The sequence below is a fragment of the Oceanisphaera arctica genome, assembly GCF_002936955.1.
GTDB lineage: Bacteria > Pseudomonadota > Gammaproteobacteria > Enterobacterales > Aeromonadaceae > Oceanimonas > Oceanimonas arctica.
In genome coordinates this window covers 1-51161 of the sequence record NZ_MPZM01000019.1, presented here as the reverse complement: position 1 = coordinate 51161, position 51161 = coordinate 1, and the positions used below count along the sequence as shown (strand labels likewise).

Genomic DNA, 51161 nt, shown 5'->3' with positions numbered 1-51161 from the left:
GGTCAAACTGCCGGCCGGGGTGGAGCTGGATGATCTGATCCAGGCCGGCATGGTGGGGCTGCTGGATGCCCGCGGGCGTTTTGACAGCGCCGCCGGGGCCAGCTTTGCCACCTTTGCCAGCCAGCGTATTCGCGGCGCCATGATTGACGAGCTGCGCACCCGTGACTGGCTGCCGCGCAGCGTGCGACGCAGCGGCCGGGCGGTGGATGCCTGCGTGCGCCAGCTGGAGCAGCGGTTGGGACGGCCACCGGAAGAGCGGGAAATTGCCGCCGAGCTGGGCATCAGCCTGCGGGACTATCAGCAGTTACTCAGCGACACCAACAATGGCCAGTTAATGCCCTACGAAGAACTGGTCGCAAACCAGGGTGAGCCAGAAGCCGATGAGCAGGGGCCGGTGTCGCCCTTTGCTGCCGTGCTCGATACAGAGCAGCGTGAGCAGCTGATTGAAGCGATAGCCGCCCTGCCGGAGCGGGAGAAGCTATTGATGGCGCTGTATTATCAGGAAGAGCTGAATCTCAAGGAAATCGGTGCCGTACTCGGGGTGAGCGAGTCCCGGGTCTGCCAGCTGCACAGCCAGGCGGTCAGCCGGCTGCGGGCCAGGCTGATGGAGGCGGAATAGCCGTACACTTTCTATTATTACTCCTCTGTAAAAATAATTTGCATATTGGCATTATTATCATCGGCTAACATGGTATATACAATGGCGTTAATTAGTGTGAGGCCGGAGTTTTCTTGCCTGGCCCTTGTAGCCTACTGTATTAGCCCACTGTATTGGTGGAGCCGTTAATCATCAGGAGTAAGTAATGGACATGATCAAAACACGTGCCGCCGTCGCCTGGGAAGCTGGCAAACCGCTGAGCATCGAAGAAGTGGATCTGATGCCGCCGCAAAAAGGCGAAGTGCTGGTACGCATCGTCGCCACCGGTGTGTGTCACACCGATGCCTTTACCCTGTCTGGTGATGATCCTGAAGGTATCTTCCCGGCAATCCTCGGCCACGAAGGTGGCGGTATTGTCGAGGCGGTAGGCGAGGGCGTGACTACCCTGGAAGTGGGCGATCACGTGATCCCGTTGTACACCGCCGAGTGTGGCGAGTGTAAATTCTGTAAATCCGGCAAGACCAACCTGTGCCAGGCCGTACGCGCCACTCAGGGCCAGGGTCTGATGCCCGACGGCACCACCCGTTTCTTCAAGGACGGCAAGCCGATCTTCCATTACATGGGTTGCTCTACCTTCGCCGAGCGCACCGTGGTGCCGGAAATCTCCCTGGCCAAGATCAGCAAGGAAGCGCCGCTGGAGAAGGTCTGTCTGCTGGGTTGTGGCGTGACCACCGGCATGGGTGCGGTCAAGAACACCGCCAATGTGCAGGAAGGCGACACAGTCGCGGTATTCGGCCTGGGCGGTATCGGTCTGGCCGTTATCATCGGCGCCGCCATGGCCAAGGCCAGCCGCATCATTGCCATCGACATCAACGAAGACAAGTTCGATATCGCCAAGCAGCTGGGTGCGACCGAGTGCATCAACCCCAACAACTACGACAAGCCGATTCAGGACGTGATTGTCGAACTGACCGACGGCGGCGTGGATTACTCCTTCGAGTGTATCGGTAACGTCAAGGTGATGCGTTCCGCGCTGGAATGCTGCCACAAGGGTTGGGGCGAGTCGGTTATCATCGGTGTTGCCGGTGCCGGCCAGGAAATCTCTACCCGTCCGTTCCAGCTGGTTACCGGCCGTGTATGGCGCGGCAGTGCCTTCGGTGGCGTTAAAGGCCGCTCTCAGCTGCCGGGCATCGTCGAGCAGTACCTGAACGGCGAGTTCGAACTGGATACCTTCATCACCCACACCATGGGTCTGGAAGACATCAATCATGCCTTCGACCTGATGCATGAAGGCAAGTCGATCCGCTCTGTGATCCATTTCGACAAATAAAGCCGCTTCCAACGCCGCGCTCAACATACAGCGCGAATGTAGTAGCTGCTTCAGCTGCTAAATCCTGCGAAGCAGGATCTGGTGCACAGGTTTTTATTCTGGCCACCAAATGTTGTGGCTTCGCCACATTGCACAGCTGAAGCAGTGCCTACAGGTGTGCTGTAGCAGACATACAGCGCGAATGTAGTAGCTGCTTCAGCTGCTAAATCCTGCGAAGCAGGATCTGGTGCACAGGTTTTCATTCTGGCCACCAAATGTTGTGGCTTCGCCACATTGCACAGCTGAAGCAGTGCCTACAGCGGTCTTTTTGTTTAAAGGAGCTTTCATGCAAATTGTTCAAGAACAAAAGAGCTTCGGCGGTCGTCAAATCCGCTATCAGCACGAGTCCAGCAGCCTTAATTGCAGCATGCAGTTTTCGGTGTTTCTGCCGCCCCAGGCAGAGCAGGGCCCGGTGCCGGCCGTTTACTGGCTGTCGGGTCTGACCTGCAGCGACGAGAACTTTTCCAGCAAGGCGGGTGCCCAGCGGGTGGCGGCCGAACTTGGTTTGGCGCTGATCATCCCCGATACCAGCCCCCGTGGCGAAGGCGTGAGTGATGATGAAAATGCGGCTTACGACTTAGGCTTGGGGGCCGGCTTCTACGTCAACGCCACCCAGGCACCCTGGGATAAGCATTACCAGATGTACGACTATGTGCTGAGCGAATTGCCGGCGCTGGTTGAAGCCGAGCTGCCGCTGTCTGGCAAACGCGCCATCAGCGGTCATTCCATGGGTGGCCACGGTGCCCTGGTACTGGCGCTGCGTAACCCCGAGCGGTTTGTGTCGGTATCGGCGTTTTCGCCGATCACCAACCCCTGCGATTGCCCCTGGGGCCACAAGGCGCTGGGTGCCTATCTGGGTAACGACAGGCACGCCTGGGCCCGGTACGATGCCAGCCTGTTGCTGAAAGAGCATGGTAGCGCACTGCCCATGCTGGTAGATCAGGGCGAGGCCGACAACTTCCTGGCCGAGCAGCTCAAGCCCCAGGCGCTGGCTCAGGCCGCCGAGCAGGCCGGTGCAGATCTTACCCTGCGCATGCAGCCCGGTTACGACCACAGCTACTACTTTATCGCCAGTTTCATTGAAGACCATCTGCGTTTTCATGCCGAGCATCTGGCCAGCAACTAAGTATTCAGGCCCGGTCTTCACTGGGCCTTTTATCTATTCAACGCTCTTCCTCTACCCTGATCCATCGCAACGAATCCCTTCCGCGCTTCGGCTAAGCTCAATTCACGAGTTTCGCTGGACATCTATATGCCGAATATTCCCCGTCTTAGCCTGTTGATTTGTTGCCTGTGGCTGACCGCCTGTGAGCCGTCGGCAGACGATCGCTGGCTCGGCACCCTGGAGCGGGACCGCATCGAGCTGACCGCCACCGCCGCCGAGCTGGTACTGGAACAACCGGTGGCGGAGGGTGAGCGGGTCGCGGCAGGCACCCTGCTGGTGCGACTGGATGATGCCCGACAACAGCTGGAGGTCAGCCGCCAGCAGGCGCGGTTGCGTCAGGCCGAGGCCGGGCTGGCGCTGTTGCTGGCGGGAGCACGGGTCGAAGACATCAGCGCGGCCCGCGCCGAACTTTCCCAGTTGCAGGCACTGCTGCCGGAAGCCAGGCGCAATCTGGAGCGGATTCGCACCCTGGCATCCCGCAAGCTGGCCAGCCGGGCCGAGCTGGACAGAGTTCAGGCTAATCATGATCAGCTGAAGGCTCAGGCAGAGGCGGCCCGCCAGCGGCTGGAGAAAGCCACGACGGGTAACCGGGTCGAAGACATAGATGCCGCCCATGCGGCCCGGGATGCCATCCAGGCCGAACTGGCGCTGGCTCACTACCGGCTTGATGAACTGACAATTTACGCCAGTCGGCCCGGCATTCTGGAAACCCTGCCCTACCAGGTGGGGGACAGGGTTGCACCGGGCGCTGTGGTAGCGGTACTGCAGGCACAAGGGGCCCCTTATGCCCGACTTTATGTGCCGGCAAGCCACCGACTCGGGCTTAACATTGGCGACTCGTTTCGGGTCTGGGTGGATGGTATCGAGGCGCCTTATGATGGCCGGCTGAGCTGGATTGCCACCGAGCCGGCCTTTACGCCTTATTATGCCCTGACCGAAGGAGAGCGCAGTCGCTTGATGTATCTGGCCAGGGTGCAGTTACCGGATGCTGCCGCCAGCTTGCCGTCCGGCGTGCCGGCCCAGGCCTTGCCGGAGGCGAGCCATGACTGAACTGGCCATCCATACCCGTGGGCTGACGCGCAAATTCGGCGAGCTGGTGGCAGTCAACCAGCTGGACTTGACCATTCCCGCCGGCACCATCTTCGGTTTTCTCGGCCCCAACGGCAGTGGCAAGTCCACCTGCATCCGTATGCTCACCGGCCTCTTGCTGCCCAGCGCCGGCGAAATGACGGTGCTGGGGCTGGCGATGCCCGAACAGGCCGAGGCCCTGCGGCGCCGGGTCGGCTACATGACCCAGAGGTTTTCTCTCTATGACGACTTGTCAGTGCACGAAAACCTGGAATTTATCGCCCAGATCTACGGCCTGGGCGCGAAAGACAGCCGGGATCGTCTGCGCGAACTGCTGGGCACCTATGAGCTGAGTGCCTTTGCCGGTCGTTTCGCCGGCACCCTGAGCGGGGGGCAGAAGCAACGGCTGGCACTGGCCGCCGCCACCCTGCACAAACCGGATCTGTTGTTTCTCGACGAGCCGACCTCGGCGGTGGATCCGGAAAACCGGCGGGACTTCTGGGAGAAGTTGTTCGATCTGTGCGAGGCGGGCACCAGCATACTGGTGAGCAGCCACTATATGGACGAGGCGGAACGCTGCCACGGCCTGGCCATTCTGGAGAACGGCATCAAGCGCGCCGACGGCTCGCCGGAACAGTTGATGAACGGCATGGGTGTGACCGTGATGGAAGTGGCGGCCCCCGGTCTGCGCGAGCTGAAAACCCGGCTGCTGGCGCTGGATGAAGTGCGCTCCGCCGCCCAGCTGGGACTGAGATTACGGGTACTGGTGGACGGTGATATCACCGATCCGGTCGGCTGGCTGCGCCAACGGCTGTCGGAGCTGGCGACCGGGGCCGAGATAAACCGGGTGCGGCCCAACCTGGAAGATGTGTTTGTCAGTTGCACCGGGGGTCGGCAGCCATGAGCGAGGAGACAGCCATGAGCGGACAGGAAACAGCCATGAGCGGACAGGAAACAGCCATAAGCGTGAGGAGCAGTCATGAACCACAGTAAGCAGCCATGAGCGGATGGAAAAAGCCATGAGCAGCCTCCGGCGCATCAGGGCCATCACCCTCAAGGAGTTTCGTCAGCTGTCTCGAGACCGGCTCACCTTCGCCATGGTGGTGATGGTGCCGCTGCTCCAGCTGCTGCTGTTCGGCTATGCCATCAATACCAAGGTGCGGGATATTCCGGTGGCGCTGGTGGATCAGGCGGCGACCAGTCAGAGCCGGGAGCTGGTGGCCCGGATGGGGGCCAGCCAGTTGGTGGTCTTTACCGAGCGCTTTACTCACCCTCATGATGCCGAAACCGCCATTATTGCCGGTCGGGTGCGGGCGGCGCTGATCCTGCCCGCCGATCTCGAACGCCGCCGGCAGGACGGACGCCCCCGGGGCCAGTGGCTGGTGGATGGCACCGACACCCTGATTGCCAGCGCCATACTGCAGCTGGCCAGCCTGCCGGACGATCCCGGACTGAGCCGGCTCCGGGGCAACTTTGAGGTGACGCTGTTTTTCAATCCGGAGCGGCGGGCGGCAGTGAATATTATTCCGGGTCTGATCGGGGTGATTCTTACCATGACCATGGTGCTGTTTACCGCCTCGGCCATAGTACGAGAGCGGGAGCGGGGCAATCTGGAGCTGTTGATCACCACACCGGTGACGCCGATGGAGCTGATGATCGGCAAGATAGTTCCCTATGTGTTCGCCGGCCTGGTGCAGCTGGTGATCATCCTGAGCCTGGGTTTCTTTATCTTCGCGGTGCCGCTCAACGGCAGCCCGTTACAGCTGCTGCTGGCCACCCTGTTGTTTATCGCCGCCAGCCTGGTGCTGGGGCTGGTGATCTCCACCCTGGCCCAAAGCCAGCTGCAGGCGATGCAGATGACGGTGTTTGTGTTGATCCCCTCGATTTTGCTATCCGGCTTCATGTTTCCCTTTGATGGCATGCCGGTGGCAGCCCAGTGGCTGGCAGAGGGGCTGCCCGCCACCCATTACATGCGCCTGGCCCGGGGCATACTGCTGCGCGATGCCGACCTGATGGCGCTGGCGCCCGATGCCCTCTGGCTGGCCGGCTTTACCCTGCTGGGACTGCTGATGGCGGCGCGGCGCTTCAGAAAGCGGCTGGATTAAAAAATATTAAAATCAAGGAGAAAGGAGGGCGGGTTTTTCCGTTATGGGCTCTGTGTTAATATCCGCCGCGCCAAGTCGAATCGAATTGCGGCGCAATAGAAAATGGAAGCAAACATATCAGCATACTGAGAGCTGTAATTTAGGGGCGGTAGCGTGCCTGAAGCTTGTAATACAGCGTGTTTAATACGAAATTATAGAGAATAATAACTGATGAAAATTCTGATTACCGGTGGCGCCGGCTTTATCGGCTCGGCCGTGGTACGGCACATCATTAACCACACTCAGGATCGGGTGGTTAATCTGGATAAACTCACCTACGCCGGTAATCTGGAGTCGCTTAAATCCGTGTCCGATTCCCCCCGCTATTGCTTTGCGCAGCTGGATATCTGTGACCGGACCGGGCTGGATGCGCTGTTTGCCGAGCATCAGCCCGATGCAGTGATGCACCTGGCGGCAGAAAGCCATGTGGATAGATCCATTACCGGGCCGGCCGAGTTCATCAACACCAATATAGTAGGCACCTATACCCTGCTGGAGGCGGCCCGCCACTACTGGAACGAGCTGGATGACACCCGCAAGGCGGCGTTTCGCTTTCATCATATCTCTACCGACGAAGTCTATGGCGACTTGCACGGCACCGACGATCTGTTTACCGAAACCACCCCTTACGCGCCCAGCAGCCCCTATTCCGCCAGCAAGGCCAGCTCGGATCACCTGGTGCGAGCCTGGCAACGCACCTATGGCCTGCCCACGCTCATCACCAACTGCTCCAACAACTACGGCCCCTATCACTTTCCGGAAAAGTTGATCCCGCTGGTGATCCTTAATGCGCTGGAAGGCAAACCCCTGCCTATTTATGGCAAAGGCGACCAAATTCGTGACTGGCTTTATGTAGAAGATCACGCCCGGGCACTGTATGAAGTGGTGACCAAAGGCGAAGTGGGTGAAACCTATAACATTGGCGGCCACAACGAAAAGAAGAATATTGACGTAGTGCATGCCATTTGCGAACTGCTGGAAGAGTTGGTACCGGAAAACCCTAATTCCATGGCTGCTTACCGTCATTCCCGCACTTCTCCTAGTCATTCCCGCGAAGGCGGGAATCCACAAGGCAATCCAGAAGGTTTCAAAGGTTTGACTACCTATGTAACCGACCGTCCGGGGCACGACCTGCGTTATGCCATTGATGCCACCAAAATAGACAGCGAGTTGGGCTGGCAGCCACAGGAAAGCTTTGATAGCGGTATTCGCAAAACGGTGCACTGGTATTTGAATAACCGGGAATGGGTCGAAAATGTGCAAAGCGGCGCCTATCAAAACTGGATAAGCCAACAGTACGGAGCCGAATAATGCACATTTTGTTACTGGGTAAAAACGGCCAGGTGGGTTGGGAGCTGCAGCGGTCGCTTGCGCCGCTGGGTAAGCTGACCGCGCTGGATCGTCACGCCACCGACTATTGCGGTGACCTGGCTAATCCGGAAGGGCTTGCGAAAACCATTCGTGCGCTTAAGCCGGATGTAATTGTAAATGCTGCCGCCTATACCGCCGTCGACAAGGCTGAAAGCGAAGCCGGGCAGGCCAGACAAATCAACGCCGACAGCGTTGCCGTGCTGGCCCGGGAGGCCGAAGCGCTGGGCGCCTGGCTGGTGCACTATTCCACCGACTACGTATTCAACGGTGAAGGGGAGCAACCATGGCGAGAAACCGACGCCACCGACCCGCTCAACATCTATGGCGCCACCAAGCTGGCCGGAGAGCAGGCAATACAGCGCCATTGCTCTCGACATCTGATTTTTCGTACCAGCTGGGTATATGCTGTCCGGGGCAACAACTTTGCCAAAACCATGCTGCGCCTTGCCGGTGAGCGCAGTGAGCTGGGGGTGATAAACGATCAAATAGGTGCCCCCACCGGTGCCGAACTGATTGCCGATGTAACGGCTCATGCACTTTATCGTGCCATGGCACAACCAGAGCTGGCAGATCTGTATCATCTGGCGGCAGCAGGCGAAACCAGCTGGTACGACTATGCTGCCTTTGTCTTTGAGCAGGCTCGTCAGTCGGGTATTGAGCTGACATTGCAACAGCTGAACCCTATTCCTGCCAGCTCCTATCCCACACCGGCCCTGCGGCCAAGCAACTCACGGCTGAACTGCCACAAGCTGGAAACGTCCTTTGGCCTGCAGCTGCCCCATTGGCGGCAAGGGGTAGCACGTATGTTGAACGAAATTATGGAACAAAAACAATGAGTAAACGTAAAGGTATTATCCTGGCGGGCGGCTCCGGCACCCGGCTGTATCCGGTCACCATGACCGTTAGCAAACAGTTGCTGCCGGTGTATGACAAACCGATGATCTATTACCCGCTCAGCACCCTGATGCTGGCCGGCATCAAGGATATTTTGATCATCAGCACACCGCAGGATACCCCCCGTTTCGAGCAGCTGCTGGGCAATGGCAATCAGTGGGGGCTTAACCTGCAATATGCGGTGCAGCCAAGCCCGGATGGTCTGGCTCAGGCCTTTATCATCGGTGCCGACTTTATCGGTGACGACGACTGCGCTCTGGTGCTGGGCGATAACATCTTCTTTGGCCATAACCTGCAGCAAGAACTGGAGCAGGCCGGCCGCCAGACCAGTGGCGCCACCGTTTTTGCCTACCATGTGCAAGACCCGGAGCGTTATGGCGTGGTGGACTTCAACGACGATGGGCAGGCCCTGAGCCTGGAAGAAAAGCCCGAACAGCCCAAGAGCAACTATGCGGTAACCGGCCTGTATTTTTACGACAATCAGGTGATCGACATTGCCCGTAACATTAAGCCGTCTGCCCGGGGTGAGCTGGAAATTACCGACGTTAACAAAGTCTACCTGGAGCGGAATGAGCTGGCCGTGACCACCATGGGCCGCGGCTATGCCTGGCTGGACACCGGCACCCACGACAGCCTGATGGAAGCCGGCAGTTTTATCCAGACCATAGAGCACCGCCAGGGGTTGAAAGTGGCTTGCCCGGAAGAAATTGCCTACCGCAAGGGCTTTATCAACGCTGAGCAGGTACAAAAACTGGCCCAACCGTTAGCTAAAAATGCCTATGGTCAATATCTGTTGAACCTGATTAAACCGGGATACCGAGCATGAATGTAATAAAAACTACCATTCCCGATGTACTGATTTTAGAGCCGAAAGTATTTGGTGATGAGCGCGGCTTTTTTTTTGAGAGCTTTAACCAGCAACAGTTTGAACAAGCCATAGGCCGAAAAGTAAACTTTGTACAAGACAACCACTCCCGCTCAACAAAAGGAGTTTTACGTGGTCTGCATTATCAGATAAAGCAACCTCAAGGCAAGCTGGTGCGTTGCAGCTTGGGCGAAGTATTCGATGTGGCCGTGGATCTCCGTCGTTCTTCCCTCACTTTTGGCCAGTGGGTGGGTGTGCACCTGTCTGCCGAAAACAAGCGCCAGCTGTGGGTGCCAGAAGGCTTTGCACATGGCTTTGTAGTTCTTTCCGAAGTAGCAGAGTTCCTTTATAAAACCACCGATTATTACGCTCCTGACCACGAACGTTGTATTATCTGGAATGATCTTACTCTTGCTATTGATTGGTCACAGCAACAGCCTGCTTTGTCTACTAAGGACCGTCAGGGTTCACTGTTTTTACAGGCAGAATGCTTCGATTGATTATTCTATCTGGCCTTACACATAGTTTGTTGATTCGGAAGAAATTTGTTCCTTTCCCTCATGCTGTTGCTTGAAGGCACTTTTGGGTACACTAGCGGCTTTTTATTATGTGGGTATTCTTGTGAATCATCTTGTTGCGCTGCGCCGCTTCGGGCGCGACCTCTGGCAAAGCCGCGGACTCTTGCTCAGCTTAGCCAAAAACGATTTTCGTGCCCGCTACATGACCAACCAACTCGGCATGCTGTGGGCCTTTGTGCAGCCCAGCGTGCTGATCGCCATTTTCTGGTTTGTGTTTGAAGTGGGTTTCAAAAGCAAGCCGGTGGCCGACTTTCCCTTTATTCTGTGGCTGATCACCGGCATGGTGCCCTGGCTGTTTGTGGCCGAAAGTCTGCAAAGCGCCACCCAGTCGGTGCTGAACCACAGCTTTCTGGTCAAGAAAATCGTGTTTCGGGTGGCGCTGCTGCCGATGATCCAGATTATTTCGGCGCTGGTGATCCACCTGTTTTTTGTGGCAGTGATGCTGGCCATGTATCTGGGGTACGGCTACCGGCCCAGCCTTTACTGGTTGCAGATACCCTATTATTTGCTGGCTACCTTGGTGCTGGTGCAGGGCCTGAGCTGGCTGACCAGCGCCGTGGTGGTGTTTGTGCGCGATTTGGGCCAGCTGGTGGCCATGGTGGTGCAGTTTGGCTTCTGGTTGACACCGGTGTTCTGGTCTGTGGCCATGCTGCCCGAGCGCTTTCAGTCGTTGGTGCAACTCAACCCGATTTATTACCTGGTGGAGGGCTATCGTGACAGCCTGATCCACCAACAGTGGTTCTGGCAGCAACCGGGGCTGACCCTGCAGTTTTGGTTGATTACCGGCACCCTTTTTGTAACGGGGGCCCTGGTGTTTCGCAAGCTGCGGCCTCATTTTGCGGATGTGATCTGATGAACAGAAATACGGCAATCAGGGCACAGCATCTGGGCAAGCTGTTTCGCCTTTATCCCAGCCCGCGCGACCGGCTGAAAGAGGCGCTCAACCCCTTTGGCAAGCGGTATCACACCGAGTTTCATGCCTTGAGCGATGTCAGCTTCGAGGTGAAAAAGGGCGAGGTGGTGGGGGTGCTCGGCAACAACGGCGCCGGCAAGAGCACCCTGCTTAAAATCATTACCGGTGTACTCACCCCCAGCCAGGGGCGCGCCACCGTGCAGGGGCGGGTGTCGTCGCTGCTGGAGCTGGGCGCCGGCTTCAACCCCGACTACAGCGGGCTGGAAAACATCTATCTGCAGGGTACCCTGCTCGGCTACCGGCGCGAGCAAATGGCCGCCAGGCTCGACGACATTCTGGCCTTTGCCGATATTGGCGACTTTGTGCACCAGCCGGTGAAGATGTACAGCAGCGGCATGTTCGCCCGGCTGGCCTTTGCGGTGGCCATAAACGTGGATCCCGACGTGCTGATTGTGGACGAGGCGCTCAGCGTGGGCGATATGGCGTTCCAGGAAAAATGCATTCTGCGCATGAAGTCGATGATCCGCGACGACAGGGCGATTTTGTTTGTCAGCCACTCACTGCCCAGCATTCGCAATTTTTGCAACCGGGCCATCTGGCTGGAACGGGGTCGTCTGGTCATGGACGATGTGGCCCACAAGGTGTGCGATGCCTACGCCGAGGCGAGCCAGGCCGCAAACCGGGCACCGGTCGGGGCGCCGCGCCGGGCCGAGGGCGGCGACAGCACCATCACGGTGCTGGGTATGGAACTGGACCAGGCCGGCTACCGTACCGGCGACGATATAGAGGCTACCATTCGCCTGGCGTTCAACAAGCCTTGCGACGACTACGCCCTGGGGGTGCTGCTCTATAACGCCGAGGGGCGTATGGTGACCCTGTTCAATACCCTGCGTGACGATCTGTGCCTGACCGGCCGGCCCGGCACGGTGCGGCTGTGTATTCCCGACAACGATCTGGTGGCCGGCGATTACAGCGTTACCGTGGTGGTGTCTGATAATCAGGGTATGTTTTCTTACGACCGGCTGGATCAGGCCGCGCATTTTCGGGTTTCCCCCTTGCTATCGGCACAAAAGCTGCCGGTGGCCGAGGGAATGTTCCGTTGCAAGCACGAGTGGGAGTGGTGATGCTGTTTGGCAACTTGAGTACCCGGCTGTTTGTTCGGCCCGGGCTGAAAACATACAAGCTGATTGCGGTGCTTAGGGTACGCAACGAAAGCCTGATCATCGAAGATACCCTAGAGCACCTGAGCCGCTTTTGCGACGGTATTGTGGCCTTTGACGATGCCTCTACCGACAACACCGCCGAGCTGTTGGTCCGCCATCCGGCAGTACTGGCGCTGGTGCGCAACAAGAAATGGGCGCCTTCGGTGCAAGACCGGCTCAAGGCCGAAACCGAGCACCGCCGTTGCCTGATGGACCTGGCGGCCCGCTACCAGCCCGAGTGGCTGTTCTGCGCCGATGCCGACGAGCGCTATGTGGGTGATATTCGCGGCTTTGTTCACAGCGAGCAGGCCCTCGAGCTGGACGGGGTGCGGCTGTCGCTGTTCGACGCTTACATGACCCCCGATGACAGCGCTCCTTACCGCCGAGGCCCCCTGCTGGATTTTCGCCGTCATTTTGGGGTCGAACGACGCGATATTCTGATGCTGTTCCGGCTGTCGGCTGCTCCCCGTTTCGAGGGACTGGACCGGCGCGAGCCGGATCTGCCGCCCGCCGCCCGGGTGGCGGTGCGCTTTGCGGTGCAGCACTATGGCAAGGCCATTTCAGAATCCCAGTGGGAAGACACCTGCGACTATTACATCAATCACTTTCCTTACGAGCCTTATGGCAAGAAGTGGCAGGCCCGCAAGGGGCAGGCCATTCACCGGGGGGTGTCGGACTTTGACACCCCGCTTTACTCCTGGGGTGACGAGTTGTTCGCTCGGGCCCGATGCATTTATCCGCAGCCATGATCTCCGTTCTCGTTACCAACCAGTTCCTGCGCGATTTCACCGGTTCCGAGCTGGCCTGTCTTGATCTGGCCGGCGCCTTTTTGCGCCGGGGCTGGCTGGTGACTCTGGCCTGTTTTGAGCACGACGAGCCATTGGCGAGGCAGGTGCGGGAGCTGGGCATTGCCCCCGTGTTGCTGGACACCCTGGAGCCGGCGCATTTTGATCTGATCTGGGCTCATCATTTCACCACCCTGGACTATTGCCTGCTGGAGCTGGGGATCACCGCCGAGCGGGTTATTTTTTCTTCGTTGTCGCCCTATGAGCCGCTGGAGTCGCCACCCCTGTGTGCAGATCGGGTCAACCTGTTTCTGGCCAACTCGCCGGAAACCCGGGCCACCCTGCTCGAGATGGGGTTGGCGGCGGAGCGGGTGGCGCTGTTTTCCAACCCGGTCAGCGAGGCGTTTTTTGAGCACAGGCCTGGCCCGCCGGCCGAACGGCCCAGGCTGGCGCTGGTGTCCAACCATGTACCGCCTGAGCTGAAGGCGGCGTTGCCGCTGCTGGCCGAGCGGGGGGTGGAGGTAACCCTGTTTGGCAAGGAGGGGCGGTTTGAGCTGGTCACCCCCGCGCTGCTGGGGGAGTTTGACGGTGTGATCAGCATTGGGCGCACCGTGCAATACGGCTTGGCCATGGGCCTACCTGTGTTCTGTTATGACCACTTCGCCGGCCCCGGCTGGTTGAGCCCGGCAAACATTGAACGGGCGGCGGAGTACAATTTTTCCGGTCGCTGCTCGCCAACGGCACGTTCTGCGGCACAACTGGCCGACGCGCTGGTCGACGGTTTTGCCGTCGCCCGGCAGGTGGCTGACGGCTTTGTGGCCCTGGCCCGGGATCGTTATCATCTGGGAGAGTGTCTCACCGAGGTACTGAGCCGGGCCGAGCAACCGCCACTGCCACCGAGTACCGATTGTTATCGGGTCATTGCCCTGCGTCAGCGGGAATATATGCGCCGAGCCCGACAACCTCAAACGCTGCACACCAGGCTCTACATCGACCAGGGAGCCGGCTTTTGTGAGCAGCACCAGACGAGCCGCGAGCTGACACCGCCCTATGCCCGCACGAGGTTGCAGTTTGCCTTGCACGAAGCCGGACAGCAGGGGCAGGTGCGGGCGTTGCGGCTCGATCCGCTGGATGCCCCCTGTGTGGTGCGGCTGCGCTCTATGGTGCTGCTGCACAACGGCACCCGACAGGAGCTGGCCGCCCGAGTGACAAGCAATGCCCTGTGGCGGGAAGATGAGTGTTACTATTTTCTGACCCGGGATCCCCAGTGGTGGCTGACGGTGAGCGAGGCCGGTGTAACCGAACAGGCCTCGCTGGAAGTGGAACTGGAGTTTGTTGTCATGCATCAGCCCGCTATTGATTCCTGCCTGGCGCATCTGGAGCAGCAACAGCAGCAAGGCGCTGAGCAACTGAGCCAGTTGCAATATCACAATCGCGAGCTGGAAGCCGCGCTGCAACGTATGCAGGCTCACCCTGTGTGGCGCTGCCTGCGGGCTGTGCGTCGGCTGCTGGGCCGGTCATCCGGCGTAACCCGATAACTTATAACGATATTCATATATGAACCCATTAGACGTCATTATTCCCGTATATCGCGGCCTGCAGGAAACGCAGGAATGTATTCTTTCCACCCTGCCGAGGTTGCCCGAGTGGGCACAGTTGATTGTGATCAACGATGCCTCGCCCGAGCCGGGGCTGACGGCCTGGCTGCGGCAGCAGGCGGCCGAGGGCGCCTTTACCCTGCTGGAAAACGAGCACAACCTGGGTTTTGTAGGCACGGTGAACCGTGGGATGGAGCTTAACCCCGAGCGCGATGTCTTGTTGCTTAACAGCGATGTGGAGGTACCCGCGTCCGACTGGCTGGAGCGCATGCGCGAAGCGGCCTACGCCCACGACAAGGTGGCGAGCCTGACGCCGTTTTCCAACAACGCCACCATTTGCAGCTTCCCGAATTTTTGCGCCGACAATGACTTGTTCGCCGGGCTGAATGTGACCGAGCTGGACGCGGTATTCGCACAGCTTTCGCTGGCCGATCCGCTGGTGGAAGTGCCTACCGGTGTCGGCTTTTGCATGTACATGCGCCGGAACTGCATGGATGCGGTAGGCCTGTTCGACGAAGCCACCTTCGGCAAGGGCTATGGTGAAGAAAACGACTGGTGCCAGCGCGCCGCCAAGGCCGGGTTTGTGAATTATCACCAGCTCAATGTGTTTGCCTATCACAAGGGCGGGGTGAGTTTTCAGGAAGAAGGCGATCCGCGTAAGGCCAAGGCCATTGAGCTGCTGCTGGGATTGCACCCGGACTACAACGATCAGGTACAGCGCTTTATTGCCGCCGATCCGGCGAAAAAGGCCCGCCGGATGGCGGCGCTGGCCATTATTCGCTGCCATCCGGCGCCTGTTATATTGCTGGTGTCGCACTGCCTTGGCGGAGGGGTTAACCAGCACCTGGCCGAGTTGCAGTCGTTTTATGGCGATGGTACCTGCTTTTTGCGCCTGACTCCGGCCAACACTGCCGGTGGCGTTTGGCTGCACCTGTCTGCCGCGGCTAGCGATGGCATGCACTTCAACCTACAGCAGCCGGAGCAGCACCAGGAACTGCTGGACCTGTTGCGGTGGCTGGGAGTGGCGCGGATGCATCTGCATCACACCTTGGGGGTGCCCGAGCCGGTGTTGGAGTTGCCGCAACAGCTTGGCTGTGGCTATATGATGACCATCCACGATTATTACCTGCTGAATGCCAACCCTAGCCTGACCGATGCACAAGGGCGCTTTGCCGGTGATGAAGCGCGACAGCGAGATGCTCAGTGCGCCCAGCATTATCCGTTGCCCGAGGGCATGTCGGCTGCCGGCTGGCGTGAGGCTCACCTTCCCTTGTTGCAGGGTGCGGAACAGGTGGTGTTTCCGTCACAGGATGTGGCAGCGCGTTTTTTGACCGGTTTTGGCGACAAGGTGCTGGCGGCCAATAGTGTGGTGGCCTGGCATCCGGACAGCGAGCAGCAGTCCTGGCCGCCGGTAGTACCCTGGCAGCCTGCAGAAGGTAAAAAACTCAAGGTGCTGGTGCTGGGGGCGCTTAGCCGTGAAAAGGGCGCCTTGTTGCTGGAGCAGGTGGCGCAGCGGCTGACAGGCCGGGTGGAGTTTCATTTGCTGGGGTATGCTTTCAAACCCTTGCAAGGTCTGATCAACCACGGCCCTTACCAGCCAGAAAATCTGCAGAGCAAGCTGGATGAGATTGGTGCCGATGTAACCTGGTTTCCGGCCCTGTGTCCCGAAACCTACAGCTATACCCTGTCTACAGCATTGGGTCGGGGCCTGCCGGTGGTATTCCCCGATATCGGGGCTTTTGCCGAGCGAACCCGGGGGCGACCGCAAAGTTATATGTTGCCGTGGAATATGCCTGCAGAGCAGGTGGTTGCGTTTTGGCTGGCCTTGGCTGCCGGCAAGCCGGTGAGCGACTGGCTAGCAGCCGAGCATGCAGGCCTTGAGTATGCGGCCTGCCCGTCTCCCGCCCAGGGCTACTATCGCCGGCATTATCTGGCCGAGTTGCAGCCTGTCCCGACCGTGCAGGAGTCGCTGGCCGACACCTTGCGCCATACCGCTGAGCTGGTGGAGCAACTGCAGCGGCCAGAGCTGGCTCCCGGCCCGCTTACGGGCCGCGAACGGCTGCTGCTGATGCTGTGGCGGGTGCGTCACTGGCCCGGTGTACGTGGTTTTATCCGATTGGTGCCCTATTCGTGGCAGCAGAAGCTGAAACAGCGATTGAGCAAGAAACAGCTTCACGAAATTTTACCCAAATCCAAATCGTGAGCATGTTGGCGATGCGGCCAAAGTGGGGCCACGAATGATGCCGCCTCATATTGTATTTGTGCATCTCTACAACGATCGCAGCGGCAGCCCCAGGGTGCTGGCGCAGGTGATTACGGCGCTGCACCGGGCCGGCAGAAGCGGCGAGTTGCTCACCAGCGGCCATAGTGATGGCTGCCTGAGCGCGGTGCCGGTGCGGCGCCGTCGGCTGTTCTATCAGCGTAGCGAAAACCACTGGCTCACGTTGTTCTGGTATGCATTGGGCCAGACTTTGCTGTTTTTTCAGTGTTTGCGCTACTGGCCCCGGAATGTTTGTTTTTATATCAATACCATGATGCCGGCCGGGGCAGCACTGGCCGCCTGGTTGATGGGTAAGCCTGTCATTTACCATGTGCACGAAACGTCCATCAGACCGCCTTTGTTCAAGCGCTGTTTACGGGCGGTGATTCGGTTAACCGCCGATAAAGTGGTATTTGTTTCCGGTTTTTTGCGGCAGGCAGAGGGCTTTGTCGGTAAAGAGCAACGGTTGTTGTACAACGCCGTCGAGCCACCGGTCGAGCCGGAGCATTCAAAGTCCGGCTTTGACGTGTTGATGGTGTGTTCGCTCAAAGCCTACAAGGGAGTGGATGAATTCGTGTACCTGGCCAGTGGATTGCAACATCGAGCCGAGATGCGCTTCACTCTGGTGCTGAATGCCGATCAGATCGAAATAGACCGCTATTTTTCCACCTTCGCCCTGCCTGACAACCTCACCCTGGTGGCTCGCCAGCAGGATGTGACGCCCTTTTATTGTCGTGCCTCGGTATTGCTTAATCTGTCCCGGCCCGATGAGTGGGTAGAAACCTTTGGTCTGACCATAGTGGAAGCCATGGGTCACGGCCTGCCAGTGATTGTGCCCCCAGTGGGGGGACCCGCCGAAATTGTGCGTGATGGAGTTGAAGGTTTTCTGGTGCAGGGAACGGACACTCAGACCGTTACGGCTCACCTTGAGCGCTGGCTGACCGATCCAGACTGTTACCGGGCCTTTTCGCAGCGGGCCAGAGCCCGGGCTGCCGACTTTTGCCCGCAGGCGTTTAAACGAGCACTGCTCGATATTGTTGATTAGGACATTCATGGCTGCCAAACAGTTACTGATTTTGGGAATACGTGGTATTCCCGCCGCCCACGGCGGCTTTGAAACCTTTGCCGAACGGTTGTCGTTATATCTGGTGCAGCATGGCTGGCAGGTTACCGTATATTGCCAGGAACAGGGCAAGGGCCCGGTGACCGAGAGCGAATGGTGTGGCATAAAACGGGTGCATATTCCGGTAAGCCGGCAAGGTGCTGTGGGCACCATACTGTTCGACTGGCAGGCGGCTCGCCATGCCGCCGGGCAGCCGGGCATTTGTTTGACTCTGGGCTACAATACCGCCCTGTTCAACCTGTGGCAGCGGCTTTCCGGGCAGATCAATCTGTTCAATATGGACGGCCTAGAGTGGCAGCGCGACAAATGGAGCGGGCCGGCCCGGGCTTGGCTTTGGCTGAATGAACGCGCAGGCTGCCTTCTTGGCCAGCATTTGATTGCTGATCACCCTCGCATTAAGGATCATCTGGCTACCCGGGTGAGTGAGCATAAGATTGCCATGATCCCCTACGGAGCCGATGAGTTAGCGCAGGCAAATCCGTTGGCACTGCAGCCACTGGATCTTGAGCCGGAGGCGTTTTCAGTGATTATTGCCCGGCCTGAGCCAGAAAACTCCATTCTGGAAATGGTGCGGGCTTTCAGTGCCCGTGAACGGCAGCATAAGTTGGTGGTGCTGGGGCGCTTTGAGCCTGATTTAAATTCCTTCCATCGGCGAGTTATGGCGGCAGCTTCCAGTGAGGTGCTGTTCCCTGGTGCCATCTATGAAGCTTCTGTTGTGCAAGCTTTGCGTTTTCATTGTCGTTTCTATCTGCATGGCCATAGAGTTGGCGGGACCAATCCCTCTTTGGTAGAAGCAATGGGAGCTGGTAGCCCTGTTATAGCCCATGATAACCCTTTCAATCGCTGGGTAGTCGGGGAAGGAGCGGCTTCTTTTACCGATGAAGCAAGCTGCAGGGCACTCTTCGACAGCTTGCTAGAAGATGAACAAGCTAGAGTGAGGATGAAAACTGCTAGCAGGCAGCGTTTTCAAAAGCATTTTACTTGGCCCAAGGTGCTGGCAGAATACGAGGCTTTACTTACCCATTGGTTGGCTGCTCCATAACCATCTATAAGCATTACGGAAACTGAAATGTTGCACAGCTCATCGGGCCTTACCGAGCGTTTTCCTCCTCATTTGGTGGTCCCACCTCTGGATGCCGCCGCCTTGGTAGCCGGAGCCCTGTTGGCCCATGGCTGGCGTTTTGGTCATTTTAATTTGCCGGATCGTTACTGGCTGGCAACGGTGATCATGGTACTGCTGGTTACCTTTATTAACAGTACTGTCGGTGCCTATGAGCGCTGGCGCATTACCCGTATCTCCAGCTTGCTGGCCCGCCTGTTTCTGGTGTGGCTGGGAGTGGCGGCCCTGGTGGCTTCTGTGGTGTACCTTACCCATTCGGCGGATCGTTATTCCCGGCTGTGGGTAAGTATGGCATTGCTGATTTCTTTTGTGTTGTCTGGTGCGGTGAGAGTAGCCATTCAGTTGTTGTTACGTCAGGCCCGGCGCCAGGGGCGTTCGTTACGTTCGGTTTTTATGGTGGGGCCTGGGCAGAATATTAGACGCGTAGGGCGGGGTATGAGATCCACCCCAGAAGAAGGCTACTGTATTGCTGGTATACAGCGGTTGGGCATACTGGGAGTGGATGCTGCTGCTTTAATTAGTCTCTCTCGTCGGGTAGCACAATCGGGGGCTCAAGAGGTGTGGATTTGTGTGCCGCTGGAGATGGGGCCTGCCGTGCGTTCAATCTTTTATGCTTTGCGCCACCATACAGTCGAGGTGCGTTTTATTCCCGAGTTTGGAGATATGCAGCTGCTCAACCACAGGGTGAGCGAGGTCGCCGGCCAATATGCCTTTGATTTGAGTGTTACGCCCATGAATGGCGTAGCTCAAATGCTAAAACGGCTGGAAGACCTGGTGATTGGCAGCCTGCTCAGTGTGCTGATTGTGCCGCTTTGTCTGGTGATTGCTGTTGTCATCAAGTTAACATCATCCGGCCCTGTGCTGTTCAAGCAGTACCGTACCGGAGTAAATGGTAAAAGCTTCAAGGTGTACAAGTTCAGGAGCATGAAAGTACACCAGGAAAATAATGGCCAGATTACCCAGGCTGGCAGACAGGACCCTCGTTTTACGCCTATCGGTGCCTTTTTGCGCCGTACCTCTCTGGATGAACTGCCTCAGTTTTACAATGTGCTGCAGGGGCGTATGTCGATTGTAGGTCCCCGACCTCATGCCTTGGCCCACAACGAGTATTATATGGACCTTGTTGAATCGTACATGAAACGTCACAAGGTCAAACCGGGCATCACCGGCTGGGCCCAGGTGAATGGCCTGCGTGGTGAAACCGATACCCTGGAAAAGATGGAGTCTCGGGTTGAACATGATCTCTGGTACATCAATAACTGGTCGTTATGGCTGGACCTGCGCATTATCTTCTGGACTATTTTTAAAGGCTTTGTGAACCGAAATGCTTATTGAACGGCAATATCAAGATGGTGTGGACATGTCTTTGAGTGATGCGTCTTTCTCGCTTGCCAGGCGCTACAGTAGCCTGGCGGTATTCCTGATGGGAGCTATCGCTTTGGTGGTGCCCAGTGGTTACACCTATGGGGCAGCCCTGTTGCTGTTGGGGAGTTTCAGCTTGCTGTACTCTCGGCCGGCGCTGTGCTTACAGAAAGAAGACAAGCAGATAATGACGGTATTGGCGCTGTATTCCCTGCTGTTCTGTGCTCAGCTGTGGCTGGAAGGCGCCGACTCCAGCGCCTATGACAGGCCCAGTCGTTTTATCTTTGCCATTCCTGTTCTGCTGTTTGTATTGGCGTATCCACCAAAGTTAGCATTTATGTGGGCCGGGCTGGTGGTGGGCGGTGTACTCACTGCTGGCTGGGCCATCTGGCAAAAGCTGTTTCTGGGTATAGAGCGGGCCACCGGTTATACCTATGTGATCCAGTTTGGCAATATCAGTATGCTGTTTGGCATTTTCTGCCTGGCCGGACTGGGGTGGGCGGCGGTACAGCCCAATGCGCGTCGTTGGGTGGTATTGCTGTTGTTGGGCGCATTGTTTGGTGCCCTGGGCTCCTTGCTGTCCGGTAGCCGGGGCGGCTGGATTGGGCTGCCTTTTGTATTCTGGGTTCTTTATCGAGCCTATGGCCGGGAGCTGTCGGTTAGAATGCGGGGGGGCGTTCTGGCTGCGGTGCTGGCGCTGGGAGCTCTGGTTTATCTTCTGCCTCAAACCGGCGTGCAGCAGCGGGTGCAGCACGCCTTTAACGATATTGAGCAATATCAGCAGGGCAATAAATGGACCTCGCTCGGCGCCCGGTTTGATATGTGGCAGGGTGCGCTAACCCTGATTGCCGAAAAGCCTTTGACCGGCTGGGGCTGGAATGGTTATCAGCAAGGTATGCAGGCACTGGTCGACAAGGGACAGGTTATTCAGTTTGCGGCGGACAATCATGCCCATAACGAATATCTCGACAACTTTGCCCGGCGCGGCATTCTGGGGCTGTTGTCGTTGCTGGCGCTGTATCTGGTGCCATTACGCCTGTTTGCCCGGCGACTGAACAGTGCCAATATGGAACTTCGCGCCCTGGCCACCGCCGGTGCTTTGCTGCCGGTCGCCTTTATGGACTTTGGCCTGTCGCAGGTGTTTTTTGGTCATAACAGCGGCGTAATGGTATACGCCTTCTGGCTGGCCGTGCTCTGGGGCACCTTAAGGGCCTATGAAAAACACAGTGCAGAGCACCAAACGCCAGGCACCAGGCCTGGCGCTTCGCGCAAGGTGTAATGCTTGATTTGTTGTTGAATAAAAAAAGCCGCTGTTGCGGCTTTTTTTATATTGGCTTACGGGTAAAAATCTGCTGCGCAGATCCGCCAGCTAAAGCGGCGGCTACAGCCCAATCCAGGCATCGGTACTCTTGTTTGGCATGGCCTTGTAGCCGGCGCTTTAGCTGCCGGGGCAGACGGTGCCTAGTCTGCAGGTATGGCGCTGTTTGTGGGTTCGCGCCAGCTAAAGCGGCGGCTACAACCCCCTCACTCCTCATCCCTCACGCCTTACCCCTCACATCTCACCCTTCACCAAGGTCGGCCGTCTGCGCCATCGGCGCATCAGCACAAAGGCCGCACCCAGCACCAGCGCATAGCCGGCCTCCAGCCCCAGCGAGACGAACACGCCCAGACACAAGAGGCTGGCCAGTAGTGCCAGCCAGCGGTAACCGCCGGTGAGCAGCTTGACGCCCGCCACCATGGCCAGCAGATAGACCAGAATGAAGTTGCCGTTGGCGTAGCGCATCAGTGCCTCGAGCGGCAGCTTGAACAGCCAGGCTGCCAGAGTACAGAGGGCGCAGGCCGCAATGACCCAGGTCAGGGCACGGAAGGGGGAGCCGTTACGGTTGAGTTGCGCCAGAGTGGCGGGTAGCTTGCCCTCGTCCGCCATGCTCCACAGCAGGCGGGCAAAGCCCTGCACATAGAGGTTGAGGCTGGCAAAGCAGGCCAGATACCCCACCAGAGCCGCGGCCCAGCGGCCTTTTTCGCCCAGCAGGGCGGCCACCAGCACCGGGAAGGAGGTGGTGTTGGTCAGCTCGTCGCCGAACACCCCAAACTTCACCACCGCCATGGCGCAGGCCAGATAGATGAAGCCGGCCAGCAGCACGCCAAATAACAGCGCCAGCGGAAAATCCCGCTCCGGATTCCTGAATTCCTCCCCCATGTGGGTGAAAGCCTCCAGCCCCACGAAACACCAGAACATCACCGCCAGCACGGCCGGCAGCGCCGTCCACTGCACCTGTTCGACCGGTGGCAATATGGCCAGCGGCTCATGGAGCAGATCACCACTGACCCACACCGTTGCCAGCAAGCCGATAATGGCCAGGGCAATCAACAGCTGGATCAGACCCGAGGCGCCGCTCTTGCGGCTGCCCAATACCAGCACCAGACCAAGAGTACCCAGTTGCACCAGCAGGTCGCCGCTATCCGACAACGGAAACAGCGCATGCCAGAAGCCGGCGGTCAGGGTCAGCATGGCGGGCAGCCCCACCGGTAGCACCGCCAGAAACAAAAAGGCCGCCAGCTTTTCCATCGGTGCGCCCAGGGCCCGGCCAATCAGATGCGGCGCACCGCCGGCGTGGGGAAAGGCGCGCCCCAGGCGGGCGAAGGTGAAGGCCACCGGCAGCACCAGCACCATCAATATCAGCCAGGCCCACAAGGAGTCGGCTCCCGCCAGGCTGGCGGCCACCGCCGGTACCACGAAGATGCCGCTGCCCAGCAGAGAAGTGGCCATCATGCCGGTGCCGTAGCCCAGCCCCAGTTCTTTGTTCAAACGCCCCATGTTGTTTCAAATCCGTATGCAAGAATTCTGATATATTAACGCCAGATAACGATAATAAGGCCTGGCACTATGCTGCTTGAGCACGGCGAAACGTCGCTTTTGGCCGACGTTTGGTCGGGGATATTGAAAAAGAGGGTGCAGTGGACAAGTTTGATCAAAAAATCGTCTCCTTGCTGACGGAAAATGCCCGACTGGCGGTGGCCAGTATTGCCCGCGAGGTCAATCTGTCCCGCTCGGCGGTATCCGAACGCATCAAGAGTCTGGAAGAGCGGGGCGTTATTCGCGGCTATCACGCCCGGCTCGGCAGTCCGCAGACCCTGGTGCGAGCCTACTTCGCCCTCAGCTATCACGTGCGCCAGTGCGAGCAATATGCCGAGTCTCTGCGGGCGGTGCCCGAGGTGAAGCTTTGCTACACCATCAGCGGCGAAACCGACATGCTGGTTTATGTGGAGGCCGCCTCCATGGAACGGCTGGACGCCATTCGCCATATCATAGAGCACACTCCCCATATCAAGACGGTGCGCACGCACATGATACTGGGTGAGGTGATCAACACCCTTTCCTGAGGCGGCGGCATGCAGATCTTCCGGGCGCACTGGCTGGCCCCCTGGTTCAACCATCCCTTTATCGCCACCGAGCCGACCGTCGAAGGTCTGGTGCTGCACCTCAAACGCGAACGCCATGCCCTGAGCTGGACCGAGCTGAAGGCGCCGCCGATGCTGGAGCAGGGGCGGCGGCTCTATCGGCTGCGTTTGCCCTGCACTCAGGGCGATATCGAACTGGGTTGGTTGCCGAAAACGGTGGCCGAGCCACTGTGTGAAGCCATCACACTGGGCTGGTTTCGGTATCACGCCGGAGAACGAATAATACCGCTGGCCGAGTCTTGTCTGGCGCTGCTGGAACTGGGCTATCTGCGAGCGTCTCGCTGGCAGCAGTTAAAGCAACTATTGCAGCAGGAGCCAGTCGACTGGAGCCAGTTATCACCGCCGGTAGCCCTGACCGACCGGGAGCGGGCCGCCTTTGAGCTGGTGGCGACCCTGATGGCGGCGGATGACAACTGGCGGGAGCAATGCTGTCGGGATTATTGCGAGCAGGCGCTGGCCGAGTACGGCGCCCTGTTCGACGGGCTGGAAGCCCACCCCCTGACCGAGGCCCAGCGACTGGCCTGTGTGGTGGACGAAGATCATAACCTGGTGCTGGCCGGTGCCGGCTGCGGTAAAACCAGTGTGATGACGGCGCGGGCGGCCTTTTTGCTGGCGTCCAACCAGGCCCGGGCCGGCGACTTGCTGTTGCTGGCCTTCGGCAACGAAGCGGCGGCGGAAATGGCCGAGCGGCTGGCGAGCCGGCCAGAGACCGCCACCGTCAAGACCAGCACCTTTCATGCCCTGGGGTTGATGATACTGTCTCGGATCGCGGGCAAGAGCCCGTCGCTCAGCCCATTGGCGCAACAAGAAAGCACTCGTATCAGTACCTTCGCCCGCTGGCTGGAGCAAGACTGCCAGCAGGACGAAGACTACGGAGCCAAACTGCATGACTGGCTGCGGCGTCATCGTTTTCAGGTGCTGCCGCAACCGGACTATCGGCGGCTGGCACGGGAGTGGGCACCGCTGGTGGCGGCGCTCAAGCTCTACGGCGAGCCCGAGCCGGACGAGCTGACGCCGGCGCTGGCCGAGCAGTTGACCCTGGTGCGGCCGCTGTTGCACCGCTATCAGCAACATCTGGCCGAGCAGGGCGAAATCGACTTCGACGACATGATTGAAAGGGCTACCGAGCAAGTGCGTCGGGGCCGCTTCGAGGTGCCCTGGCGACATATTCTGGTGGACGAATTTCAGGACATTTCCGGCCCTCGGGCCGCCTTGTTGCAGGCCCTGCGCGATGCCGCCCCCGGGCTGTCGCTGTTTTGCGTGGGAGACGACTGGCAGGCCATCTATCGCTTCAGCGGCGCCGATGTGTCGTTGACCACCGCCTTTGCCGAACACTTCGGTGCCAGCCGGATCACCCGGCTCGACAAGACCTTTCGTTTCAACGATCAGATTGAAAAGGTGGCCAGTCGCTTCGTTACCCGCAACCCGGCGCAATTACCGAAGACACTCGGCACTCACCATCGCAGCGATTCGCCCTGCGTGCATGTGCTACCGGTCGACAGCGACAGCCAGATGGACGCCGTGACCCGGCTGCTGGGGCAGGTTGCCGCCGACAGGGCCGATGCCTCCGTGTACCTGCTGGCCCGTTTTCGCTTCAGCCTGCCGGACGACTCACAGCTGGCCGGCTGGCGCCGGCGCTTTCCCGAACTGAAGCTGGAGGCCCAGACCCTGCACGGAGCCAAGGGCAAGGAGGCGGATTGCGTGATCATGCTGGGGCTCTGTCGGGGCAAATACGGCTTTCCACCCGAGAAGAACGGCGCGGCTCTGCTGGAATTGCTGCTGCCGGACGCGGAAGCCTTCCCCCACGCCGAAGAACGCCGGCTGTTCTATGTTGGCCTGACCCGCGCCCGACATCAGGTGTTTCTGCTGTCCGACCGGCAAATCCCCTCTGTTTTCATCAAGGAACTGCTCGAAGGCGGCTATCCCGGCGTCAGCCGCTGGGGTTGATCGCTTGTTTTGGTTGACCCGGTTAGCATTTGTTAACATTATTCCCCTATCAGTTGTACTGTTTTGGCGTGTTGGAGCAACCCTTGTCTACTGCAAAGAAAAAGGAAATCCGTCGTATTGTCGAGGCGATTGGCCGCGCCATTGTCGAGCAGCGTCTTGCGCCGGGTACCCGCCTGGTGGAGCTCAAGCTGGCCGATGCCCTGAATGCCAACCGCAATCATATCCGCGATGCCCTGCAAGAACTCAGCCATCAGGGGCTGGTGAGCATAGTCGTCAACAAGGGGGCCATGGTGGCTTGCCCCAGCCAGCAGGAGGCGGCCGATGTGTTCGTGGTGCGCCGCTTGCTGGAAGCCGAGGCGATGGCCCTTGCGGCTGCGCGGGTAGAAGAGGCCGACCTGGCCGTGCTCCGCAACCTGATTGAAGAGGAAAGACAGGCGGTGGAAGAAGGCCGGCGACCGGCGGCGGTAAAGCTGGCGGCTCGCTTTCATATCGAGCTGGCGCGTATCGCGGATAATCAGGTGCTGTCGGAGGTACTGGAGCGGCTGATAGCCAGATGTTCGCTGATCGTCAGCATGTACCAGAAGGACAGTCGGGCCCATGAATGCCATTGTAACGAGCATGGCCAGCTGGTAGAGCTGCTGGCGGCGGGTGATGTGGACGCGGCCGTATTGTCGATGCGCCGGCATCTGGATAATCTGGAGTCCAGCCTGGAATTGTCCCAGGATGAAGAGCAGGCCACCGATTTTGTGGCCCTGTTTGCCGATTTACGCGCCGGCTGAATCGCTTGTGATTTTTTTGTAGCCGGCGCTTTAGCTGCCGGATCAGACGGCGCCGATGCTGCAGCTATGGCGTTGTTTGCTGGTTTGCGCAGCTAAAGCAGCGCCTACAGCCCACCAATCATCGGTGTTTTGGTGTTGTGCTTGTGATTTTTTTGTAGCCGGCGCTTCAGCTGCCGGATCAGACGGCGCCGATGCTGAAGCGTTTTCCGCATCAGTCAGAGAAATGTCAAAACGCCGACCGGTTTATGCCGGTCGGCGTTTTAGTTAGGCCTTGCTGGTCGGGAACGAAGGCGGGAAGATCTCCTCCAACGGGGGATGCAGATGACAGCGCTCCGGATAGCTGGCGATAAAGCCGTCAAACTGCTGCTGGGCCTGGTGATGCAGTTGCTGCAGATCCAGGTTTAGCTTCACCAGCTGGCCGTCCCACACTACCTTGTCGCCGTTGACGATCACCCCCTTGATATCCCGGCCGTTACCGTTGATCACCATGGCGGTGATGGGATCGAATACCTGGCCGGTATGAATGTTATCGAAGTCGAACACCATGATATCGGCTTTGGCGCCCGGGCAAAGACGTCCTATATCCTCCCGGCCCAGAGCTCTGGCTCCGCCCAGGGTGGCCATATTGTAATAGTCCGCCGCCGAGGCCTCGGTAATATTACCGCTGTTGACCCGGCTGAGGATGGCGCCGACGTGCATGTTCTGGATCATGTCCGGCGGGTAGGTGTCGGTGCCCATGCTGAGGTTGATACCCGCTTCACGGAAGCGGCTGACGCCATCGAAATACTTGGAGTTGCGGCCGGCCACCAGCGGACAAATCACCGCGCTGGCGCCGCTCTGGCCGAGCAGCGACAACTCCCTTTGTATTTTCTCCGGGGTGGCATGTTTGCCGCCCAATAACTGGAGGTGAGGCAGCAGCAAGCGAGAGTCGAGCAGATCATGTTCGGCCATCAGCTCAATCGACGACATGCCGTTGTGCAGCTGGTGCACCATATCCAGTTCAAACTCGCCCTGGCAGCTGTGCAGCCGAACCGGGCAATCCAGGGCGCGCATGGCCTTTGCGGTCTGGCGCAGCAGCTCGGGGGTACAGCCTTCGATACGGTCCGGGGCCAGCATGCCCTTTATGGTGTCGCCGTACTGGTGGAGCTGCTCTACATAGTGCACCGCTTCTTCCAGCCCTTTTAGTCCCCGCTGTTCATCGAAGCGCATCTCGACACTGGCATCCGGGTTGACCACGCCATATCCGGACATATAGGCCGGACCCAGGTAGGCACGCACCCCCAGGCTGACGGCGATATCGGCGGCACGCCGGAATTCATCGGCGGTCTCGGCCCATTCCCGGTACAGGACGGAGGTGATCGGCGCTATGGTGGTGATGCCGTTCAACAGCAGCTGGCTGAAGGCATAGCGCTTGTTGAAGTCGAGCTGGGCATCGTTGTAGGTTTCGCGCCGTTGCCAGCTGCTGGCAGGCAGACGGCCTTTTTTCCAGCCGGGCTGGTGGTCGAAGGCGAGTACGGTAGAGTCCAGATCGGCGACCGCATCCAGATCGATAAAACCGGGGCCGACCAGGGCGTTGCCCATGGCCAGGGTTTCGTCGACCTGGCCCTGATAGCCGTGGCCGACAAACAGCACGGTATCGCCGCGATAGACCAGCTCGCCCTGCTCGTAGATATGGTGGCCGCCGTCCTTGAAACCGATAACGTACTTGGCGGTGATTTTGGTGGTTTTCATCAATTTTGCTCCATGACCCTTAATGGCTTATCCGTTTGCTCAGAACAGGCATTCGCCGCGGTCGGCGACCAGTTTGCCGGCCTTGAACACGGTGCGGGCCAGAGGCGGCTCGACGATGGCTTCGGCCACCACCCGGGCATCCAGCAGCACCAAATCCGCCTGGCAGCCGACTGCCAGCCCATAATCTTTCAGCCCCATCACCTCGGCGCCGCCATAGGTAATGGCGTGCAGCGCCTGCTCCAGTTCCTTGTCCTGACGCCAGCGATATTTTAGTCCCATCAACATGGCCCTCTGCAGCATGTCCGCATTGCCGTAAGGACTCCAGGTGTCGCGGATGCCGTCGTTACCTGCGGTGACCCTGATGCCGGCGGCGCGCAGCTTTTCATAGGGGGGAACGCTGCGGTTGGCCGGCGCCGTGGTGGCGATGGCGATATTTGCCTTGGCCAGCCCCTCGATGAGTCGATCCTGATAGGCGGGATCCACCTCACCCAGGCAGAAGGCGTGGCTGATGGTCACCTTGCCCTGCAGACCAAGAGCCAGGGTGCGCTCTATCATCAGTTCGACCGAGAAGGCACCCAGCTCGGCCGCTTCGTGCAGGTGTAGATCGACACCCTTTCCGTATCGGGCGGCGATCTCGAATATCGCATCGATATGGGCCACAGGATCGCGTTCGAAGGAGGAGGGATCGATGCCGCCCACATAATCGGCGCCCAGTTTGACAGCCTCTTCCATCAGCGCCCGGGTGCCGGGCCGGCCCAGCATGCCACTCTGGGGGAAACAGACGGTTTCGATATAGACCTGGTCGGCCAGCTTGTCTCTGGTGGCCAGCACCCCTTCCATGTGTTTTAGGCCGATTTCGGTGTCCACATCGATATGGGTGCGGATATGGGTGGTGCCTTTGGCGATAGCCAGTCGGGCGATGCGCTCGGATTGCTGTCGGGAGTCAAACTCCTGCTGCCGGCGGAAGTTGCGCTCGTTTTCGATGATGGCGGGCAACTCTCTGGGCACCTGATTTTCATACCAGTCCATGCCCCACAGGGATTTGTCGATATGGGCGTGGCCATCGATAAATCCCGGCAGCACCAGGCGATGATGCCCTTCTTGCAGGATAGCACCGCTCGGTAACGGAATATGCGGCTCGATGCGAGTGATCTTGTTCCCTTCGATCAGGATATCCCTGCTTTCCTGGTCTCCGCTGAGACGAACCTGTCGGATCAGTGTGGCGGTCATGCTTGCTCCCTGTAGAGATGAGATGAATTCCGTATCGTGCTTTCAACGCCGATGCCATTGCTCTGGAGGTCACCCGAAGGTGGTGGAAAGGCAGGCAATCTGCAACATATCAGCGACATGTTACGGTGTGGAGTCATATCGGCAGATGAATAGTGCTTTTGAGATTGTTATCACATATTAAGTAAATTGCTAGCAATTACCCCTGTGGGAATCTCCGACTTGTAATATAAATGTTATCGAAATGATTGATGATGTTGAACGTCGATCAAGGGATGGCCGCACCGACAGGGCCGAGACATGTTCATTCACAGGGATGATTGATGATGAAATTGACAACGATTACCGCCTGCCTGCTGGCCGCATCTTGCAGCCTGAGCGCTCAACAGGCCCAGGCCGAAAATCAGGCCGAAAATGTGGTGCGCTGGGCGCAGCAGGGAGATATACCCACTCTTGACCCCTATGCTTTCGCTTCTACCCCGGCGCTGGCGTTTCAGAACCATATCTATGAAGGTCTGGTGCAATGGAATGAGCAGCTGGAAATGTCGCCGGCCCTGGCTACCCACTGGGAGCAACTGGACGATACCACCATCCGTTTTTACCTGCATAAAGGTATCAAGTTCCACAACGGCAATGGCTTCAATGCCGACGACGTGGTCGCTTCCATCGCTCGTGTTACCCACCCGGATTCGGGGATCCGCGGCAATGCCTCTTCGATCAAGGAGGCGGTGAAGGTAGATGACTATACGGTCGATCTTCTGCTTAACAGCAAGTCGCCCATCGCCCTCAATGAACTCAGCGGCATTCTGATGATGGACAAGGAATGGCTGGAAGAGCACAAAGCCACCGAGCCTACCAGCATGACCAAGGGCACCGAAGGTTATGCCACCAACCACACCAACGGTACCGGCCCCTTCAAGCTGGAAAGCCGGCGCCGTGACGCCGAGATGGTGCTGGTCAAGAACAACAACTGGTGGCAGGCCGAGAACACCAGGCACAATATCGACCGTATCATTTTCCAGCCGGTGGCATCCGAATCTACTCGGCTGGCCGGTATTCTGGCCGGTGAATTTGACCTGGTCAGCGATGTGCCCCTGCAGGACTTGCCCCGCCTGGAAAAGGAAAAAGGCATCAATGTCAAAGTCAGGCCCTCTTTGCGAGTCATGTTCCTTACTCTGAACATGAATGATGAACTGAACGCGGGCAATGTGGATGGCAAGAACCCTCTCCAGCAGCAGAAGGTACGGCAGGCGCTGCATATGGCCATCGACCGCGAGGCGATCGTCAAGAAGATTATGCGTGGCATGACCGAAGTGGCCAACACCTATGTGGCGCCCGCCATCGCCGGCTTTGACGCCGAGCGAGGTGTGTCCACCAGTTATGATCCCAAAGGGGCCAAGGCGCTGCTGGCCGAGGCCGGTTATCCCAACGGCTTCAAGCTGGCCTTCGACTGTGAGCAGGGCTATTACCTGAACGCGGAGCAGTGGTGTCAGGCGGTGCAGCGTTACTGGTCCAAGGTGGGCGTGCAAACCAGCCTGAACATGCATACCCGCAGCGTCTACTCCCAGATCCGCGACAACGGCCGTACCGATGTGGCGGTACTGGGCTGGGCCAACCTGCCGCTCTATGACGCCTACAGCATCAACCAGCAGTTGCTGCACTCCAAGGATGGCGGCATCTACGGTGCCTTCAATATTCCCCGCTATCAGAACGACACCCTCGATACCCTGATCGAACAGTCTTCATCCGAACTGGATCAGCCGACCCGCACCAGGCAGATGGAAGATGTACTGGCCAGGGCGCAACAGGAGCTGCCTTATCTGCCATTGCACTTTGAGCCAATGGCCTGGGCCACCTCCGACAAGCTGGAAATCACCCAGAACCCCGACAACGTGGTAAGGCTCTGGTACGCCAGCATGAAGCAAGGCTAAGCCGTCGCCAGGCCATCCGGGTTACGGGTGGCCATGGCAATACGTGATTTTTTGGTTGCTATCACAAATATAAACAATTGTTAGCAATTGTACGTTTGTTTTGTAAATAAAATTACCTTGTCGTGTTATAAAAAATCATCGGTGGGCTTCAGGCCCACCCTGATGACAGCAAGGCCGGTATGGACCGGTTGAGGTTTTACTCACAAGGACGATTGATGATGAAATTAAGAACGATAGCGGCCTGCCTGATGGCCGCCAGTTGCGGGCTGACCGCTCAGCAGGCACAGGCGGAAAATGTGGTGCGTTGGGCCCAGCAGGCGGATATTCCCACCCTGGATCCTTACGCTTTCGCCTCAACCCACGCCCTGAGCTTTCAAAATCATATCTATGAAGGTCTGGTGCAATGGAATGACAGCCTGCAGCTGGAGCCGACTCTGGCTACTCACTGGGAGCAGCTGGATGACACCAGTCTCCGTTTTTATCTGAATAAAGGTATCAAGTTTCATAACGGCAATGATTTCACCGCCGATGACGTAGTGGCCTCCATCGCCCGGGTGACCCACCCGGACTCGGGGACCCGCGGCAATGCCTCCTCGCTCAAGGACGCGGTAAAGGTAGATGACTACACGGTTGATATCCGTCTGAACGGCAAGTCGCCCATGGCTCTCAATGAGCTGTCCGGCGTGCTGATAATGGACAGAGAATGGCTGGAAGAACACAAGGCCACCGAGCCTACCAGCATGACCAAGGGCACCGAAGGCTACGCCACCAACCACACCAACGGTACCGGCCCCTTCAAACTGGAAAGCCGGCGGCGCGATGCGGAAATGGTGCTGGTCAAGAACGACAACTGGTGGCAGGCAGAGCAGTCCAAGCACAATATCGACCGCATCATCTTCCAGCCGGTGTCGTCCGACTCAACCCGTCTGGCGGGCATGTTGTCCGGCGAATTTGACCTGGTCAGTGATGTACCTCTGCAGGACTTGCCCCGGCTGGAAAGGGAAAAAGGCATAGACGTCAAGGTCCGACCCTCGCTGCGGGTGGATTACCTGTCGCTGAACATGGCGGATGAGCTGAACGCGGGCAATGTGGATGGCAAGAATCCGCTTCAGCAACATAAGGTGCGCCAAGCCTTGCATATGGCCATCGACCGCGAGGCGATCGTCAAGAAGATCATGCGCGGCATGACCGAGGTGGCCAACACCTATGTGGCCCCCGACATTGCCGGTTATGACGCCGATCGCGCCATCGAGCTTGATTATGACCCCAAACGGGCGAAGGCATTGCTGGCCGAAGCCGGTTATCCCAATGGCTTCACACTGGCGTTCGATTGTGTGCAGGGAGCTTACCTGAATGCGGAGCAGTGGTGTCAGGCAGTGCAGCGTTACTGGTCCAAGATTGGCGTAAAAACCAACCTGAACGTGCATAGCCGCAGCGTCTATTCCCAGATCCGCGACAACGGCCGTACCGACGTGGCGGTACTGGGCTGGGCCAATCTGCCGCTCTATGACGCCTATAGCATCAACCAGCAGCTGATCCATTCCAAGGACGGCGGCATCTACGGTGCCTTCAATATTCCCCGTTACCAGAACGACAAGGTAGACGCGCTGATTGAACAGTCGGTGTCCGAGCTGGACAGGCCGACCCGGGTGCAGCTGATGAGCGATGCTCTGGCCATGGCCCAGCAGGATTTGCCGTTTATTCCGCTGCACTTCGAACCGGTGGCCTGGGTGACCTCAGACAAGCTGAATATCACCCAGAATTCCGACAACGTGGTACGGCTCTGGTACGCGAGCCTGAACTAGCAAACAGGGGTCTGTGAGCCCCTAATCCGCTATTGCGATTCAAAGGAGTGAATGATGTTGGCTTTTATCATACAGCGGCTGATCCAGGCCTGCGGCCTGATGCTGACGGTGGCGTTGATCGCCTTTACCATGTTTCAGTTTGTCGGCGATCCCATCGACGGCATGCTGCCGGAAAGCGCGACCCAGTTTGAACGGGACGAGCTGCGTGAAAAGCTGGGCCTGAACGACAGCGTGATCACCCAGTACGGGCGCTTCGTCGGCAATATTGCCCAAGGCGATTTCGGTATTTCCTACTACAACAAGATGGACGTGCTCAACCTGATCCTGGAACGGTTACCCGCCACCCTGGAGCTGGTGTTCGTGGCGGTGATTATCTCGCTGCTGGTGGGGTTGCCGGCGGGCGTCTGGGTATCCTTGTCCCGTAACAAGTGGCTGACCAGCCTGGTGCAGACTATTTCCCTGATTGGGGTGTCTCTGCCCAGCTTTATCGCCGGTATCGTGCTGATCATCGTGTTTTCGGTCTGGCTGGGCTGGCTGCCTTCTCACGGGCGGGGCGACATAGTGGAGTTCGGCTGGTGGAGCAGTGGCCTGTTCAGCAAGACGGGCTGGGCCTCTATCATACTGCCGGCGCTGTCGCTGGCGCTGTTCATGATCACCATGATCATGCGCCTGGTGCGTAGCGAGATGACAGAGGTGCTGCGCACCGATTACATCAAGTTCGCCAAGGCCAGGGGCATCAGGCAGCGTAGCATCAACTATACCCATGCGCTGCGCAATTCCCTGCTGCCGGTGATCACCATCATAGGCCTGCAGATCGGCGGCCTGATTGCCTTCGCGGTGGTGACCGAAACCGTGTTCCAGTGGCCCGGGATGGGACTGCTGTTTATCCAGGCGGTGAACTACGTGGATATACCGGTGATTTCCGCTTATCTGGTGTTCATTTCCCTGATTTTTATCTGCATCAACACCCTGGTCGATATTCTCTACCGGGTGATCGATCCGCGCTTGAAAACCGCTTGACCGTTAAGCACAAGGACGAGGTAACGTATGGCTATCAATACCACTAAAGCGGCCCTGACCGGCCAGAATAGTCCCCGGCCTGGGGGGCTGAAAAAGATATGGCAACAGCTGTTGGCTGCCTGCGACAGTGACATCGCCTACAACTTCCGGACCTCCCGGCTGACGATGTTCGCCACCGCAGTGCTGGCCCTGCTGCTGTTTGCCGGCATCGGTGCCTCCCTGCTGGCGCACTATGACCCCTTCGATATGGCGGCCTTCGATCTGATGGACTCCGAGCTGCCGCCCTTCTGGGTGGAAGGCGGCGAGGGCCGCTTCTGGCTGGGCACCGATATCCAGGGTCGGGATGTATATTCACTGATCCTCCATGGCCTGCAGGTATCGTTGATCGTCGGTTTTATCAGCGTGCTCTGCGCCATGGTTCTGGGGGTGACCCTGGGGGTGGTGAGCGGCTATTTCGGCGGCATGATCGACGCCCTGATCATGCGTCTGGCCGATGCCATGCTCAGCTTCCCCACCATCATGTTTGCACTACTGGTGAGCGGCGCGGCGCGGGGCCTGCTGCCCCAGGAAATGCACGATCAGATGGCGGTGTACATCATCGTTATCTCCATCACCCTGACCGGCTGGATGCAGTATGCCCGTACTGTGCGCGGCTGTACCCTGCTGGAAGGAAACAAGGAATATGTACAGGCTGCCAAGGTGATGGGCAGCAATAATATGCGCATCATGTTCCAGCATATTCTGCCCAACGTGCTCAGCCCGGTCATGGTGCTGGCCACCCTGCACCTGGCGCTGGCGGTACTGACCGAGGCAACCCTGTCGTTCCTCGGGGTCGGCATGCCGCCGCATCAGCCTTCGCTCGGTACGCTGATCAACGAGGGCAACCGATATCTGTTCTCCGGTCAGTGGTGGGTAGTGCTGTTTCCCTCTCTGGTACTGGTGGTGCTGGCCCTGTCGGTCAACCTGGTGGGTGACTGGCTGCGCGATGCCCTCAACCCCAAACTGCGTTAAGGAGCAAGACATATGGAAAATACAAGCAACAACCGCGGTGAGGTGGTGCTGGAAGTCGATGATCTGTGTATCGAGTTTGCCCATCGCAAGGGAAACCTGAAGGCGATACAGCATGTGTCGTTCGAGATGCGCAAGGGCGAGATCCTCGGGGTAGTGGGTGAATCGGGCGCCGGCAAGTCGCTGACCGGCTCGGCGATCACAGGTCTGCTGGAGGCGCCGGGCTTCATTGCCGGCGGCGAGATCCGCCTTTACGGGGAACGGATCGATAACCTGGAGGAAGATCGGCGGCGACTGCTGCGTGGCAAGGAGATCGGCGCCATCTTTCAGGATCCGCTGACCAGCCTGAACCCGGTGCTGACGGTCGGAAAACAGCTGATCGAAACCATTCAGACCCATCTGCCGCTGTCCCATGAGCAGGCCCGGCAGAAGGCGCTGGATCTGATGAAGGAAGTAGGTATACCTGCGGCCGAACAACGCATCGATCAATATCCCCATCAGTTTTCCGGCGGCATGCGTCAGCGCATCGTGATCGCCCTCGCGCTCTGTGTCGAACCCAAGGTGATTATCGCCGATGAGCCGACCACGGCGCTGGATGTGTCGGTACAGGCTCAGGTGTTGCAGCTGTTGCGCCGGCTGTGCAAGCAGCATGACGCCTCTGTGATGCTGGTGACCCACGATATGGGGGTGATCGCCGAAATCTGCGACCAGGTAGCGGTGATGTATGCGGGCCGGTTGGTTGAGATAGGGCCGGTCGAGTCAGTACTCAAGTCGCCGAAACATCCCTATACGGTGGGACTGATGGGATCGATCCCGCGCATCGGGGTACGGGAACCGCGGCTGTCGCAGATCCCCGGATCCATGCCCCGGCTCAACGCCATCCCCCTGGGCTGCGCCTTTAATCCGCGCTGCCCCAACAGCAGTGCCGAATGCCGGCAGCATGAGCCGGAGATGAAAGCGGTCGGTGACTCCCGGGTCGCCTGTCTGAAAGTGATGCAAGAGGAGCTGGTGTGATGAGCGAGATTACCGAAGAAAGAGGCCTGCTGGAGGTACGCAACCTTCATATCAAGTTCGATATCTCCAAGCCGTTTATTCACCGGCTGCTGAACAGAGCGGAAAAAACCTATGTGCACGCGGTGCGCGGCATCGATTTCAGTATCCGCAGAGGAGAGACCTTCAGTCTGGTGGGCGAGTCCGGTTGCGGCAAGTCGACGGTAGCCCGACTGTTGTCGGGTTTGTACCAGCCGACCGATGGCGATATCAGCTATCAGGGCACAGTGCTGGCCGAAGCCAGTCGGGAGCAGCGCCAGTATATTCGCCGCCGTTGCCAGATGATCTTTCAGGATCCGTTCGCCAGTCTGAATCCACGCTGGAAGGTGGATCGCATCATTGCCGAGCCGCTGGTGCTGTTCGGTATGATCAAAAACCGGGAAGAAGGTCGACAGAGGGTGGGCCAGTTGCTGGAACAGGTGGGTCTGGCGGCATCGGACATGGACAAGTTTCCCCACGAGTTCTCGGGTGGTCAGCGTCAGCGTATCTCCATCGCCAGGGCCCTGGCCGGCGAACCCGAGTTTTTGATCTGTGACGAACCGACTTCGGCGCTGGACGTCTCGGTGCAGGCCCAGGTGCTCAACCTGATGAAGGATCTGCAAGACGAACTGGGGCTGACCTATCTGTTTATCAGCCACGATATGTCGGTGGTGTCCCACTTCTCGGATCGGGTCGGCATCATGTATCTGGGCCGTCTGGTGGAGGTGGGCACGGTGGAAGAGGTTTTCAATCGACCCCGTCACCCTTACACCCGCATGCTGATGGACGCCATCCCCAGCATGGATGTGATCCACAAGGAGCGGACTCCGGTGACCGGCGAGGTACCTAACCCGATTTCGCCGCCTTCCGGCTGCGCCTTTCATCCCCGATGCGCCTTTGCCACCGACAAGTGCAAGCAGTCGACCCCGGCGGCACTGGATATCAGCGCGACCCAGCAGGTGGCCTGTCATTATCCCTTGTCTGTCAGTTAAGCAACGGTTGGTAAACGTGCCTTGGTGACGGGCATTTTCGTGCTGTAAGCACTGTGGTCTATTAATCTCAATCGCCTCGCCGCCGTTCAGGACGGGGAGGCGATATCATTTGCCTTCCCCCTATTGCTTGCTGAAATGGCCTGTTCAGGCCCGGAGTTTGCTATGTTCTCGAGTTCACGACACTGGCTCAATATCGGTCTCTTGTCTTACGGTATGGCGCTGTCTCAGTCGGGTATGCTGATTTATCTCAGTCTGATCTCCATGGTGGGCTTTCAGCTGGCACCCTCACCGGCCCTGACGACCTTGCCGTTTGCCATTCAGTCGGTGTTTTCCGCCCTGGCCAGTTATCCGGTGGCCTATCTGATGGCCTGGCTGGGCCGCAAGTGGGGCATAATACTGGGGCAACTGTTCGGCATCGGCGGAGCCAGCCTGATGGTGGCGGCGCTGATGCTGTCCCAGTTCTGGTTGCTGATCGCCGCCTGCGTGCTGTTCGGCATCTATTTCAGTCTGACTCAGCAGATCCGCTTTGCCGCCGCCGAACTGGTGCCGACCGCGATGAAGGATCAGGCTGTCTCTCTGGTGATAGGGGCGGCGGTGGTGGCTTCGATCCTGGGGCCGGGGCTGTCGACCTGGGGGGAGTCCTTCGGCTATGGCGTGCCCTTCGTAGGCAGCTTCGCCGCCATTATTCCCCTCTGCCTGATGGTGGCTATGGGGGTTTTGTGGCTACGGGTACCGGTCCGCGAGACTAGGCCCCGGATGGGCGGTGGACGCCCCCTGAGCCAGATATTGAAAGCCGGAGCCTGGCGGCCCATGGTGGCGGCGGCCGTGTCCTTTGCCATGATGGCCTTCGTAATGATCGCCACTCCGCTGTCGATGAATCACGCCCATTTTCATGTCAGCGACTCCAATACGGTGGTGCAGTTTCATTCTCTTGGCATGTTTCTGCCAGGACTCTTTCTCGGTCCCTTCCTCAAGCGGTTTGGCCCCAAACGGCTGATCCTCGCGGGCATCGGTGTCTTTGTGCTGGCGATACTGATCAACCTGCAGGGCATGTCGTTCTGGCATTACTTCAGCGGCTTGTTGCTGGTGGGCGTGGCCTGGAGCCTGATGTTCGTCAGTGCAACCAGCTGGCTGACCCGCTATTACCGGCCGGATGAAGCGGCCCGAGTGCAGTCATTCAACGATTTCTGCGTGTTTATGGTCGTGGCGGTGTGCGGCTTTTTTTCAGGCAAGGTGCTGGCCACCTTCGGCTGGGAAGGGGTCAACCTGGTGATGCTGCCCAGTCTGGCGCTGGTGGCCCTGATCTGTCTGCTGGAGCCAAAGACCAGCCCGCTGGCGGACAAGACCGCTGGCTCCACCATCGACAATCAGGCAGGTTGAGTCATTGCCATCACCATGGCGACGGCGTGTTGGAGTTGCTGCTGCCCGACGCCGAAGTCTTTCCCCATGCGGAGGAACGGCGGCTGTTCTACGTGGGCCTGACCCGGGCCCGGCATCAGGTATTTCTGCTGGCTGACAATCAAATTCCCTCGGTGTTTATCAAGGAGCTGCTCGAAGGCGGCTATCCGGGCGTCAGCCGCTGGCAGGGGTAGCCTCTTCGGGTTTTTGTAGCCGGCGCTTTAGCTGCCGGATCAGACGACGCCGATTCTGCAGACACAGCACGGTGCCGGGTTTTGTAGCCGGCGCTTTAGCTGCCGGAGCAGACAATGCCGATTCTGCAGATCTGGCATTGTCTGTGGGTTTACGCAGCTGAAGCAGCGCCTACAGCTCACTCCAGACATCGGCGTTGTGGTTTTGTCGTGCCGTAGGTTGGCGATGAGTGAAGCGAATCCCAACGTCGACAGCGGTATTTTTCTCCTGTCATCCTTTCTTTACACCTTGTCTTCCCGGCTCCGCTCCGGGAATGCCCCTGACTCTTATACTTAATGGCGCATCATCTGGTGAAAGGAGGGCATCATGGCGGCAAACAACGACAAGGGCCTATGGGATAATCCCATGGGAACCGATGGCTTCGAGTTTGTGGAATATGCCTCTCACGAGCCCCGGCGGCTGGCTGAACTGTTCGAGCGGCTGGGCTTTGTGGCCATCGCCCGCCATCGTAGCAAAGACGTAACCCTGTATCGCCAGGGCGACATCAACTTTATCCTCAATGCCGAGCCCAACAGCCGGGCCGCGCAGTTCTCCCGCCTTCATGGCCCCTCTGCCAACGCCATGGCCTTTCGGGTGAAAGACGCGGCCGCCGCCATCCGGCAGCTGGCGGCGCAGGGCGGCACCGTGGTTGCGTCCGGTGCCGGCCCCATGGAACTGAAGATCCCGGCCATCGAGGGCATTGGCGGCTCCCTTATCTATCTGGTGGATCGCTATGGCGACCAGAGCATCTATGATGTGGACTTTCGTCCCGTGCCCGGCGTGGAGCAGCACCCCAAAGGCGTGGGCCTGACCTATATCGATCACCTGACTCACAATGTGGAAATGGGACATATGGATCTCTGGGCCGGCTTCTACGAGAAACATTTCAATTTTCGTGAAATCCGCTACTTCGACATCGAAGGCAAGCTCACCGGGCTGCGCTCCCGGGCCATGACCAGTCCCTGCGGCAAAATTCGCATTCCTATCAATGAATCTGCCGACAAGAAGAGCCAGATCGAGGAATTTCTGCAGCAGTACAAAGGGGAGGGTATTCAGCATATCGCCCTCGGCACCGACGATATCTTCCACACGGTGGAAACTTTACGTGACGGTGGCATGAGCTTTATGACGACACCGGATACCTATTACGAAAAACTGGATGCTCGTCTGCCCGGCCATGGGGAGGATCTGGCCCGCCTGCAAGAGAACCGGATCCTGATGGACGGGGCGCCCACCGAGGGCCAGGGCCTGCTGCTGCAGATCTTCACCGACACCGTGATCGGGCCGATTTTCTTCGAAATTATCCAGCGTAAAGGCAATGAAGGCTTCGGTGAGGGTAATTTTCAGGCACTGTTCGAGTCTATAGAGGAAGATCAGATCCGCCGCGGAGTACTGAAACGGGAATGATCCCCGCACCCGAGGGTGATGAAGTCAGCATAAAACTGAATTTTCTACCGCCAGCCATTTTTTATCTTAGTCATTAATGGCAAACTAGCAGGACATACTGTCAGCTAACCTTTACACCTGTTGTAGGGGAGAATAGCTGACATTTTTTTGTGTCCAGTAACAGGAGTGGCAGCGCCCGTGGCGGAGAACAATCAGCAGGCTGGCAACCCGGCCCAGTGGTCCAGCCGTTTTGCCTTTATCATGGCGGCGGTGGGTTCGGCGGTGGGTCTGGGAAATATCTGGAAGTTTCCCTATATCACCGGTGAAAACGGCGGTGGCGCCTTCGTGCTGGTATATCTGGCCTGTATCGCTGTGATCGGCCTGCCGCTGATGATGGCCGAAGTGATGCTGGGTCGTCGCGGTGGCAAGAGCCCCATCGGCACCATGACCTCGGTGGCAGCCAGTGAGGAGCGCAGCAAGGGATGGGCCGGTATCGGCATCATGGCGACCCTGGCGGCCTTCCTGATCCTGTCCTTCTACAGCGTCATCGCCGGCTGGACCATGCCTTATATACTGTCGGCTGTCAGTGGTGACTTCAGCGGCATAGCGGCAGAAGAGTCCGGCGCCCTGTTCGGCGGCTTGCTGGCGTCGCCGGGCGAGCTGCTGCTGTGGCATTCCATCTTCATGGGGCTGACGGTGCTGGTCTCGGCCGGTGGCGTACGTCATGGCCTGGAGCGCGCGGTCACCAAGCTGATGCCGGCGCTGTTCGTGCTGTTGCTGATCCTGGTCGGCTATGCCATGACCACAGGCCACTTCGGTGAGGCGGTCAGCTTCCTGTTCAAGCCCGACTTCTCCGCACTCACCGCCGAGGCGATACTGGTGGCTCTGGGTCATGCCTTCTTTACCCTGAGCCTGGCCAGCGGCGCCATGATGGCTTACGGCGCTTATCTGAAAAAAGACGTGCCCATCGCCCGTACCTCTGTGGTGGTGGCCATTATGGACACCGGCGTGGCGCTGCTGGCGGGGCTGGCCATCTTCCCCATTGTCTTCGCCCATGGACTGGAGCCGGGTGCTGGCCCGGGGCTGATCTTCGTCACCCTGCCAGTGGCCTTCGGCCAGATGGCCGGTGGCAGCTTTTTCGCCACCCTGTTCTTCGTGCTGTTGCTGTTTGCCGCCTGGACCTCGTCCATCTCCATGCTGGAGTCGCTGGTCAGCTACCTGAACGAAAAAGGCGTGAGCCGGGTCAAGGCGGCAGTCGGTGGCGGCCTGGTGGCCTGGCTGGTGGGGGTTACGACCGTGCTGTCGCTCAACGAATGGTCCGGCTTTACCCCGCTCGACATGTTCGCGCGTTTCGAAGGCAAGACACTGTTCGATCTCTATGATTATCTGACCGCCAATATCATGATGCCGCTGGGGGCCCTGCTGACCGCCGTCTTCGTGGGCTGGAAGATGAAGCCCGAGCACTCCGCCGCCGAGCTGGGCGGCTGGCATCGCCTCTGGTTTCCGATAATCCGCTACCTGTCGCCCATTGCCCTGTTGATCGTGTTCTATTTCAACCTGAAATAACCAAGACAGCTCGGCAAGGCAAAAACCGGCTGGCTCTTTCGAGCCAGCCGGTTTTTTTTATGGGCGGGATTTTATGGCGGGTCTAACGAGCCAAGGGCAGCCAGCCGCCGAGCAGCACGAACAGGCTGGCGCAAATGCGGTTGAAGCGCTTTCCGCTACGTGCAAGCCAGGAACGGGTGCGCTGGGCGAAGCTGGCGATAAAGACTTCGGTCACAAACTCGGTCAGGGCAAAGGTGGTCGCCATCACCACAAACTGGATCAACAGTTCGCGCTCCGGGTCGATGAACTGGGGCAGAAAGGCGGCGAAAAACAGCACCGCCTTGGGGTTGGTCAGCGCCGACAGCAGCCCCTGACGAAACAGGGATCCGCCGCTGCGATAACTTGCCTGCTCACCGGTATCGGCGCTGGGAGCAGGTGCCCGCCACAGCTGAATGCCGAGCCAGACCAGATAGGCGCCGCCGATGATCTTGAGCGCCATGAACAGGGTGGTGGACGCCTGCAACAGGGCGCCGATGCCGAACAGCGACAGGGCGATGACGATGGAAAAACCGATGGCGCCACCGGCCACGGTAAACAGAGTCTTTCGTCGGCCATAAAGGGCACCGTGGGTCAGTGCCAGCAGGCTGTTGGGGCCGGGAGTGAGCGACAGGCCAATCATGGCCGCCAGATAGATAAGCCAGGTGTCCAGTGCCATCGGTGGTTCTCTTGTACGTTGGAGGATGGGCAATATAGCAGCAATATCCATCATGCCGTAACCCCTCGCCCTGCAGACTTGAAGCCAGCCCGTGCACTTTGTCGGTCAAAGTGCACGGCTCGAAGGCACGCTGTGAATACCTCCCTGTAGGCTCCGCTGCGCCATCCATGGCGCAGCGGGCACGGCGAAGCACTCCTTATTGGTCACCGGGTTGACTGTGAGTATCTGACAGACGGCACCACAGTGTAACGAAGCGGCAGCGGGGATTGCCGTAGCCGACCGTCAAATGCCATGGACGGCATTTGCCGAGCGACCCATGGATGGGCTTGCAGCGTGTCGGCGGAGTGCAACCGCGCTGCTGCTTCGCATTGCGCTCGCTCTCAGCGACTTGTGACCAAGAGATAGGCTTACGGCTCCCCGAAGGGACTTAAAGCCCATATCGCTCTATTTTCTTCAGCAGTCCCTGGCGGGACAGGCCCAGGGCTTGGGCGGCGTGGGTGCGATTGTGGTCGAATTTGACCAGCGCCTGACTGATCAGGGTGATTTCCAGTGCTCGCACCTGGGCATCCAGGCTGTCGCCGGGTTGGGCTGTGCTGTGTGCTCTGTCAGGCTGGGCATCCGGGTAGAGCAGGGCTATGTCTTCCAGGGTGATGACGCCGTTTCTGGCGATGGCGGCCACGCTGTCGAGGGCGCTTTTCAGCTCGCGTACGTTGCCCGGCCAGCGGCGTTGAATAAACCAGTTGAAGGCGGCGGTGTCCGGGTGCAGCGGCGGTTGCTTATTGTTCCGGGTCTGCAGCTCCAGAAAATGGGTGATCAGCAGGGGAATATCTTCGGGCCTGTCGTCCAGCGGCCGGGTGTCGATGTTGACCCCCTTGATGCGATAGAACAAGTCTTCCCGAAACGCCCCCGTTTTTACCTTTACGGGCAAGTCTGCGTTGGTGGCCGACACCAGCCGCACGTCGATGGTTTCCAGGACTCGACCGCCCACCGGATAATAGCTGCCTTCCTGCAGCACCCGCAACAGCTTGACCTGCATCGCCAGCGGCATTTCGCCTATCTCGTCCAGAAAAAGGGTGCCACCGTCGGCCAGCTTGAGCAGGCCGTCGCGAGCCTTGTCGGCGCCGGTAAAGGCGCCTTTGGTATGGCCGAACAGCTCGCTTTCCAGCAACTCGGCGGGAATGGCCCCGCAGTGCACCGAGATAAAGGGGCCGGCGGCACGATTGCTGAGGTCATGCACCGCCCTCGATATCACCTCCTTGCCGGTGCCCGAGGGGCCGGTGACCAGCACTCGCACATCGGTGGGGGCGATGCGTTGCACCAGGGCGCGAATGCTGTTCATCGACGGCGAGGCACCAATCAGGCTATCGAGCCCCTGCTGGCCGCCCTGTTTATGCTTGAGGCTGTTGAGCTCGCGCACCAGCTGATGTTTGGTCAGGGCGCGTTTGACCACCACGGCCAGCATGTCCGGATCGATGGGCTTGGCCAGAAAATCCCAGGCCCCTTGGCGCAGGGCTTCCAGCGCCAGCTCGCGCTCGCCATGACCGGTGAGGATGATCACCGGCCGGTCGATGAAGCGGGGCAGCGCCGCCAGGGTTTGCTGCGGATCGAAGTGGGGCGGCAGCGACAGGTCGAGCAGGATCAGATCCGCGTCGAAATGCGGCAACTGCGCGCTCAGCTCATCCAGGCTGGCGCCGGTGTTGACCTCATAGCCTTCGGACTCCAGCCACTGGGCGCTCAGGGTGCGAAAGGCGGGCTCGTCGTCAATGAGCAGGATGCGGGGTGGGTTCAACATGAGCTGTCCTCGGGGAAAAAGAGTTCGAAGGTGACCGGCCAGCCCAGATCGCTGCGATGGCGGATACGGCCGCCGTGGGCATCCAGGATCCGGCGCACGATAGACAGTCCCAGGCCGCTGCCGCCGCTGCGCCGACCGACGAAGGGACGAAACAGGTGGCTGAGCATGTCTTCGGCCACGGCTGGGCCGTTGTTGTGCACCCTCACTATGCCGGGTTGGTCTCCGGCCTCGATGCGGATGATGCCGTCCGGCTGATTCCGTACGAAGGCCAGGGCGTTATCGATCAGGTTGACCAGCACCTGCTGCAGTCGATAGGCATCGGCACAGAGGTGGGCGTCCTCGGCCAGGGCGCACTCGAAGCGGGTATGCTGCCAGTCGAACTGGGGGCGCAGGCTCTCCAGCATGGGGCCCAGCGTTATGGGCTGGCGATGCACACTGATGTTGCCGGAGTAGGCGAGCATGTCCGAGATCAGCCGGTCGGCGCGCTTGAGCTGGGTCTGGATCATGGCCTTGCGTTCGGGCTCCAGCCCGGCGGAGGCCATGGATATGATATTGAGCGGGTTGCGCAGCTCGTGAGCCATGGCCGCCGACAGTCCGCCCAGCTCTACCAGATGTTGTTCCGACAGACGCTTACGCTCGGCCTCGGCCAGTTGCAGTGAACGCTCCAGCAGGCTGCAACGGGTGGTTAGCAGCGAGGCGAACACCTCCGCCGCCAGCCTAAGCCCGGGCGTCACGTCCTCAAAGCCCTGCAACCGGGATTGCCAGCCCGGATCCTGATGGCGACAGATAATGCAGGGGCCCTCTGCGACGGGAGCGCTGTCACCATTCAACAGCAACCGTACCTGCACCGGCTGCCCCATCTGGCGGGCCAGCAGTTGCTCTGCCGCCGCGCTCAGCTCGGTCCAGTGGCTGGCCTCGGCCAGGCGATTGAGCCAGGTGTCCAGCAATTGTTCGTCAAGCCGGCTGCCGGGATAAATCAGCCGCTCCACCAGCTTGCTGACCGGCTGATACAGCGCCAGCGCCAGCATCAGCAACAGCATGGAGTAAAGCCATAGCTGCCACTCGGGCACGTTGGCCAGCGCCTGCAGGCCAAATTGACCGGCCATGGAGCTGAGCAGGGCAATCAGTCCCATTACCAGCACCGTCATCAGTATCCACAGCAGCGCCCGGTTGGCCCAGGCGTTGACCTCCAGCATCTGGTAGCGCACCACCCCATAGACCAGCAGGACCACATAAGTCGGCAGCAGCAGCATGGGCCAGGGATACCAATAGAGGCCGAGGGAGGGGAAGATGAAGCTGGTGGCCAGCCAGAGGCCCCAGGCGCCGGCGGCGAACATGGCGGCGATGGAACGGCGGCGGTTGCCACTATGCACACGCCAGCCCCACAGCAAGAGGGCGTGGGCCAGCACGCCTACACCGATGGTGTAGGCGATGTTGAACCAGCCGGCGCCGCTGAACACGAAGTAATGGCTGAAGGGACCGAAGGCGATGATATCGCCGCCGCCCAGGGCCAGGCTGGTGCCTATCACCAGCAGGGCCGCCAGATAGAAGAGGCCGCGCCGGCGGGCCAGGCGGTCCAGCCAGGGCCGGCGGCCCGGCCCCTGATTGACGAAGCCGATGGCGAAGTCGAGGAAGAAGGTGGGCATCAGGGGATTGGCGAGGATCAGCATCTTGCCCAATCCTTCCCAGCCGTAAAACACCGACACATGACCGCTGCACCACAGCGCCATCATGATGCCAAAACCGGCCAGTGCCTTCATGCTGCGCCGGCGGCGCGCGCGCCAGAACAGCCAGGCCGATACCAGCAGGGCACAGCCGCCGGTGAGCAGCATCATCAATTCAAAAGCCAGATCCAGCGCCATGTTGCGTTCCCGTCATGTAAACATCGTTGACACTTTAGTGGGGAAAGACTGTAAACCTGGTTGTCAGTTGGGGCAAGTTTTGGAAGCTTTATTGATCCAGAACAAGGTGGCAGCAGGCTGTGTGATTGATGGCATGGTTTGTGCTTTATCTATCAATCAACGGGTCCATCAATCGGATTGAGTCCACTCTGGAGATAGATTTTATGAACATGACCGCCTTGGTACTGGAATTTTCTGCCATCTTTATTGTTCTGATCCTGGCAACCCTGCCTGCGGCCGTTAACCGCTTTCAACGTCGTTAAGGAGACATCATGGAGTTAGATGCTGCCATTTTGTCGCGGATCCAATTCGCCTTTACCATCAGTTTTCACATCATCTTTCCCGCCATCACCATCGGCCTGGCTACGGCCATCGCCATCTGGGAAGGCCTCTGGCTGAAAACCCGTAACCCGGTGTACTTCCAGCTGGCCAAGTTCTGGATCAAGCCCTTCGCCATTACCTTCGGTATGGGCGTGGTCAGCGGCATAGTGCTGTCTTACGAGTTTGGCACCAACTTCTCCCGTTTTTCCGAACTGGTTGGCCCGGTTCTGGGGCCCTTGCTGGCCTACGAGGTATTGACCGCCTTCTTCCTGGAAGCCGGTTTTCTCGGGGTCATGCTGTTCGGCTGGCAGCGGGTGGGGGAAAAGATGCACTACTTTGCCACCTGCGTGGTGGCACTGGGCACCTGGATTTCGTCGTTCTGGATTATCGCCGCCAACTCCTGGATGCAGACGCCGGCAGGTTATGAAATCGTGGACGGTCGCTTCGAGGTGGCCAGCTGGATGGAGGTGATCTTCAATCCCTCCATGCCCTATCGTCTGGCACACATGCTGCTGGCTGCCATGCTGACTGCCACCTTCGTGATTGGTGGTGTCAGCGCCTGGTATCTGCGTAAAAACCGAGATCAGGCATTCGCCCGCAAGGGATTGTCGATGGCCTTGTGGGCGGCACTGGTGCTGGCCCCGGTGCAGGCCATGGTGGGCGACTTTCACGGCCTCAACGTGAAGGAGCATCAGCCGATCAAGGTGGCGGCGATGGAAGGCATCTGGCCCGAAAAGGAAACCGGTGCGCCGCTGCTGCTGTTTGCGGTACCGGACATGGAGGCAGAGACCAACCACTTCGAGATCAGGATTCCCAAGCTGGCCTCGCTGATCCTGACCCACGAGCTGGACGGCGAGCTGCAGGGGCTGAAATCGGTGCCCGCCGACGAACGTCCCTATGTGCCGCTGGTGTTCTATTCCTTCCGCATCATGGTGGGTCTGGGCATGCTGATGATCGGGGCCGCCCTATGGGGGCTGTGGCTGCGTCGCCGTGGCGGTCGCTTCGAAAGCCGGCCTTTCCTGCTGCTGATGACGCTGATGATCCCCACGGGCGTCATCTCGACCCTGGCCGGCTGGTATGTAGCGGAAGTGGGTCGCCAGCCCTGGCTGGTGCACGGCCTGGTCCGCACCATGGAAGTGGTGACCCCGCTGCCGGCGGAACGAGTGCTGTTCTCGCTGACGCTCTTTGTGCTGACCTACAGTCTGCTGTTTTGTGTGTATCTCTATTTCATGGCCAAACTGATTCGCAAGGGGCCACCGGACATGGCACGGCTTGAGCAACACATGATTGGCGTCAATGCGCCCGGTTTTGCCCTCGCCTGGGTGAAGAAACTGCAACATGAAGTGGTGGAGGGTTAATATGGATCTGGCGCTGTTTTATTATTTATTGCTGGGCTTTGCGGTACTGATGTATGTGGTGCTGGACGGTTTCGATCTCGGCCTCGGCATTCTCTACCCCTGGTTCAGGAGTGAAGGCGAGCGCGATCACATGATGCGCTCCATCTCCCACGTATGGGACGGCAACGAAACCTGGCTGGTGTTTGGCGGCGTGGTGCTGTTCGCCGCCTTTCCCGCCGCTTATGCGGGTATTCTGTCGACCATGTATACCCCCATCATCATCATGCTGATCGGGCTTATCTTTCGTGGCGTGGCATTCGAATACCGCTTCAAGTCGCACCGCTCCAAACCCTGGTGGGACAGGTCCTTCTTTCTCGGCTCGGCGGTGGCGACCTTCTGTCAGGGCACCATACTCGGCGCCGTGGTGCAGGGCGTGGATGCGGGTCAGCAGGGGGCACTGGACTGGCTGACGCCTTTCAGCGTGTTCACCGGTTTTGCGCTGATGGTGGCCTATGCCCTGCTGGCCTGCTGCTATCTGGTGATGAAAAGCCGGGACAAGATTATGGCCCGCGCCGCCCATCTGGGCCGAAAGCTGGTGCTGACCATCATGGTTGTCATGGTCATCGTCAGCCTCTGGACCCTGTACGCCAACGTCGAGATACGGGCACGCTGGTTTGATGGCATCAACTTCCTGCTGCTGTTGCCGCTGCCGTTGCTGAGCGGCCTGTTCGGCTGGCTGCTGTATCGGGATCTGGATGGCGAACCCCACGAGACCCGGCCTTTCTGGCTGGCGGTCGGACTCTTCATCCTCGGCTTTGCCGGCCTGGTGGTGGGGCTATTTCCCTATCTGATCCCGCATCAGATGACCCTGTGGCAGGCCAGCGCCCCGGATTCCAGCCTCAGGTTTCTGCTGCCGGGCATCTTCATCTTTCTGCCGCTGATCTGTGCCTACACCCTCTGGGGCTACCGGATCTTCTCCGGCAAGGTCGAGGACTTCGAAGAGGGTTACTGATGGCGAACAACAAGAAGGGCTGGCGCTGGTTCGCCGGCCTCTATGCCGTTGGTCTGCTGGCCCTGTTTGCGGTCAGCGGCCTGCTCAAACTGCTGATGGGCATGCTCTAACCTTGAAAAGGTCTCGCAAGAGGCCTTTTTTTGGTCGAAATAAATACAGTCTGGACTTGTTGGGGGATGTCGCCGGAAATGGCTCGGCTATGCTTATCGAGTGGGACACCCTGATGGCCGGGGCTGCGGTTGTCCACGGCAGGGTTGGTCGCCGATGGGAGAACAATGATATCCAGGATTTCCTTTTTAATGCTGGGCGCGGCCCTGCTGGCAATATCGCCGGTTGAGTATGGCTTTGCCCAAAGCGTGGGTAGTAGTGATACAGACTTGATTGAGCGCGGTCGATACCTGGTAAAAATTGCCGGTTGCAACGACTGCCATACGCCTGGTTATGTACAGACAGGGGGCATGGTGCCGGAAGAGCTGTGGTTGACGGGGGATCGGCTTGGCTGGCACGGTGCCTGGGGTACCACCTATCCGGCCAACCTGCGTCTTTATATGCAGGGAGTTTCGGTCGAAGAGTGGATACAGAACGCCAGAACCAGGCAGCTGCGTCCGCCCATGCCCTGGTTTGCGCTGCGGGATATGACGGAGACGGATCTGCGGGCCATCTATAGTCTGGTCAGGTATCTGGGCCCGGCCGGCGAGCCGGTACCGGCTTATGTGCCTCCCGAACAGGAGCCGGTTGGCCCATTGGTCCGCTTTCCGGTCGGCTCGCAATAAACCGGCATGTGGTGACGCTGTCCTGCGGCACCCTCTGCCAGAGTGATGCCGATCGCAGCAGGAGGCATGGAATACTCAAGCTGTTACCTTACAAGGCCTCGCAAGAGGCCTTTTTATCGGCAGAAATAAATACCACCGATGGTCCGTCGAGGATTGTTTATTTTGCAGTTAAGGTGTTAATTATTGAACCTGTATGGTCGGGTCTGCATCACAATGTTGATGATGTACCCGGCCCTTGTGCGGGGTGCGCGTAGCGGGAGGCAATACAGATGGTTGAGTTATCGAACAGGCCAGTGGTCGGGGTCATCATGTGCCGCCAGTCGGTGAAAGGACATCCGTCTCATACGGTACAGGATAAATACCTCAATGCCTTGCTTGATGCCGGGGCGCTTCCTCTGCCTCTGGTACATGGCCTGCTGCAGGACGAACGGTTTCTGCCCCAGCTGCTGCCGATGCTGGATGGCATCATGCTCACCGGCAGTCCGAGCAATATAGAGCCGCACCATTATGGTGAGAGCGGAGATGAGCCCCATGTTGATCCGGGCCGGGATCGTCTGAGCTTCCGGCTGATAGAGGAGTCACAGCGACTGAGCATGCCGCTGCTGGGGGTCTGTCGCGGCTTTCAGGAAATGGTGGTGGCGACCGGTGGCAGCCTGCATCGGCGGCTGCACGAAGTGGAAGCCTTTATCGAGCATCGTGAAGATAAATCGCAGCCCCTAACCGCGCAGTACGAACCGGCTCACCCGGTAACGATCGAGCCTGGCGGTTTGCTGGCTCGGCTTGGTGGCGTCACCGGGCATCGGGTGAACTCTCTGCATATGCAGGGGGTGAAGAGTCTTGGGCCGCGGCTGGTGGCGGAAGCACATGGTCCCGACGGCCTGGTGGAAGCCATTAGCCTGCGCGAGCATCCCTTCGCCCTCGGTGTGCAGTGGCACCCCGAGTGGCAGAGCCGTAAAAATCCCCTGTCCCGCGCCCTGTTCGACGGTTTTATTGCTGCCTGTCGGCGGTATCACGTCGACTAGGATAAGGATCGGCGCTAGCGTCGGGGCCGTTTGCTGCAACGAAAGACGGAGAGCAAGATGGAATACAGAGACAAGGCCTACTGGCAGGCACAGGCGAAAGAGCTGACCATAGAGCACCGGTTGTTTATTGCCGGCGAATACCAGGAAGCCAGGGGCGGTGAATCCTTTACCCGCATCAATCCGGCCACCGAGCAGAGGCTTGCCGAGGTGAGCCGGGCCCAGGCGGCGGATGTGGACGCCGCCGTCGCGGTGGCGCGTCTCAGCTTCGAGTCCGGCGTCTGGTCCGAAGCGGGCCCGAGCCACCGCAAGGCGGTGTTGCTGCGTCTGGCCGAGCTGATGGACGAGCACAGGGAAGAGCTGGCGCTGCTGGAAACCCTGGATA

General features: G+C 59.0%; 44 protein-coding genes. 38 read left to right on the top strand and 6 right to left on the bottom strand.

Annotated features, from left to right (window positions below; genetic code table 11):
• From UN63_RS10115 to UN63_RS10025, 19 genes are all read left to right on the top strand, one after another.
• Positions 1 to 619: RNA polymerase sigma factor FliA (locus UN63_RS10115; RefSeq protein WP_104486635.1), on the top strand; the 619-nt coding region annotated here is incomplete at its 5' end.
• Positions 620 to 803: 184 nt separating this feature from the next.
• Positions 804 to 1928, top strand: a complete 1125-nt coding sequence (locus tag UN63_RS10110; RefSeq protein WP_104486634.1) for an S-(hydroxymethyl)glutathione dehydrogenase/class III alcohol dehydrogenase — start codon at positions 804 to 806, stop codon at positions 1926 to 1928.
• Positions 1929 to 2253: 325 nt separating this feature from the next.
• Complete coding sequence (gene fghA / locus UN63_RS10105) at positions 2254 to 3093, top strand: S-formylglutathione hydrolase (RefSeq protein WP_104486633.1); 840 nt, start codon at positions 2254 to 2256, stop codon at positions 3091 to 3093.
• Between the two features lie 126 nt (positions 3094 to 3219).
• Entirely contained in the window at positions 3220 to 4182 is a 963-nt protein-coding gene (locus UN63_RS10100) for an HlyD family secretion protein (RefSeq protein ID WP_104486632.1), read from the top strand.
• Positions 4175 to 5104: an ABC transporter ATP-binding protein gene (locus UN63_RS10095; protein WP_104486631.1), complete on the top strand. Its 930-nt coding sequence runs from the start codon at positions 4175 to 4177 to the stop codon at positions 5102 to 5104. Before UN63_RS10100 ends, UN63_RS10095 begins: the two co-directional genes overlap by 8 nt.
• A gap of 115 nt (positions 5105 to 5219) precedes the next feature.
• Complete coding sequence (locus UN63_RS10090; RefSeq protein WP_104486640.1) at positions 5220 to 6305, top strand: ABC transporter permease; 1086 nt, start codon at positions 5220 to 5222, stop codon at positions 6303 to 6305.
• 210 nt (positions 6306 to 6515) lie between these two features.
• On the top strand, positions 6516 to 7655 hold the full coding sequence (rfbB, locus tag UN63_RS10085) for a dTDP-glucose 4,6-dehydratase (protein WP_104486630.1): 1140 nt from the start codon (positions 6516 to 6518) through the stop codon (positions 7653 to 7655).
• Positions 7655 to 8551, top strand: a complete 897-nt coding sequence (rfbD, locus tag UN63_RS10080; protein WP_229793439.1) for a dTDP-4-dehydrorhamnose reductase — start codon at positions 7655 to 7657, stop codon at positions 8549 to 8551. Before rfbB ends, rfbD begins: the two co-directional genes overlap by 1 nt.
• Positions 8548 to 9435 (top strand): glucose-1-phosphate thymidylyltransferase RfbA, encoded by an 888-nt coding sequence (gene rfbA, locus UN63_RS10075; RefSeq protein ID WP_104486628.1) that lies wholly within the window; start codon positions 8548 to 8550, stop codon positions 9433 to 9435. The genes rfbD and rfbA overlap by 4 nt, the downstream gene beginning before the upstream one ends.
• The gene (rfbC, locus tag UN63_RS10070; protein ID WP_104486627.1) at positions 9432 to 9974 is read left to right on the top strand and encodes a dTDP-4-dehydrorhamnose 3,5-epimerase; all 543 of its coding nucleotides are present in this window, start codon (positions 9432 to 9434) and stop codon (positions 9972 to 9974) included. The genes rfbA and rfbC overlap by 4 nt, the downstream gene beginning before the upstream one ends.
• A gap of 121 nt (positions 9975 to 10095) precedes the next feature.
• Positions 10096 to 10905, top strand: a complete 810-nt coding sequence (locus UN63_RS10065) for an ABC transporter permease (RefSeq protein WP_104486639.1) — start codon at positions 10096 to 10098, stop codon at positions 10903 to 10905.
• Positions 10905 to 12089 carry an ABC transporter ATP-binding protein gene (locus UN63_RS10060; protein ID WP_104486626.1) on the top strand — a complete coding sequence of 395 codons (1185 nt, stop codon included), beginning with the start codon at positions 10905 to 10907 and terminating at the stop codon, positions 12087 to 12089. The genes UN63_RS10065 and UN63_RS10060 overlap by 1 nt, the downstream gene beginning before the upstream one ends.
• Positions 12065 to 12916 (top strand): glycosyltransferase family 2 protein, encoded by an 852-nt coding sequence (locus UN63_RS10055; protein ID WP_146084737.1) that lies wholly within the window; start codon positions 12065 to 12067, stop codon positions 12914 to 12916. The genes UN63_RS10060 and UN63_RS10055 overlap by 25 nt, the downstream gene beginning before the upstream one ends.
• A complete protein-coding gene (locus UN63_RS10050) occupies positions 12913 to 14490 on the top strand; it encodes a glycosyltransferase family protein (protein ID WP_104486624.1) in 1578 nt (525 codons plus the stop codon). The genes UN63_RS10055 and UN63_RS10050 overlap by 4 nt, the downstream gene beginning before the upstream one ends.
• A gap of 19 nt (positions 14491 to 14509) precedes the next feature.
• Positions 14510 to 16753 carry a glycosyltransferase gene (locus UN63_RS10045; RefSeq protein ID WP_104486623.1) on the top strand — a complete coding sequence of 748 codons (2244 nt, stop codon included), beginning with the start codon at positions 14510 to 14512 and terminating at the stop codon, positions 16751 to 16753.
• Positions 16754 to 16787: 34 nt separating this feature from the next.
• Positions 16788 to 17855: a glycosyltransferase family 4 protein gene (locus tag UN63_RS10040; RefSeq protein ID WP_219821127.1), complete on the top strand. Its 1068-nt coding sequence runs from the start codon at positions 16788 to 16790 to the stop codon at positions 17853 to 17855.
• A 7-nt stretch (positions 17856 to 17862) separates the two neighbouring features.
• Positions 17863 to 18975 (top strand): DUF1972 domain-containing protein, encoded by a 1113-nt coding sequence (locus tag UN63_RS10035; protein WP_104486622.1) that lies wholly within the window; start codon positions 17863 to 17865, stop codon positions 18973 to 18975.
• A gap of 27 nt (positions 18976 to 19002) precedes the next feature.
• Complete coding sequence (locus tag UN63_RS10030) at positions 19003 to 20388, top strand: undecaprenyl-phosphate glucose phosphotransferase (RefSeq protein ID WP_104486621.1); 1386 nt, start codon at positions 19003 to 19005, stop codon at positions 20386 to 20388.
• 25 nt (positions 20389 to 20413) lie between these two features.
• Positions 20414 to 21694, top strand: a complete 1281-nt coding sequence (locus UN63_RS10025; RefSeq protein ID WP_104486637.1) for an O-antigen ligase family protein — start codon at positions 20414 to 20416, stop codon at positions 21692 to 21694.
• A gap of 273 nt (positions 21695 to 21967) precedes the next feature.
• On the opposite strand, the gene yjeH is transcribed toward UN63_RS10025, so the two are convergent.
• Positions 21968 to 23233 carry an L-methionine/branched-chain amino acid transporter gene (gene yjeH, locus UN63_RS10015; protein WP_104486619.1) on the bottom strand — a complete coding sequence of 422 codons (1266 nt, stop codon included), beginning with the start codon at positions 23231 to 23233 and terminating at the stop codon, positions 21968 to 21970.
• 140 nt (positions 23234 to 23373) lie between these two features.
• On the opposite strand from yjeH, the gene UN63_RS10010 reads away from it, so the two are divergent.
• From UN63_RS10010 to UN63_RS10000, 3 genes are all read left to right on the top strand, one after another.
• Positions 23374 to 23799 carry an Lrp/AsnC family transcriptional regulator gene (locus UN63_RS10010; RefSeq protein WP_104486618.1) on the top strand — a complete coding sequence of 142 codons (426 nt, stop codon included), beginning with the start codon at positions 23374 to 23376 and terminating at the stop codon, positions 23797 to 23799.
• A 9-nt stretch (positions 23800 to 23808) separates the two neighbouring features.
• Positions 23809 to 25824: a UvrD-helicase domain-containing protein gene (locus UN63_RS10005; RefSeq protein ID WP_104486617.1), complete on the top strand. Its 2016-nt coding sequence runs from the start codon at positions 23809 to 23811 to the stop codon at positions 25822 to 25824.
• An 83-nt stretch (positions 25825 to 25907) separates the two neighbouring features.
• A complete protein-coding gene (locus UN63_RS10000) occupies positions 25908 to 26603 on the top strand; it encodes a GntR family transcriptional regulator (RefSeq protein ID WP_181068222.1) in 696 nt (231 codons plus the stop codon).
• 264 nt (positions 26604 to 26867) lie between these two features.
• On the opposite strand, the gene UN63_RS09995 is transcribed toward UN63_RS10000, so the two are convergent.
• Positions 26868 to 28334 carry a chlorohydrolase family protein gene (locus UN63_RS09995; RefSeq protein WP_104486615.1) on the bottom strand — a complete coding sequence of 489 codons (1467 nt, stop codon included), beginning with the start codon at positions 28332 to 28334 and terminating at the stop codon, positions 26868 to 26870.
• Between the two features lie 39 nt (positions 28335 to 28373).
• Positions 28374 to 29564, bottom strand: coding sequence for an amidohydrolase family protein (locus UN63_RS09990; RefSeq protein ID WP_104486614.1), 1191 nt, complete (start codon positions 29562 to 29564; stop codon positions 28374 to 28376).
• Between the two features lie 320 nt (positions 29565 to 29884).
• Between UN63_RS09990 and UN63_RS09985 the strand changes: the two genes are divergently transcribed.
• From UN63_RS09985 to UN63_RS09940, 10 genes are all read left to right on the top strand, one after another.
• Positions 29885 to 31492: an ABC transporter substrate-binding protein gene (locus UN63_RS09985; RefSeq protein ID WP_104486613.1), complete on the top strand. Its 1608-nt coding sequence runs from the start codon at positions 29885 to 29887 to the stop codon at positions 31490 to 31492.
• A 215-nt stretch (positions 31493 to 31707) separates the two neighbouring features.
• A complete protein-coding gene (locus tag UN63_RS09980) occupies positions 31708 to 33297 on the top strand; it encodes an ABC transporter substrate-binding protein (protein WP_104486612.1) in 1590 nt (529 codons plus the stop codon).
• Between the two features lie 51 nt (positions 33298 to 33348).
• Positions 33349 to 34317, top strand: a complete 969-nt coding sequence (locus tag UN63_RS09975) for an ABC transporter permease (protein ID WP_219821126.1) — start codon at positions 33349 to 33351, stop codon at positions 34315 to 34317.
• A 27-nt stretch (positions 34318 to 34344) separates the two neighbouring features.
• Positions 34345 to 35328, top strand: coding sequence for an ABC transporter permease (locus tag UN63_RS09970; RefSeq protein ID WP_104486610.1), 984 nt, complete (start codon positions 34345 to 34347; stop codon positions 35326 to 35328).
• Positions 35329 to 35340: 12 nt separating this feature from the next.
• A complete protein-coding gene (locus UN63_RS09965) occupies positions 35341 to 36339 on the top strand; it encodes an ABC transporter ATP-binding protein (protein ID WP_104486609.1) in 999 nt (332 codons plus the stop codon).
• Positions 36339 to 37346, top strand: coding sequence for an ABC transporter ATP-binding protein (locus UN63_RS09960; protein ID WP_104486608.1), 1008 nt, complete (start codon positions 36339 to 36341; stop codon positions 37344 to 37346). Before UN63_RS09965 ends, UN63_RS09960 begins: the two co-directional genes overlap by 1 nt.
• Positions 37347 to 37508: 162 nt before the next feature.
• On the top strand, positions 37509 to 38726 hold the full coding sequence (locus UN63_RS17215) for an MFS transporter (protein ID WP_219821125.1): 1218 nt from the start codon (positions 37509 to 37511) through the stop codon (positions 38724 to 38726).
• 26 nt (positions 38727 to 38752) lie between these two features.
• On the top strand, positions 38753 to 38938 hold the full coding sequence (locus UN63_RS17210; RefSeq protein WP_104486606.1) for an ATP-binding domain-containing protein: 186 nt from the start codon (positions 38753 to 38755) through the stop codon (positions 38936 to 38938).
• Between the two features lie 364 nt (positions 38939 to 39302).
• A complete protein-coding gene (hppD, locus tag UN63_RS09945; protein ID WP_104486605.1) occupies positions 39303 to 40382 on the top strand; it encodes a 4-hydroxyphenylpyruvate dioxygenase in 1080 nt (359 codons plus the stop codon).
• Positions 40383 to 40559: 177 nt separating this feature from the next.
• The gene (locus UN63_RS09940) at positions 40560 to 41927 is read left to right on the top strand and encodes a sodium-dependent transporter (RefSeq protein ID WP_104486604.1); all 1368 of its coding nucleotides are present in this window, start codon (positions 40560 to 40562) and stop codon (positions 41925 to 41927) included.
• Positions 41928 to 42009: 82 nt separating this feature from the next.
• Here UN63_RS09940 and UN63_RS09935 read toward each other — a convergent pair whose 3' ends face one another.
• The 3 genes from UN63_RS09935 to UN63_RS09925 form a co-directional block, all read right to left on the bottom strand.
• Positions 42010 to 42621 carry a LysE family translocator gene (locus UN63_RS09935; protein ID WP_104486603.1) on the bottom strand — a complete coding sequence of 204 codons (612 nt, stop codon included), beginning with the start codon at positions 42619 to 42621 and terminating at the stop codon, positions 42010 to 42012.
• 427 nt (positions 42622 to 43048) lie between these two features.
• On the bottom strand, positions 43049 to 44413 hold the full coding sequence (locus UN63_RS09930) for a sigma-54-dependent transcriptional regulator (protein WP_229793440.1): 1365 nt from the start codon (positions 44411 to 44413) through the stop codon (positions 43049 to 43051).
• A complete protein-coding gene (locus UN63_RS09925; RefSeq protein ID WP_104486602.1) occupies positions 44407 to 46275 on the bottom strand; it encodes a sensor histidine kinase in 1869 nt (622 codons plus the stop codon). The genes UN63_RS09930 and UN63_RS09925 overlap by 7 nt, the downstream gene beginning before the upstream one ends.
• 311 nt (positions 46276 to 46586) lie before the next feature.
• On the opposite strand from UN63_RS09925, the gene UN63_RS09920 reads away from it, so the two are divergent.
• From UN63_RS09920 to UN63_RS09900, 6 genes are all read left to right on the top strand, one after another.
• Complete coding sequence (locus UN63_RS09920; RefSeq protein ID WP_104486601.1) at positions 46587 to 47993, top strand: cytochrome ubiquinol oxidase subunit I; 1407 nt, start codon at positions 46587 to 46589, stop codon at positions 47991 to 47993.
• A 1-nt stretch (position 47994) separates the two neighbouring features.
• Positions 47995 to 48984, top strand: a complete 990-nt coding sequence (cydB, locus tag UN63_RS09915; RefSeq protein WP_104486600.1) for a cytochrome d ubiquinol oxidase subunit II — start codon at positions 47995 to 47997, stop codon at positions 48982 to 48984.
• Positions 48984 to 49094 (top strand): DUF2474 family protein, encoded by a 111-nt coding sequence (locus tag UN63_RS16960; protein WP_146084735.1) that lies wholly within the window; start codon positions 48984 to 48986, stop codon positions 49092 to 49094. The genes cydB and UN63_RS16960 overlap by 1 nt, the downstream gene beginning before the upstream one ends.
• 165 nt (positions 49095 to 49259) lie before the next feature.
• Positions 49260 to 49757 carry a cytochrome C gene (locus UN63_RS09910; RefSeq protein ID WP_146084734.1) on the top strand — a complete coding sequence of 166 codons (498 nt, stop codon included), beginning with the start codon at positions 49260 to 49262 and terminating at the stop codon, positions 49755 to 49757.
• Between the two features lie 269 nt (positions 49758 to 50026).
• On the top strand, positions 50027 to 50779 hold the full coding sequence (gene puuD / locus UN63_RS09905; RefSeq protein ID WP_104486598.1) for a gamma-glutamyl-gamma-aminobutyrate hydrolase: 753 nt from the start codon (positions 50027 to 50029) through the stop codon (positions 50777 to 50779).
• 57 nt (positions 50780 to 50836) lie between these two features.
• On the top strand, positions 50837 to 51161 hold a 325-nt coding region (locus tag UN63_RS09900; RefSeq protein ID WP_146084733.1), incomplete at its 3' end, for an aldehyde dehydrogenase family protein.

Excerpts from the sequence above, each read along its gene's own strand:
- puuD (WP_104486598.1), top strand. The coding sequence starts at position 50,027 with ATGGTTGAGTTATCGAACAGGCCAGTGGTCGGGGTCATCATGTGCCGC.
- UN63_RS09920 (WP_104486601.1), top strand. The coding sequence starts at position 46,587 with ATGGAGTTAGATGCTGCCATTTTGTCGCGGATCCAATTCGCCTTTACC.
- rfbA (WP_104486628.1), top strand. The coding sequence starts at position 8,548 with ATGAGTAAACGTAAAGGTATTATCCTGGCGGGCGGCTCCGGCACCCGG.
- fghA (WP_104486633.1), top strand. The coding sequence starts at position 2,254 with ATGCAAATTGTTCAAGAACAAAAGAGCTTCGGCGGTCGTCAAATCCGC.
- UN63_RS09925 (WP_104486602.1), bottom strand. The coding sequence starts at position 46,275 with ATGGCGCTGGATCTGGCTTTTGAATTGATGATGCTGCTCACCGGCGGC.
- rfbD (WP_229793439.1), top strand. The coding sequence starts at position 7,655 with ATGCACATTTTGTTACTGGGTAAAAACGGCCAGGTGGGTTGGGAGCTG.
- UN63_RS09930 (WP_229793440.1), bottom strand. The coding sequence starts at position 44,413 with ATGTTGAACCCACCCCGCATCCTGCTCATTGACGACGAGCCCGCCTTT.
- UN63_RS09910 (WP_146084734.1), top strand. The coding sequence starts at position 49,260 with ATGATATCCAGGATTTCCTTTTTAATGCTGGGCGCGGCCCTGCTGGCA.
- UN63_RS10090 (WP_104486640.1), top strand. The coding sequence starts at position 5,220 with ATGAGCAGCCTCCGGCGCATCAGGGCCATCACCCTCAAGGAGTTTCGT.
- UN63_RS17215 (WP_219821125.1), top strand. The coding sequence starts at position 37,509 with ATGTTCTCGAGTTCACGACACTGGCTCAATATCGGTCTCTTGTCTTAC.
- UN63_RS09980 (WP_104486612.1), top strand. The coding sequence starts at position 31,708 with ATGATGAAATTAAGAACGATAGCGGCCTGCCTGATGGCCGCCAGTTGC.
- UN63_RS10100 (WP_104486632.1), top strand. The coding sequence starts at position 3,220 with ATGCCGAATATTCCCCGTCTTAGCCTGTTGATTTGTTGCCTGTGGCTG.
- UN63_RS10110 (WP_104486634.1), top strand. The coding sequence starts at position 804 with ATGGACATGATCAAAACACGTGCCGCCGTCGCCTGGGAAGCTGGCAAA.
- yjeH (WP_104486619.1), bottom strand. The coding sequence starts at position 23,233 with ATGGGGCGTTTGAACAAAGAACTGGGGCTGGGCTACGGCACCGGCATG.
- rfbB (WP_104486630.1), top strand. The coding sequence starts at position 6,516 with ATGAAAATTCTGATTACCGGTGGCGCCGGCTTTATCGGCTCGGCCGTG.
- UN63_RS09960 (WP_104486608.1), top strand. The coding sequence starts at position 36,339 with ATGAGCGAGATTACCGAAGAAAGAGGCCTGCTGGAGGTACGCAACCTT.
- UN63_RS16960 (WP_146084735.1), top strand. The coding sequence starts at position 48,984 with ATGGCGAACAACAAGAAGGGCTGGCGCTGGTTCGCCGGCCTCTATGCC.
- UN63_RS10045 (WP_104486623.1), top strand. The coding sequence starts at position 14,510 with ATGAACCCATTAGACGTCATTATTCCCGTATATCGCGGCCTGCAGGAA.
- UN63_RS09970 (WP_104486610.1), top strand. The coding sequence starts at position 34,345 with ATGGCTATCAATACCACTAAAGCGGCCCTGACCGGCCAGAATAGTCCC.
- UN63_RS09990 (WP_104486614.1), bottom strand. The coding sequence starts at position 29,564 with ATGACCGCCACACTGATCCGACAGGTTCGTCTCAGCGGAGACCAGGAA.
- rfbC (WP_104486627.1), top strand. The coding sequence starts at position 9,432 with ATGAATGTAATAAAAACTACCATTCCCGATGTACTGATTTTAGAGCCG.
- UN63_RS09965 (WP_104486609.1), top strand. The coding sequence starts at position 35,341 with ATGGAAAATACAAGCAACAACCGCGGTGAGGTGGTGCTGGAAGTCGAT.
- cydB (WP_104486600.1), top strand. The coding sequence starts at position 47,995 with ATGGATCTGGCGCTGTTTTATTATTTATTGCTGGGCTTTGCGGTACTG.
- UN63_RS10040 (WP_219821127.1), top strand. The coding sequence starts at position 16,788 with ATGATGCCGCCTCATATTGTATTTGTGCATCTCTACAACGATCGCAGC.
- UN63_RS10025 (WP_104486637.1), top strand. The coding sequence starts at position 20,414 with ATGTCTTTGAGTGATGCGTCTTTCTCGCTTGCCAGGCGCTACAGTAGC.
- UN63_RS09985 (WP_104486613.1), top strand. The coding sequence starts at position 29,885 with ATGATGAAATTGACAACGATTACCGCCTGCCTGCTGGCCGCATCTTGC.
- UN63_RS09975 (WP_219821126.1), top strand. The coding sequence starts at position 33,349 with ATGATGTTGGCTTTTATCATACAGCGGCTGATCCAGGCCTGCGGCCTG.
- UN63_RS10030 (WP_104486621.1), top strand. The coding sequence starts at position 19,003 with ATGTTGCACAGCTCATCGGGCCTTACCGAGCGTTTTCCTCCTCATTTG.
- UN63_RS10050 (WP_104486624.1), top strand. The coding sequence starts at position 12,913 with ATGATCTCCGTTCTCGTTACCAACCAGTTCCTGCGCGATTTCACCGGT.
- UN63_RS10060 (WP_104486626.1), top strand. The coding sequence starts at position 10,905 with ATGAACAGAAATACGGCAATCAGGGCACAGCATCTGGGCAAGCTGTTT.
- hppD (WP_104486605.1), top strand. The coding sequence starts at position 39,303 with ATGGCGGCAAACAACGACAAGGGCCTATGGGATAATCCCATGGGAACC.
- UN63_RS09995 (WP_104486615.1), bottom strand. The coding sequence starts at position 28,334 with ATGAAAACCACCAAAATCACCGCCAAGTACGTTATCGGTTTCAAGGAC.
- UN63_RS10005 (WP_104486617.1), top strand. The coding sequence starts at position 23,809 with ATGCAGATCTTCCGGGCGCACTGGCTGGCCCCCTGGTTCAACCATCCC.
- UN63_RS10095 (WP_104486631.1), top strand. The coding sequence starts at position 4,175 with ATGACTGAACTGGCCATCCATACCCGTGGGCTGACGCGCAAATTCGGC.
- UN63_RS10035 (WP_104486622.1), top strand. The coding sequence starts at position 17,863 with ATGGCTGCCAAACAGTTACTGATTTTGGGAATACGTGGTATTCCCGCC.
- UN63_RS09935 (WP_104486603.1), bottom strand. The coding sequence starts at position 42,621 with ATGGCACTGGACACCTGGCTTATCTATCTGGCGGCCATGATTGGCCTG.